This is a genomic window from Streptomyces sp. PsTaAH-137 (genome assembly GCF_003259365.1).
Classification (GTDB): Bacteria; Actinomycetota; Actinomycetes; order Streptomycetales; family Streptomycetaceae; genus Streptomyces.
This window is the reverse complement of the sequence record NZ_QLLY01000002.1, coordinates 454,089-511,759: the sequence shown is the minus strand read 5'-3', so window position 1 is coordinate 511,759 and position 57,671 is coordinate 454,089. Positions and strand designations below refer to the sequence as shown.

At 72.5% G+C, this 57,671-nt stretch carries 49 protein-coding genes and 1 riboswitch (2 of these 50 cut by a window edge); of the genes, 23 read left to right on the top strand and 26 right to left on the bottom strand.

The genetic code is table 11. The features are described from left to right. Window positions 1-1,882, bottom strand: the 5' portion of a protein-coding gene (locus K377_RS05880) for a CBM35 domain-containing protein (protein WP_202455014.1). The gene continues 1,079 nt to the left of window position 1, outside the view; only the first 1,882 of its 2,961 coding nucleotides appear in the window; it begins with the start codon at window positions 1,880-1,882; its stop codon lies beyond the left edge, outside the window. Between the two features lie 542 nt (window positions 1,883-2,424). On the opposite strand from K377_RS05880, the gene K377_RS05875 reads away from it, so the two are divergent. From K377_RS05875 to K377_RS05855, 5 genes are all read left to right on the top strand, one after another. Beyond that, window positions 2,425-3,795 (top strand): ABC transporter substrate-binding protein, encoded by a 1,371-nt coding sequence (locus tag K377_RS05875; RefSeq protein WP_111662049.1) that lies wholly within the window; start codon window positions 2,425-2,427, stop codon window positions 3,793-3,795. A gap of 127 nt (window positions 3,796-3,922) precedes the next feature. Next, complete coding sequence (locus K377_RS05870; protein WP_111662048.1) at window positions 3,923-4,885, top strand: carbohydrate ABC transporter permease; 963 nt, start codon at window positions 3,923-3,925, stop codon at window positions 4,883-4,885. Window positions 4,886-4,896: 11 nt separating this feature from the next. Continuing rightward, a complete protein-coding gene (locus K377_RS05865; RefSeq protein ID WP_111662047.1) occupies window positions 4,897-5,808 on the top strand; it encodes a carbohydrate ABC transporter permease in 912 nt (303 codons plus the stop codon). A 29-nt stretch (window positions 5,809-5,837) separates the two neighbouring features. Then, window positions 5,838-7,511, top strand: coding sequence for a glycoside hydrolase family 13 protein (locus tag K377_RS05860; protein WP_161195045.1), 1,674 nt, complete (start codon window positions 5,838-5,840; stop codon window positions 7,509-7,511). A 28-nt stretch (window positions 7,512-7,539) separates the two neighbouring features. Continuing rightward, a complete protein-coding gene (locus K377_RS05855) occupies window positions 7,540-8,592 on the top strand; it encodes a LacI family DNA-binding transcriptional regulator (protein ID WP_111662045.1) in 1,053 nt (350 codons plus the stop codon). Window positions 8,593-8,608: 16 nt separating this feature from the next. Here K377_RS05855 and K377_RS05850 read toward each other — a convergent pair whose 3' ends face one another. The 9 genes from K377_RS05850 to K377_RS05810 all read right to left on the bottom strand — a co-directional run bounded on the left by K377_RS05850 (window position 8,609) and on the right by K377_RS05810 (window position 17,730). Next, on the bottom strand, window positions 8,609-9,433 hold the full coding sequence (locus K377_RS05850) for an ECF transporter S component (RefSeq protein ID WP_111662044.1): 825 nt from the start codon (window positions 9,431-9,433) through the stop codon (window positions 8,609-8,611). Beyond that, complete coding sequence (locus K377_RS05845; protein WP_111662043.1) at window positions 9,430-11,064, bottom strand: ABC transporter ATP-binding protein; 1,635 nt, start codon at window positions 11,062-11,064, stop codon at window positions 9,430-9,432. Before K377_RS05845 ends, K377_RS05850 begins: the two co-directional genes overlap by 4 nt. Continuing rightward, window positions 11,061-12,185 (bottom strand): CbiQ family ECF transporter T component, encoded by a 1,125-nt coding sequence (locus tag K377_RS05840; protein ID WP_111662042.1) that lies wholly within the window; start codon window positions 12,183-12,185, stop codon window positions 11,061-11,063. The genes K377_RS05845 and K377_RS05840 overlap by 4 nt, the downstream gene beginning before the upstream one ends. A gap of 2 nt (window positions 12,186-12,187) precedes the next feature. Further along, complete coding sequence (locus K377_RS05835) at window positions 12,188-12,826, bottom strand: SCO2322 family protein (protein ID WP_111662041.1); 639 nt, start codon at window positions 12,824-12,826, stop codon at window positions 12,188-12,190. Continuing rightward, window positions 12,823-14,061, bottom strand: coding sequence for a prenyltransferase/squalene oxidase repeat-containing protein (locus K377_RS05830; RefSeq protein WP_111662040.1), 1,239 nt, complete (start codon window positions 14,059-14,061; stop codon window positions 12,823-12,825). Before K377_RS05830 ends, K377_RS05835 begins: the two co-directional genes overlap by 4 nt. Before the next feature lie 89 nt (window positions 14,062-14,150). After that, a riboswitch (cobalamin riboswitch) is annotated at window positions 14,151-14,273 on the bottom strand. Between the two features lie 201 nt (window positions 14,274-14,474). Next, the gene (locus tag K377_RS05825; RefSeq protein ID WP_111662039.1) at window positions 14,475-15,629 is read right to left on the bottom strand and encodes a flotillin family protein; all 1,155 of its coding nucleotides are present in this window, start codon (window positions 15,627-15,629) and stop codon (window positions 14,475-14,477) included. 13 nt (window positions 15,630-15,642) lie between these two features. Beyond that, window positions 15,643-15,888, bottom strand: coding sequence for a hypothetical protein (locus K377_RS05820; RefSeq protein ID WP_111662038.1), 246 nt, complete (start codon window positions 15,886-15,888; stop codon window positions 15,643-15,645). Window positions 15,889-16,020: 132 nt separating this feature from the next. Continuing rightward, window positions 16,021-17,061 (bottom strand): MBL fold metallo-hydrolase, encoded by a 1,041-nt coding sequence (locus K377_RS05815; RefSeq protein WP_111662209.1) that lies wholly within the window; start codon window positions 17,059-17,061, stop codon window positions 16,021-16,023. Window positions 17,062-17,181: 120 nt separating this feature from the next. After that, the gene (locus K377_RS05810) at window positions 17,182-17,730 is read right to left on the bottom strand and encodes a GNAT family N-acetyltransferase (protein ID WP_111662037.1); all 549 of its coding nucleotides are present in this window, start codon (window positions 17,728-17,730) and stop codon (window positions 17,182-17,184) included. 122 nt (window positions 17,731-17,852) lie between these two features. Here K377_RS05810 and K377_RS05805 point away from each other — a divergent pair, with 122 nt between their 5' ends. From K377_RS05805 to K377_RS05780, 6 genes are all read left to right on the top strand, one after another. Continuing rightward, complete coding sequence (locus tag K377_RS05805; protein ID WP_111662036.1) at window positions 17,853-19,319, top strand: aldehyde dehydrogenase; 1,467 nt, start codon at window positions 17,853-17,855, stop codon at window positions 19,317-19,319. A gap of 2 nt (window positions 19,320-19,321) precedes the next feature. Beyond that, window positions 19,322-19,555 (top strand): ferredoxin, encoded by a 234-nt coding sequence (locus K377_RS05800; RefSeq protein ID WP_111662035.1) that lies wholly within the window; start codon window positions 19,322-19,324, stop codon window positions 19,553-19,555. Between the two features lie 217 nt (window positions 19,556-19,772). After that, a complete protein-coding gene (lanKC, locus tag K377_RS05795) occupies window positions 19,773-22,391 on the top strand; it encodes a class III lanthionine synthetase LanKC (RefSeq protein WP_111662034.1) in 2,619 nt (872 codons plus the stop codon). Between the two features lie 92 nt (window positions 22,392-22,483). Next, window positions 22,484-22,621 carry a SapB/AmfS family lanthipeptide gene (locus K377_RS05790; protein ID WP_111662033.1) on the top strand — a complete coding sequence of 46 codons (138 nt, stop codon included), beginning with the start codon at window positions 22,484-22,486 and terminating at the stop codon, window positions 22,619-22,621. Further along, window positions 22,618-24,384, top strand: coding sequence for an ABC transporter ATP-binding protein (locus K377_RS05785; protein WP_111662032.1), 1,767 nt, complete (start codon window positions 22,618-22,620; stop codon window positions 24,382-24,384). The genes K377_RS05790 and K377_RS05785 overlap by 4 nt, the downstream gene beginning before the upstream one ends. After that, a complete protein-coding gene (locus tag K377_RS05780; protein ID WP_181512485.1) occupies window positions 24,381-26,102 on the top strand; it encodes an ABC transporter ATP-binding protein in 1,722 nt (573 codons plus the stop codon). Before K377_RS05785 ends, K377_RS05780 begins: the two co-directional genes overlap by 4 nt. On the opposite strand, the gene K377_RS41560 is transcribed toward K377_RS05780, so the two are convergent. Next, entirely contained in the window at window positions 26,079-26,642 is a 564-nt protein-coding gene (locus tag K377_RS41560; protein ID WP_181512484.1) for a response regulator transcription factor, read from the bottom strand. The two genes, K377_RS05780 and K377_RS41560, sit on opposite strands and share 24 nt — an antisense overlap. Before the next feature lie 221 nt (window positions 26,643-26,863). Continuing rightward, complete coding sequence (locus K377_RS05775) at window positions 26,864-27,490, bottom strand: TetR family transcriptional regulator (RefSeq protein ID WP_146614688.1); 627 nt, start codon at window positions 27,488-27,490, stop codon at window positions 26,864-26,866. 229 nt (window positions 27,491-27,719) lie between these two features. On the opposite strand from K377_RS05775, the gene K377_RS05770 reads away from it, so the two are divergent. Genes K377_RS05770 through K377_RS05760 form a run of 3 tightly spaced genes read left to right on the top strand, consistent with a single transcriptional unit; the run spans window position 27,720 to window position 30,840 of the window. Then, window positions 27,720-29,036, top strand: a complete 1,317-nt coding sequence (locus K377_RS05770; RefSeq protein WP_111662030.1) for a glycosyltransferase family 4 protein — start codon at window positions 27,720-27,722, stop codon at window positions 29,034-29,036. Then, a complete protein-coding gene (locus tag K377_RS05765) occupies window positions 29,030-29,770 on the top strand; it encodes a class I SAM-dependent methyltransferase (protein ID WP_111662029.1) in 741 nt (246 codons plus the stop codon). Before K377_RS05770 ends, K377_RS05765 begins: the two co-directional genes overlap by 7 nt. Next, window positions 29,767-30,840 carry a prenyltransferase/squalene oxidase repeat-containing protein gene (locus tag K377_RS05760; RefSeq protein ID WP_111662028.1) on the top strand — a complete coding sequence of 358 codons (1,074 nt, stop codon included), beginning with the start codon at window positions 29,767-29,769 and terminating at the stop codon, window positions 30,838-30,840. Before K377_RS05765 ends, K377_RS05760 begins: the two co-directional genes overlap by 4 nt. An 11-nt stretch (window positions 30,841-30,851) precedes the next feature. Here the strand turns inward: K377_RS05760 and K377_RS05755 are convergent, their stop codons facing one another. Further along, window positions 30,852-31,133 carry a hypothetical protein gene (locus tag K377_RS05755; RefSeq protein WP_111662027.1) on the bottom strand — a complete coding sequence of 94 codons (282 nt, stop codon included), beginning with the start codon at window positions 31,131-31,133 and terminating at the stop codon, window positions 30,852-30,854. Window positions 31,134-31,252: 119 nt separating this feature from the next. Between K377_RS05755 and K377_RS05750 the strand changes: the two genes are divergently transcribed. Further along, window positions 31,253-31,810 (top strand): hypothetical protein, encoded by a 558-nt coding sequence (locus tag K377_RS05750; protein ID WP_111662026.1) that lies wholly within the window; start codon window positions 31,253-31,255, stop codon window positions 31,808-31,810. A 22-nt stretch (window positions 31,811-31,832) separates the two neighbouring features. Here the strand turns inward: K377_RS05750 and K377_RS05745 are convergent, their stop codons facing one another. The 7 genes from K377_RS05745 to K377_RS05715 form a co-directional block, all read right to left on the bottom strand. Then, window positions 31,833-32,843, bottom strand: a complete 1,011-nt coding sequence (locus tag K377_RS05745; protein ID WP_111662025.1) for an LLM class F420-dependent oxidoreductase — start codon at window positions 32,841-32,843, stop codon at window positions 31,833-31,835. Between the two features lie 116 nt (window positions 32,844-32,959). Beyond that, on the bottom strand, window positions 32,960-33,844 hold the full coding sequence (locus K377_RS05740; protein ID WP_111662024.1) for a hypothetical protein: 885 nt from the start codon (window positions 33,842-33,844) through the stop codon (window positions 32,960-32,962). Window positions 33,845-33,976: 132 nt separating this feature from the next. After that, entirely contained in the window at window positions 33,977-35,014 is a 1,038-nt protein-coding gene (locus K377_RS05735; RefSeq protein WP_375605906.1) for an N-acetylmuramoyl-L-alanine amidase, read from the bottom strand. Window positions 35,015-35,035: 21 nt separating this feature from the next. Continuing rightward, window positions 35,036-35,695 carry a class I SAM-dependent methyltransferase gene (locus tag K377_RS05730; RefSeq protein WP_111662022.1) on the bottom strand — a complete coding sequence of 220 codons (660 nt, stop codon included), beginning with the start codon at window positions 35,693-35,695 and terminating at the stop codon, window positions 35,036-35,038. A 34-nt stretch (window positions 35,696-35,729) separates the two neighbouring features. Next, a complete protein-coding gene (locus K377_RS05725; RefSeq protein WP_111662021.1) occupies window positions 35,730-37,040 on the bottom strand; it encodes a M20/M25/M40 family metallo-hydrolase in 1,311 nt (436 codons plus the stop codon). Further along, complete coding sequence (locus K377_RS05720) at window positions 37,037-38,401, bottom strand: cytosine permease (protein WP_111662020.1); 1,365 nt, start codon at window positions 38,399-38,401, stop codon at window positions 37,037-37,039. Before K377_RS05720 ends, K377_RS05725 begins: the two co-directional genes overlap by 4 nt. 4 nt (window positions 38,402-38,405) lie before the next feature. Then, window positions 38,406-39,359, bottom strand: coding sequence for a DUF1177 domain-containing protein (locus K377_RS05715; protein ID WP_111662019.1), 954 nt, complete (start codon window positions 39,357-39,359; stop codon window positions 38,406-38,408). A gap of 130 nt (window positions 39,360-39,489) precedes the next feature. Between K377_RS05715 and K377_RS05710 the strand changes: the two genes are divergently transcribed. Both K377_RS05710 and pepE read left to right on the top strand, forming a co-directional pair. After that, a complete protein-coding gene (locus K377_RS05710) occupies window positions 39,490-40,305 on the top strand; it encodes an IclR family transcriptional regulator (RefSeq protein WP_111662018.1) in 816 nt (271 codons plus the stop codon). A gap of 37 nt (window positions 40,306-40,342) precedes the next feature. Then, window positions 40,343-41,062 (top strand): dipeptidase PepE, encoded by a 720-nt coding sequence (gene pepE / locus K377_RS05705; RefSeq protein ID WP_111662017.1) that lies wholly within the window; start codon window positions 40,343-40,345, stop codon window positions 41,060-41,062. 4 nt (window positions 41,063-41,066) lie between these two features. Here the strand turns inward: pepE and K377_RS05700 are convergent, their stop codons facing one another. The 5 genes from K377_RS05700 to K377_RS05680 form a co-directional block, all read right to left on the bottom strand. Next, window positions 41,067-41,564 (bottom strand): GtrA family protein, encoded by a 498-nt coding sequence (locus K377_RS05700; protein WP_111662208.1) that lies wholly within the window; start codon window positions 41,562-41,564, stop codon window positions 41,067-41,069. Between the two features lie 124 nt (window positions 41,565-41,688). Beyond that, window positions 41,689-42,774: a B12-binding domain-containing protein gene (locus K377_RS05695; RefSeq protein ID WP_111662016.1), complete on the bottom strand. Its 1,086-nt coding sequence runs from the start codon at window positions 42,772-42,774 to the stop codon at window positions 41,689-41,691. A gap of 28 nt (window positions 42,775-42,802) precedes the next feature. Further along, entirely contained in the window at window positions 42,803-44,449 is a 1,647-nt protein-coding gene (locus tag K377_RS05690) for a PP2C family protein-serine/threonine phosphatase (protein WP_111662015.1), read from the bottom strand. Between the two features lie 155 nt (window positions 44,450-44,604). After that, on the bottom strand, window positions 44,605-45,525 hold the full coding sequence (locus tag K377_RS05685; protein WP_202455013.1) for an oxygenase MpaB family protein: 921 nt from the start codon (window positions 45,523-45,525) through the stop codon (window positions 44,605-44,607). 99 nt (window positions 45,526-45,624) lie between these two features. After that, entirely contained in the window at window positions 45,625-47,355 is a 1,731-nt protein-coding gene (locus K377_RS05680; protein WP_111662014.1) for an MFS transporter, read from the bottom strand. Window positions 47,356-47,588: 233 nt separating this feature from the next. On the opposite strand from K377_RS05680, the gene K377_RS05675 reads away from it, so the two are divergent. The 5 genes from K377_RS05675 to K377_RS05655 all read left to right on the top strand — a co-directional run bounded on the left by K377_RS05675 (window position 47,589) and on the right by K377_RS05655 (window position 54,786). Continuing rightward, a complete protein-coding gene (locus K377_RS05675; RefSeq protein ID WP_111662013.1) occupies window positions 47,589-49,784 on the top strand; it encodes an acyl-CoA dehydrogenase in 2,196 nt (731 codons plus the stop codon). A 416-nt stretch (window positions 49,785-50,200) separates the two neighbouring features. Beyond that, entirely contained in the window at window positions 50,201-51,106 is a 906-nt protein-coding gene (locus tag K377_RS05670) for a LysR substrate-binding domain-containing protein (protein ID WP_111662012.1), read from the top strand. Between the two features lie 63 nt (window positions 51,107-51,169). Further along, the gene (locus tag K377_RS05665) at window positions 51,170-52,345 is read left to right on the top strand and encodes a CaiB/BaiF CoA-transferase family protein (protein ID WP_111662206.1); all 1,176 of its coding nucleotides are present in this window, start codon (window positions 51,170-51,172) and stop codon (window positions 52,343-52,345) included. After that, complete coding sequence (locus tag K377_RS05660) at window positions 52,345-53,526, top strand: acyl-CoA dehydrogenase family protein (RefSeq protein ID WP_111662011.1); 1,182 nt, start codon at window positions 52,345-52,347, stop codon at window positions 53,524-53,526. Before K377_RS05665 ends, K377_RS05660 begins: the two co-directional genes overlap by 1 nt. Before the next feature lie 69 nt (window positions 53,527-53,595). Further along, on the top strand, window positions 53,596-54,786 hold the full coding sequence (locus K377_RS05655) for a lipid-transfer protein (protein ID WP_111662010.1): 1,191 nt from the start codon (window positions 53,596-53,598) through the stop codon (window positions 54,784-54,786). Window positions 54,787-54,797: 11 nt separating this feature from the next. Here K377_RS05655 and K377_RS05650 read toward each other — a convergent pair whose 3' ends face one another. Then, complete coding sequence (locus K377_RS05650) at window positions 54,798-56,138, bottom strand: lipase family protein (protein WP_111662205.1); 1,341 nt, start codon at window positions 56,136-56,138, stop codon at window positions 54,798-54,800. A gap of 237 nt (window positions 56,139-56,375) precedes the next feature. On the opposite strand from K377_RS05650, the gene K377_RS05645 reads away from it, so the two are divergent. Then, on the top strand, window positions 56,376-57,671 hold the 5' portion of the coding sequence (locus tag K377_RS05645) for an MFS transporter (protein ID WP_181512483.1). It continues 156 nt past the right edge of the window; 1,296 of the gene's 1,452 nt are visible here — the first part of the coding sequence; its start codon is at window positions 56,376-56,378; the stop codon falls past the right edge of the window.

The window sequence follows — 57,671 nt, the reverse complement described above, 5'->3', positions numbered from 1 at the left end:
CATAGCCCGAGGGCATCGTGGCGGCGGGGTCGACCAGCTCGGTGTCGACGACGTCCACGGTGTACGAGGCGGCCGTCGACCCGGCGTCCTTCTGGAGCTTCAGGACGGTTCCGGCGGGCCAGGTGCTGGTGTGGAGGTAGCGGACCTCGTCGAAGTAGTGGTGGCCGGTCGAGTCCCCCGCGTTGCCCGGGGTGTTGGTGTCGTAGTACCCGGCGCCGTACAGCCACGAGAACTTGTTGGTGGTCTGGAGGTCCGTGACCTTGGTGGAGCCCGCGTACAGGGACAGCGGCGCCGTGGTCACCGAACCGCTCGCGGTGTCCGGGATCGAGTAGCGCACGACGAGCGCGTTGGCCGGCTTGGTCAGCGTGATCTGCACGTACTGGCCGGTGTCGGTGAGCTTCACCGCGCTGCGGCCCGTGGACTCGGCGGACAGGCTCGGATAGCTGGTGCTGACCGCCAGCTTGGTGCCGTTGGTGGTGGCGTCGGCCGCACGGTACTCGGTGTACGGCAGGGTGGCGCCCTGCGAGGTCAGCGCGGTGCCGCCGTCGACGGAGACACTGTCCACCGCGACATTGCCGCTGTCGCCCGACTCGGTGCGCAGGCCCACCAGGTTCAGGCCGCCCCGGAGCTTGGCGTCGACGGACACGAACGCCCAGCCGTCGGCGGCGGGCAGGGACAGCTGACGCGAGCGGACCCCGTTCAGGTACAGGGAGAGGGTCTGCGCGGAGCCGGTGGTGTTGCGGTAGGTCACGGCCAGCGGATAGGTGCCCGCGGACGGTACGGCGGTGTCGATGACGGTCTCGGCGCCCTGCGCGGTGAAGCCGGTGAGATAGCCGCTGCCGCTGTACCCCGAGACGGAGGTGGCCTTGGCGGGCCCGCCGGTGACGAACGCGGTCTCCGCCTCGTACGCCTTGCCCGGCGCGGCGCCGCCCCCGCCGCCGGGCGGCTCGGTGGAGCCCGCGGAGACGGTGACGTTGTCGACGTTCACGTTGCCGGAGTCGGCCGGGTCGAAGCGGTAGGCGACCGTGTTGGAACCCGCCTTCAGGGTGAGGGACTCGGTGCGCGAGGCCCAGGTGTTCCAGTCCGAGGTCGCCGCGAGCGTCGTGGTCAGGGCCTTGCCGCCGTTGACGTACACCGACAGCGTCTTCGCCGAACCGGTGCCGTTGGCGTAGCGCAGCGCCACATCGGCGGACCCGGCGGCGGCCGCCGTGACGGTGAACGTCGTGGCGGCGGTGCCCTTGTGGGAGTCGGTGTAGCCGCCCACGTACCCGGTGCCCTGGAAACCGGAGTGCTCGGTCTCGGTCGCCGTGCCGCCGCTCAGCGCCGCGGACTCGGCCTCGTACCGGCCGTCGACCGCCGCCGGAGCGGCCGCGAGCGTGAGCGCGTCGAGGTTCACGTTCCCGGAGTCGGCGGAGCCGAACACGTACCCGATCGTGTTGCTGCCGCTGGTCAGCGTGACCGGGCTGGTGACCGTGGCCCAGGTGTTCCAGTCCGCGGTGGCCGGCAGCGAGACGGTGCCGGTCTTCGCGCCGCGCACGTACAGGGACAGGGTCTGCGCGCCGCCGGTGCCGTTGGCGTAGCGCAGGGTGGCGGTGTGGGCGCCCGCGCTCGCCGCGGTGACGGTGAAGGCCGTGGTGGCGGCGCCCTTGGCGGCGTCGGTGTAGCCGCCGACGAAGCCGGTGCCGGTGAAGCCCGTGTGGTCGCTCTGGACGGCGGCGCCGCCGCTGAGCGCGGCCGACTCGGCCTGGTAGATGGTGGAGGCGGCCACGGCCGGGCTGCCGAGCACGCCGAGCGCGGCGCACAGGACGGCCAGGACCGTGCCCACCAGAAGGAGCCGGGATCTGGTGCGCTCCGGCGGTCGTGCGGAGCCGATTCGAGGCATGGGGAACTCCCACGGAAAAGGGGCGGGTGAGTGACGCGCACCGTAACGGGGCGGTGATGCGCGGGCAATGCGTGCGGACATCCGCGAATTCCGGCGATGCTTTCCGTGGAATTGTTTGCGCTGCTTGCGCTGCGCCAACTACCAGCGTGTGAAGGCGAGTTGACGGCTCACAGCGGGGTGAGCCGCTGGAACGCAATTACGTGACGAGTGTCGGATTCTTGCTCACCGTCTTGCGTCGCCGTCGGCGTGCGGCCCCGAGGGCGTGATGGTCTCCGTACCAGCTCATCGGCCGTGTGTGGCGGGGTCTTCGCTGGCGGACACGGCGTGCGGCGCCGCGTGCCGGGCGGTCCGGACGGACCGGATGTCGGGTTCTTGCGCGCGGTTTCGTCGGAAGATTTCTTCGAAGTCCGCAGGTGTTAGTGATGCTTTGCGTATTCAGGTTTGTGTATTGCTCGCGGTTCGTGGGGCCCGTAACTTGTGCGTCACCTCGACGGGCCGCGTATCGACGCCGTGCCTATCCACTTCACCCTCAGGGACGATCCATGACCGCAATACCGGCGGGCAGAAACGCCCGCGTCGGCATCGCCGTGGCCGCGGTGGCCGCACTCGGCCTCTCCGTGAGCGGCTGCGGAGCCTCCGGCGACGACGCCGCCGACCCGAACGGCAAGATCACCATCACGGTGAACGACATGCCCGCGAAGACCGACCCGGTCAACCGCAAGATCTTCCTCCAGGACGTGGCCGCGTTCGAGAAGGCCAACCCGAAGATCCATGTCGTCCCGCACGAGGGGCAGATGGACCCCCAGACGTTCTCCACCAAGCTCGCCGGAGGCCAGCTGGAGAACGCCTACTACGTCTACCTCACCGACCCGGCCGGCATCATCGCCAAGCACCAGGCGGCCGACATCACGGACTACCTGAAGGACTATCCCGAGGCCCAGCAGGTCAAGCCCGAGCTGCGCAAGGTCTTCCAGGACGAGGTCGGCCGCACCTACGGCGTCACCGAGGGCAACTACTCGATGGGCCTGGTCTACAACCGCACCCTGTTCAAGAAGGCGGGCCTGGACCCGGACCAGCCGCCCACCACCTGGGACGAGGTCCGCGCCGACGCCAAGAAGATCGCCGCGCTCGGCAAGGGGATCACCGGCTACGGCGACTACAGCAAGTCCAACACGGGCGGCTGGCACTTCACCGCCGAGATGTACTCGCGCGGCGGCGACGTCGCCAAGCAGCAGACCGACGGCACCTGGAAGGCCGACTTCGACAACGCCACCGGCCGGGCCGTCCTCCAGCAGCTGCACGACATGCGCTGGACCGACGACTCCATGGGCAAGCGCCAGCTCCTCGAATGGGCCGACCTGCTCCAGATGATGGGCGCCGGCAAGCTGGGCATGTACCTGGCCACCTCGGACAACATCCCCACCATCGCCGCGCAGTACAAGGGCGACCCCAAGGAGTTCGGCCTCGGCCCCATGCCGGAGGGCAAGGGCACGCTGGCCGGCGGCGGTGGATTCATGTTCAACCCGAAGAACAGCGCCGCGCAGACCAAGGCCGCCCTCGCCTGGATCATGTTCAAGTACGAGAACCCCGACCGGATCACGCCCGGCCAGAAGCGCGCCGCCGCCCAGAAGCAGCCCGTCGGCCTGCCCGAGCCCAACATCTGGACCGGCGCCGCGCAGAAGACCAAGGCCGCGGCCGACGAGAAGTACGCGAACCAGCCCGTCGCGAACTACAAGCCGTTCAGCGACGCCATCGGCAAGATCCCGCTCCGCCTCGAACCGCCGCAGGCCCAGAAGATCTACGCCGTCCTGGACACCGCCATGGCCAAGGTCCTCACCGAGAAGGACGCCGACATCGACAAGCTGCTCGGCGACGCCTCGAAGCAGGTCGACGCCCTGCTCGCCGCCCAGTAGCGACCGCCGTCCAGCGGCCCCCGTCCCGCCGTGCCGCGGCACCTGACCCCGCGGCACGGCCCGGCCCCCTCTCGTACCGACCCCCGTACCCCCGAACCCCCGCACCCCCGAACCGCAAGGAGAACCCATGGCGACGTCCCTCGCGCCGCGTCGCAGCGAAGTCCGCCCACCGCTGCCCGCCACGGCCCACGGCCCCGGGCCCGGCCGGTGGCCGCACCTGCGGCGGCGGCTCACGGACAACGCCCTGGCCTACGGCTTCCTCGCCGCGGGGATCCTCAGCTTCGCCTACTTCTCCTGGTATCCGCTGATCCGCGGCATCACCCTGAGCTTCCAGCAGGACAACCTCATCACCGACCCGCAGTGGGTCGGCCTCGGCAACTACCGCACCCTGTTCGCCGATCCGCTGTTCTGGACGGCGTGGAAGAACACCGCCGAGTTCACCGGCCTCGCGCTGGTCCTCGGCTACGCCGTGCCCTTCGTCATCGCCGTCCTCCTCAACGAGCTCCGGCACTTCAAGGCGTACTTCCGCATCGCCGTGTACCTGCCGGTCATGCTCCCGCCGATCGTCAGCGTCATGCTCTGGCAGTACTTCTACGATCCGGGCCAGGGCCTGTTCAACACCCTCCTGCACGGCGCGCACCTGCCCACCTCGCAGTGGGTGCAGTCCCCGCACACCGCCATGATCTCCCTCGTCCTCGTCTCCACCTGGGCCAACATGGGCGGCGCCACCCTGATGTACCTCGCCGCGCTCCAGTCCATCCCCGGCGAGCTGTACGAGGCCGCCGAACTCGACGGCGCCGGCATGTGGGCCCGCCTGCGCCACGTCACCGTGCCGCAGATGCGGTTCGTGATGCTGGTCCTGCTGCTGCTCCAGATCATCTCGACGATGCAGGTGTTCATCGAGCCGTTCCAGATGACCGGCTTCACCAACCCGTCGACCATCACCGTGATGACGCTGATCTACCGCTACGCGTTCGCCGTCAACAACGACTTCGGTCTCGCCGCCGCGATGAGCGTGCTCCTGTTCGTCGTACTCGCCGTGTTCGCGGCCGTCTATCTGCGCCTGACCCGCGACGGCGACCAGGGCTGAGGGAGAAGCACATGTCCAAGGCCACATCCGCCGCCGAGTCCGCGCAGCGCAGCCTGATCTCCGCCAAGGAACTCGCCCGCCCGCGCAACCGGCGCCTCTACTACGCGGTCCTCACCCTGACGGTGGTCGCCTTCGCCGCCGCCTTCCTGTACCCGCTGTGGTGGATGGCGAGCTCCGCCCTGGAGACGCCCCGCCAGTTCGCCGAACAGACACCGACGCTGCTGCCCAAGTCCGTCCACCTGAGCGCCTACAAGGACGCCTGGACGCAGATGGACATCGCCCACTTCTTCCTCAACACCGTGTACTACGCGGCCGGGGGCTGGGCGATCCAGATGGCGGTCGACGTCTGCGCCGCGTACGCCCTGTCGAAGCTGCGCCCGGTCTTCGGCAACATCGTCTTCGCCGGGATGCTCGCCAGCCTCATGCTGCCCGCCGCGGCCCTCCTCGTCCCCGCCTACCTGACGGTCAACGACCTGCCGCTGTTCCACATCAACCTCGTCAACACCCCCTGGGCACTGTGGCTGCCCGGAGCGGCCAACGCCTTCAACATCTACGTGCTGCGCCGCTTCTTCGACCAGATCCCCACCGACATCCTCGACGCCGCGTCCATCGACGGGGCCTCCCGCCTCCAGGTGCTGCTCCGCGTCGTGCTGCCGCTGTCCCGGCCCGTGCTCGCCGTCGTCTCCATCTTCTCGGTCGTCGGCATGTGGAAGGACTTCCTGTGGCCGCTGCTGGTCCTCCAGGACCCGGACCGGCAGACCCTGTCCGTGGCCCTGCACCGGCTGTCCACGTCGACCACGCAGGTGCCGCCCACCGAGATGATCGCCGGCCTCACCATCGCCGCCGTCCCGATGGTCGTCCTCTTCCTCTTCTTCCAGCGCCACATCATCAGCGGCCTGTCGGCGGGCGCCCTCAAGGGATGACCCCCTTCTCCGTACTTCTCCCCTCCCTCATGCAAGGAGTCCCTTCCGTGGCCCGATCCACCGACGCCCACGACGAATGGTGGCGCCACGCCGTCATCTACCAGGTCTACCCGCGCTCCTTCGCCGACGCCGACGGCGACGGCATCGGTGACCTCGCCGGCGTCCGCGAACGCCTGCCCCACCTGGCCGAACTCGGCGTCGACGCGCTCTGGTTCAGCCCCTGGTACGCATCCCCGCAGGCCGACGCCGGATACGACGTCGCGGACTACCGGCGCATCGACCCCGCCTTCGGCGACCTGGCCGAGGCCGAGGCGCTCATCGCCGACGCGCACGCCCTGGGCCTGCGCATCATCGTCGACATCGTCCCCAACCACGTCTCCGACCAGCACGCCTGGTTCCAGGAGGCGCGCGCGGCGGCCCCCGGCGCCGAGGCCCGCGACCTGTTCTGGTTCCGCCCCGGACGCGGCGCCGACGGTGAACTCCCGCCCAACGACTGGCAGTCCGTCTTCGGCGGCCCCGCCTGGACCCGAGTCGACGACCCCGACGGCACCCCGGGGGAGTGGTACCTGCACCTCTTCGCGCCCGAGCAGCCCGACCTCAACTGGAACAACCCCAAGGTCCGCGAGGAGCACGAGGACATCCTCAGGTTCTGGTTCGACCGCGGCGCCGACGGCGTCCGCATCGACTCCGCGACCATGCCCGCCAAGGACCCCGCCCTCCCCGAGTTCGCCGCCGACAGCACACCCCCCGACCACCCCTACATCGACCGCGACGACGTCCACACCATCTACCGCTCCTGGCGGGCCGTCGCCGACGGCTACCGGCCCGCCCGCGCCCTCATCGGCGAGGTCTGGCTCGCGAACCCCGAGCGCTTCGCCCGCTACCTGCGCAGCGACGAGATGCACACCGCCTTCAACTTCGACTACCTCAACAGCCCCTGGGAGCCCGGCGCCCTGCGCGCCGTCATCCAGGACACCCTCGACGCCCACGCGGGCGTCGGCGCCGCCCCGACCTGGGTGCTCTCCAACCACGACGTGACCCGCCACGTCACCCGCTACGGCCGCGCCGACAGCTCCTACGGCCACGCCCTGCGCCAGCACGGCACCCCCACCGACCTCGCCCTCGGCACCCGCCGCGCCCGCGCCGCCCTGCTGCTCGCCCTCGCCCTGCCCGGCGCGCACTACCTCTACCAGGGCGAGGAACTGGGCCTGTGGGAGGTCGAGGACATCCCCGCCGACCTGCGCCAGGACCCGATCTTCCACCGCACCGGCGGCCTGGACATCGGCCGCGACGGCTGCCGCGTCCCGCTGCCCTGGTCCGGCGCCGAGCCCCCGTTCGGCTTCAGCCCCACGGCTTCCGCACAGCCCTGGCTGCCGCAGCCCGCCGCCTGGGCCGCCCACACGGTCGAGGCCCAGCAGGCCGACCCGGAATCCATGCTCGCCTTCTACCGCGCCGCGCTCGCCGCCCGCCGCCGGTACGCGGACGACCTGAGCGGCGACTCCTTCGACTGGCACGGCCGGCACGACGCCGACCCGCAGGTCCTCGCCTTCCGGCGCGGCCCCGGCCTCCTCTGCGTCGCCAACCTCTCCGCCACGGACCAGCCCCTGCCCCCGTACGGCGAGATCCTGCTCGGCAGCGCACCGGGCACCCCCGCGCCGGACCTCCTCGCACCCGACACCACGGTGTGGCTCCGCACCGAGTGACCGGCCCGCCCGACAGAAAGCAACTCCCATGGCTCGCAGGCTCTCCGAAGTGGCCCGCCGCGTAGGCGTCAGCGAAGCGACCGTCAGCCGCGTCCTCAACAGCAAACCCGGTGTCTCCGACGCCACCCGCAAGGCGGTCCTCACCGCGGTCGACGTCCTCGGCTACGAACGGCCGACCCAGCTGCGCGGCAGCAGCTCCCGCCTCGTCGGGCTCGTACTGCCCGAACTGCAGAACCCCATCTTCCCCGCCCTCGCCGAGGTCGCCGGCGGCGCCCTGGTCCAGCTCGGCTTCACACCCGTGCTGTGCACCAGGACCGCCGGTGGCCTCACCGAGGCCGAGTACGTCTCCATGCTGCTCGACCAGCACGTGTGCGGCGTGATCTTCTGCGGCGGCCTCAACACCCAGGAGTACGACTCCCTCGTCCAGCGAGGCGTGCCCGTGGTCCTGCTGAACGCGGCCGTCGCGCAACCCTCCACGGCGCACGGGCCGCTCGGCTTCCCCCAGGTCTCCACCGACGACGCCACCGCCGTCGAACAGGCCCACGCCCATCTCACCGCGCTCGGCCACACCCGGATCGGCCTCCTCGTCGGCCCCTCCGACCACGGCCCGTCCCGCCGCAAGGCCGAAGCCTTCACCCGCCTGACCGCCCGGCACGGACCGCAGGCCCGTGAACACCTCGTGGGGCACGCCCTGTTCTCCTTCGAGGGCGGCCAGGCGGCGGCGGGCGAACTCCTCCGGCAGCAGATCACCGGACTCATCTGCGGCAGCGACATCCTGGCCCTCGGCGCCATCCGCGCGGCCCGCCGCGCGGGCCTGGCCGTCCCGGAGGACCTCTCCGTCGTCGGCTACGACGACTCCGCCTTCATGAACTACACCAACCCGCCGCTGACCACCCTGCGCCAGCCCATCGAGGCCATGTCACGGGCGGCCGTCACCCTCCTCGCCAACCAGATCGGAGGCGTCCCCACCAGCGCCACGGAGCTGCTCCACGAACCCGAACTCGTGGTCCGCAACTCCACCGCGCCACCGGCCGTCCGGCGCAGGATGCGCCCGGTCGGCGGGACCGCGCTGGGCGCCTGACCTCCGCGGACGGGCCCTACGGGCGCGGGTCGTCGAAGCTGACGTCGGCCGTGAAGGCGGCCCGCCGCGTGGCCCGGCGCAGCGCCTTCAGGACCGCCCCGCCCACGACCAGGGTCAGCACGACGGTCAGCGCGGCCCGGCCGAGGTCCCAGCCGAGCGACGTGGCCAGGCAGTAGGCGAGGAAGCGGGCCAGATTGTCGTGGAGCGAGGCGTCCGGCTGGTACGCGACGGACGACGCGAGCGAGTCGATGAACGGCCAGCCCGACAGATTCATGATCGTGCCGTACGCGAACGCGGCGCAGAACCCGTACCCGGCCAGCATCAGCCGCTCGCCCCGCCCGCGCAGCGAGTCCGCCCCCGGCAGCAGCCCGGCGCCCATCGTGAACCAGCCCATGGAGATCATCTGGAACGGCATCCACGGCCCGACCCCGCCGGTGAGCAGCGCGGACGCGAACATGCTGAGCGAGCCCAGCACGAACCCGAACCCCGGCCCGAGCACCCGCCCGCTCAGCACCATCAGGAAGAACATCGGCTCGATCCCGGCCGTGCCCGCGCCGATGGGCCGCAGCGCCGCGCCCGCCGCCGCCAGCACGCCGAGCATCGCCACCGCCTTCGGACCCATGCCGGACTCCGAGATCGTCGCGGCGACGACGGCGACGAGGAGGACGAGCAGCGCGGCGAAGAGCCAGGGCGCGTCCTGCGCGTGCGCGGTCACCTGCGAGCCCGGTCCGGCGATCAGCGGCCAGCCGATCGACACCACGCCGACGGCGCTGACCAGCAGCAGCGCGGCGACGGAACGCGGGCCGAGCCGGACGGGGTTCGCCTGCCGGTCGAGGGTCACGTCAGTGCCTCCCGTACTTGCGTGACGGTCAGCCACGGCTGCGGCGCGAGCACCTTCGCCACCTGCGGCGCGAACGACGGCGACGACGTGACGATCTCCGGGGTCGGACCGTCCGCGACGATCTCGCCGTCCGCGAGGATCGCCACCCGGTGGGTCAGCTCCGCCGCGAGTTCGACGTCGTGCGTGGCCATGACGATGGCGTGCCCGCGCGCCGACAGCCCGCGCAGGATGGTGACGAGGCGGCCCTTCGCCGCGTAGTCGAGCCCGCGCGTCGGCTCGTCGAGGAGTAGCAGCGGCGGCGCGGCCGTCAGCACGATCGCCAGCGCCAGGGTGAGCCGCTGGCCCTCGGACAGATCACGCGGGTGCGTGCCGTCGGCGATGCCCGGCAGCAGCTCGCCGAGCAGCTCCCGGCAGGAGCCGGGTTCCGCGTCGGCGTCCTTGTCGGCGGCCGCGCACTCGGCACCGACCGTGTCGGCGCAGAGCAGATCGCGGGGTTCCTGCGGGACGAGGCCGACCTTGCGGATGAGGTCGCGGGGCGCGGTCTTGTGCGGCACGGCGTCTCCGACGCGCACCGATCCGGCGGTCGGCTTGATCATCCCTACGAGGGTGGAGAGCAGGGTGGACTTCCCGGCGCCGTTCCGCCCCATGAGGGCAACGATCTCGCCGGGGGAGACGTCCAGTTCGACGTGGCGCAGGGCGTCGACCCGCCCCCGCCGCACCCCGAGCTTCCCGACCCGGGCGAGAAGCTCGCTGTCAGGGGCGCGGGGAACTGCGCGCTCAGCCACCGACGCGGCGCGCTCGGCAGCCGAAGGCGATGAGGCAAGCTCGTCCCGCAGGCCGGCGGCCGCGCGCCGCGCATCCCGAACGGTGAGCGGCAACGGCGACCATCCGGCCAGCCGCCCGAGCCCCACCACCGGCGGATACACCGGCGACTCGGCCATCACGGCGGCAGGGTCCCCGACCAGCAGCGGCTCCCCGGGCCCCGCGAGCAGCGCGACCTGATCCGCGTACTGCACCACCCGCTCAAGGCGGTGCTCGGCCATCAGCACGGTCGTCCCGAGATCGTGCACGAGCCGCTGGAGCACGGAGAGGACTTCCTCGGCGGCGGCCGGGTCGAGCGCCGACGTCGGCTCGTCGAGCACCAGGACGCGCGGGTGCGGGGTGAGGACGGAGCCGATCGCGACGCGCTGCTGCTGCCCGCCGGAGAGCGTGGCGATGGGCCGGTCCCGCAGACCGGCGAGGCCGAGCAGATCGAGCGTCTCCTCGACGCGGCGCCGCATGACCGGCGCGGGCAGCCCCAACGACTCCATCCCGTAGGCGAGTTCGTCCTCGACGGTGTCCGTCACGAAGTGCGAGAGCGGGTCCTGGCCGACGGTGCCGACGACGTCGGCGAGTTCGCGCGGCTTGTGCGTACGGGTGTCGCGGCCGTCCACGGTGACGCGCCCGGCCAGGGTGCCGCCGGTGAAGTGCGGCACGAGCCCGCTCACCGCGCCGAGCAGCGTCGACTTGCCGACGCCGGACGGACCGGCCAGCAGCATCAGCTCGCCCTCGGGCACGTGCAGCTCGATCCCGCGCACGGTGGGCCCCGACGCGCCGTCGTACGTCACGGAGACGTCCTCGAAGCGGATCATGACGACGACTCCTGCTTTCGCTCTACGGGTTCGGGTACGGGCGCGATGAACGCCGGGAGCAGCCCGACGAGAACCCCCGCCGCCGGCAGGAGTGGCAGCGCGGGCGCCGTCAGCGGCACCACGGACGGCTGGAGCGCGGCCGGGTCGCGGGTGGCGCTGAAGATCATCACGGCGGCGGCGACCGCACCCGATCCGGCGACGAGCCAGGCCCGTACCCCCCACACGTCGGGGCGGTAGCGGGTGCGCACCGAGCGCCGCCCGCCCAGCCAGAGCCCGCCGAGCGCGGCGGCCACCCCGGCGAGCAGCACGGGGAGCCCGTACCCGGCGCCCGACGAGGCGAGCAGCCCGTACGTGCCCGCGCACACCCCGATCAGACCGCCCAGGGTGAGCACGGCGGTGGCCCGGCGCACGGCGGGCGGCACCTCGGCGGTGCGGCCGTAGCCCCGCGCGTCCATGGCGGCGGCGAGGGACACCGACCGTTCGAGCGCGCCCTCCAGGACCGGCAGCCCGACCTGGAGCAGCCCGCGCAGCCCGCTGTCGGGACGGCCCCGCAGCCGGCGCGCCGCCCGCAGCCGCCGGACGTCGGCGACGAGGTTCGGCGCGAAGGTCAGAGCGACGACGACCGCGACGCCCGCCTCGTACAGCGCGCCCGGCAGCGACTTCAGCAGCCGCGACGGGGAGGCCAGCGCGTTCGCGGCGCCGACGCAGATCAGCAGCGCCGCCAGCTTCAGCCCGTCGTACAGGGCGAACACCAGCCCCTCCAGCGAGACCCGCCCGCCGATCCGCACGCCCTGCGCCCAGTCCGGCAGCGGCACCTCGGGCAGCGTCATCACGATGTGCGAGCCCGGGATCGCCGAGCCCAGGAAACAGGCGAAGACCAGCCGGATCCCGATGACGACGAGCCCCAGCTTCACGAACGCGCCGTAACTGCGGGCCCACGGCGCCTCCGTCCGGCGCGCCGCCACCACGTAACCGGCGACGCCGACGAGCAGCGCGAGCAGCAGCGGGTTCGTGGTGCGGGAGGCGGCCGTGCCGAGGCCGAGCGCCCAGATCCACCAGGCGCCCGGATGCAGCGAACGGGAACGGCCCGCCCGCGGGGCCCGCAGCGCGTCGAGACCCATGATCAGCCGCGGCGGCGCTTGGCCTGCCAGATCGCCGCACCGCCGAGCACGACGACGGCGACGACACCCGCGAGGACGCCGACGGACGGCAGCGAGCCGCCCTGTCCGTGGTCCTGCTTCGGTTCCTGGTCCTTCTTCTGACCGACCTGCTCGCCGCAGCCGGTCTCCGGATACCCGGAGATGGCGCACAGCAGCGCGCTGCTGTCGTAGCGCAGCGGCTTGGCGACGGCGGCCAGCGCGTCCGCGGCGGTCGCGTCCTCGCCGACCCGGGCGCACGCGGTGCGCGCCTTCGGCGGGGTCTCGCCGTCGGGCGCGTCCGCCGCCGTACCGAAGTCGATGACGACCGCGACCCGCTTCTTCCCGTCCTGCGCGGCCGTGTCGCCGCACACCGCCGTGAAGTCGGCGGCGGCGCGCGGCTTGGTGGCGTCCTTCGAGTCCGCGCTCACCGCGAACCGGAACCCCTCGACATCACCGTCCGACGGCTTGCTCTGCGAGGGCCCCATGGTCGCGTACGTCCACGAGCCGCCGTCGTTCTCCCAGAACGACCAGTACCGGTATCCGGCGGCCTGCGCGGGCGCGGCGACGGCGAGGCCGAGGACGGCCGTGAGCAGGACGAGCAGCAGCCGGGCGGCGCGGCTCACTTCTGCTGCTTCTTACGCCCGCTGATCAGGATCCCGACGCCGACGGCGGCGATGAACATGACGCCGACGATCCACCAGGACACCGAGCTGCCGCCGTCGTCGTCCTTCTTCTCGTCGCCGGAATCGGCGGCGGACTTGGCGGAGGCCGGGGCGGGACCGGTCTTGTTCAGCGCGCTGACCAGGTCGGTGCCGCCGAAGTCGCGCGGGTCGTTGCCGGTGGCGTGCGCGGCGAAGATCAACTGCGCGTAGGCGGCGGGACCGGCGCCCTTCGCCCAGTCCTGCGCGTTCTTCTCCAGCCAGGCGTACGGGTCCTTCGTGTACTTGATGCCCTCGGTGGCGGCGACTGCGGTGACCGCGTCGGCGGTGTTGCCGTAGTCGGGCTGGTCGGTGGCGCCGGCCAGCTGCGACTTCAGGTACAGGTGAGTGGAGAGCTGGTTCTGGAGGTACACGGCGCCGTTGTGCGCGATGCCGTTGGCGGTCTTCGCGTCGTCGCCGCTCTCGCAGGTGTACGCGTCCGGGGCCTCGCCCTTCTCGGCGGCGAAACCGGAGCCGAGGGCGCCGAGCACACCGGCCGCGGTCGCGTCGGCGTTCGCGGTGAGCTCGCCCTTCTTGTCGGGCTGGTAGGCGAGCGCGCCGCCGTTCTTCCCCTCCGAGCAGGGCAGGGCCAGGGTGCCGAGCGCGTCCGTACCGGACTTGCCGGTCCCGGACCGGACCTCGGCGGGCTCGTCGCCGGAGGTGGACAGGGCGCCGAGCACGACCCCGGTGGAGTTGCCGTCGCTGGCACCGCCCGGGTTGTAGCCCCAGCCGCCGTCGGCGTTCTGGTTCTGCTTCAGCCAGGTCGCGCCCTTGACGACCTCGCCCTCGTGGCCGCCCACGGCGGCCAGGGCCTGCACGGCGGCGGCCGTGCTGTTGCTGTCGACGGGCGTCTTGGCGTCGCAGGCCTTGCCCGGCTCGGCACGGAACGCGGCGAAGCCGCCGTTCTCGCACTGCTGGCCGGCCAGCCAGTCGACGGCCTTCGCGGCGGGCTCGACGTCCACCGTCGTCTGCGCCACGAGGGCGAGGGACTGGCGCCAGACGCCGTCGTACGTGGGGTCGCTCGACCCGTACAGGCCGCTGGGTACGACGACCTTCGGGGAGGCCGAGGGGGAGGCACCGTCCGCGAAGGCGGCCGGCGCCGCCGAGGCGCCGATCACGACGGTCGCGGCGACGAGTGCGGCGCTGCGGCGAATGTTCATGCTGGGGCGGGTGCCTCTCCCTGCGGGGAGCCGGGCGGCACGGCACGCACTGCTGGTACCGGGCGGCTCCAGCTCCGTATGCCTCGACGGTTCTGAGCCGATCATGAGGCGGGTGAGGCAATCCGGCTGTGACGGTTGCGGGTCAGCGCCGGACTCCCACCGGCTTCCCCTCACACACGCTTGATGACGACGCCTTCACTGTACCGGGCCCCTCGATTCGGGGTCGTCCGCGGCTCCGGTGGGGGCTGGTCGCGCAGTTCCCCGCGCCCCTGAGATGCGCACTTCGTGCGGCATCTCATCAGGGGAAGGCGCGCGGAGCGCAGCCTTCAGGGGCGCGGGGAACTGCGCGAGAAGCCCCCACCGGGGCGCGGGGAACTGCGCGACCAGCCACGACTGCGCTGTACCAGAACGCGTCAGCGGACCTCGACGGGGCCGTCGTCGCCGTGGCGCGGAGCCCCGACGTACCGCTCAACGGCGGAGCCGACGTCGTCGCCGCTCAGGTTCTTGCGGACCGAGTCGAGGATCGTCAGCCCCTGCCCCACGAGCCCGGCCGCGATCTCGCCGAGCCCGTCGGCCCCGTTCAGGACATTGACATTGGCCCCGGCAAGCCCGGCCGACGCCTCCTTCACGATCTGCGGCAACTGATCGATGAGCATCCGGTCCAGCGCGACCCGGTCGTAGGACGCCGCGGCCTCGGCCTGGATCTTCATGCGCTCGGCCTCGGCCGTGGCAAGGACCCGGATCCGCTCGGCATCGGCCTGCGCCGGCTTCACGATCTCCGCGATCAGCTCCTTCTCCCGCAGCTCGGCCTGCTTGAGCGCCAGCTCGGTCTGCGCTTCGAGCACCTCCTGCTGCGCGTGCGCCCGCGCCAGCGGCCCGGCCTGGTCGGCCTGCGCCTTGGCCCGGTCCACCTCGGCGCTGAACTCGGCCTGCACGATCGCCGTCTGCCGCGCGAACTCGGCCTGCTTACGGGCCGCCGCCTGCTCCGCCTCGACGGCGGCCTGGTTGGCCTGCGCCTGCGCGATCTTCGCGGCGCGCTGGATGGCCGCCTTGTGCGGCTGCGACATGGCCTCGATGTACCCGGTGGCCCCGTCGTCGATGGACTGGATCTGCAACGAGTCGACGTGCAGCCCGATCTTCGCCATCTCGGACTTGGAGGTGTCCAGCACCTCCGTCGCCAGCTTCTGCCGCTCGGTGACGATCTCCTCGACGGTCATCGAGCCGATGATGGAACGCAGGTGACCGGCGAAGATCCGCCCGGTGAGCACCGACATCTGCTCCTGGTCGGACAGGAACCGCTGCCCGGCGTTGACGATCGACTCGTGGTCGTTGCCCACCTTGAAGGCGATGACGGCGCGCACGGTCAGCGCGATGCCCTGCTTGGTCACGCACTTCTCGACGACTTCCGCCTCCGCCATGGCCAGCGACAGGAAGCGGGTCTTGCGGAACACGGGCAGCACGAACTTCCCGTGCCCGGTGACGACGCGGAACGGCGCTCCCCCAAGTCCCCGCCTGCCACCCGAGATCAACATCGCCTCGTCGGGAGCGGGAACGCGATATCCGAACATCCTTGACGTCTCCTTAGCGGGCGCCGCCGTCGCCGTCGACGAGGAGAGGATCGGTCCAGGCCATGACTGCGACCTGCCGGGTGCCGCGCGACTCGATCACGAGCACGGTCGTCCCGCGCTCCAGGGGCTCGTCCGACCACGCGAGAAACGTCTCGGTCCCGCCCCTGACCCGCACCAGCACCTCGCCCGGCCCCCCGGCACCCCGTGTGCCGAGCACCAGCTTCCCCGTACAGCCGACCACAGCCTCGTCCGGCGCCATCGGCGGCCGCCCCCTTGTTGTTCCAGCTCAAGTGAGCTCTTGGCCAGGACCATACGCCTGCGCGCAGACCCCGACCATCCACGCGCGGCAAAGATCCCCGGACCGTGGAACGGCCTCCCGGTGACGCCCCGGTCAGGGTGCCGCGACGTACGCCACCGGGTCGCTCCCCGCGACCGCTTCCACCCGCCCCAGCTTCACCAGGCGGCGCAGATGGGCCTCCGCCTCCGACACCGCGATGGTCCGCGAGCCGTACGGGATGTCGGCCCACGGGCGGTTCCACTCCATGCGCTCCGCGAGCTGCCACGGAGTGAGCGGCGCCGCGAGGAGGGTGAGCAGATCGGTCAGCCGGGACTCGTGGTGCTCCAGCAGTTCCCGTACGCGGGCGGGCGCGTCGGTGAAGGTGTGCTGGTGCGCCGGGAGGATCTCGGCGGGGGCGAGCCGCCCGACGCGTTCGAGGGAGTCGAGGTAGTCGCCGAGCGGGTCCGTGACGGTGGCGTCGTCCGGGTCCTCGTACAGGCCGATGTGCGGTGTGATGCCGGGGAGGATGTGGTCGCCGCTGAAGAGGCGCCCGTTTCCCTGGAGCCGGGCCGGGTGGTCCTCCTCCAGGTGCAGGCAGACATGGCCCGGGGTGTGGCCCGGCGTCCAGATCGCGCGCAGCCTTCGGCCCGGCAGGGGGAGCAGATCGCCGGGGACGATGGTGCGGTCGGGCAGCGCCGGGTCGAGGCCGGGCAGGCGGCGCGGGACGCCCTCGTCGCGGGCGCGCCGGAGCGGGGCCACGTGCGCCTCGGGCGCCCCGGCGGCGATCAGCTTCCTGGTCATGTACGCGTACCAGCGCGACGGGTCGTTCTCCCGGGTGCGCCGCACCACGGCCGCGTCCGCCTCGTGCATCGCGATCCAGGCGCCGGACGCCTCGCGCACCTTCGCCGACAGGCCGTGGTGGTCGGGGTGGTGGTGCGTGATCAGGACGCCCGCGAGGTCGCCGACCGAGGTGCCGCAGTTCGCGAGCCCGGCCGCCAGCGTGTCCCAGGACTCCGGGTCGTCCCAGCCGGTGTCGACCAGGACCGGCCCCGCGTCGGTGTCGAGCACGTAGATGAGGGTGTAGCCGAGGGGGTTGTCGGGGATCGGGACCCGGATGCTCTGGACGCCTCCGCCGTGGTCGGTCACCTGCGTCACCTTCGTCACCTCTGCCACCTCTGTCGCCTCCGTCACTGGGCCCTCGCTCTGTCACCCGCCCGAGGGCACCGGCCGCCGTGCCGAACTCCCGTCACTGTAATGGAACTTGTAGAACTTGTTTCAATGGTTGCCCGGGTCGACCGGGCCGGTGGCGGATCCGGCGACCGGGCCGGCGGCCGGTCCGCGCCAGACGGTCTCGCCCTCGTCGTCCTCGCCGCACTCCGTGAGCCCGAGGGCGCGCGCCACCGCCGCCGACGCGCGGTGCCGGGGATGGATGTGGGCGACCAGCTCCGCCACGCCCCGCGCCGCCAGCCATCCCGCCATCCCGAGCGCGGCCTCCCGGGCGAAGCCGCGCCCCTGCCACTCGGTGCCCACCACCCAGGCCACGTCGGCCGTGCTCTCGCGGTCGGTGACGGTCGCCTGCACGTATCCCGTCAGTCGCTCCGAACCGCGCTCCCGCACCACCCAGTTGATCCACACGGTGCCCGGCTCCGGCGACCCCGTCACCTGACGGGCGTACCGCGCGCGCAGCGCCTCGGGCGACGGCGGCTCACCGCCCGTGAAGACGTAGAGAGCGGGGTCGGCGAGGACCCCGGCCATCTCGTCGGCGTACGCCACGGCCAGCGGCAGCAGGGTCAGGCGCGGGGTGTCGATCGGCTCGGGAAGCATCCGGGCACCCTATGCCCGCACGCTCGTCGTGCCCGGCCCCTTCCCACCCTTCCGTATCCCAACTAGAACTGGTATCAGTTCTGAAACACCGTCAGAAATGGTCGGGGAAGAGGAAGTCAGCCATGACCGAGCTCGTGGAACACGGACAGCTGTTCATCGGCGGGGAGTTGACCGATCCCCTCGGCAAGGACGTCATCGAGGTCGTCTCCCCGCACACCGGAGAGGTCTTCGGCCGGGTGCCGCACGCCGCGCCCGGTGACGTGGACCGGGCCGTCGCCGCCGCCCGCCGGGCCTTCGACGAGGGGCCCTGGCCGCGTATGACGCTCGACGAGCGCATCGAGGTCGTCGCCAGGATCAAGGACGCGTTCGCGGTGCGGCACGAGGAGATCGCCCGCGTCATCAGCAGCCAGAACGGCACCCCGTTCACCGCCAGCATCATGGTGCAGGCCCTCGCCGCGATGATGGTCTGGGACTCGGCGATCACCGTCGCCCGCGACTTCACGTACGAGCAGGCCCGCGACGGCGTGCTCGGCAAGCTGCTCGTGCGCCGCGAGCCCGTCGGTGTCGTCGCGGCCGTGGTCCCCTGGAACGTCCCGCAGTTCACCGCCGCCGCCAAGCTCGCCCCCGCGCTGCTCGCCGGCTGCCCGGTGATCCTGAAGACCTCGCCCGAGACCCCGCTCGACGGCTACCTCCTCGCCGAGATCGCCGCCGAGGCCGGGCTGCCCGAGGGCGTCCTGTCGATCCTGCCCGCCGACCGCGAGGTCAGCGAGTACCTGGTCGCCCACCCCGGCATCGACAAGATCTCCTTCACCGGCTCGGTCGGCGCGGGCAAGCGCGTCATGGAGGTCGCCGCCCGCAACCTCACCCGCGTCACCCTGGAACTGGGCGGCAAGTCGGCGGCCGTCATCCTGGAGGACGCGGACGCCGCGAGCGCCGTCGCCGGCATCGTCCCCTTCGCCTGGATGATCAACGGCCAGGCGTGCGTCGCCCAGACCCGCATCCTGGTCCCGCGCTCCCGCTACGACGAGTTCGCCGACGCCTTCGCGAGCGCGGCCGGCGCCCTCAAGGTCGGCGACCCGCTCGACCCGGCCACCGAACTCGGCCCCCTCGTCGCCCGGCGCCAGCAGCAGCGCTCCCTCGACTACATCCGCATCGGCCAGGAGGAGGGCGCCAAGATCCTCACCGGCGGCGGTGTGCCGAAGGGCTTCGAGCAGGGCTGGTACGTCGAGCCCACCCTCTTCGGCGACGTCGACAACTCGATGCGCGTCGCCCGCGAGGAGATCTTCGGCCCGGTCATCTGCCTGCTTCCCTACGGCGACGAGGCCGAGGCCGTGAAGATCGCCAACGACTCCGACTACGGCCTGAGCGGCAGCGTCTGGACCGGTGACGTCGAGCGCGGCATCGACGTCGCGCGCCGGGTGCGCACGGGCACGTACAGCGTCAACACCTTCAGCCTCGACATGCTCGGGCCGTTCGGCGGCTACAAGAACAGCGGCGTGGGGCGGGAGTTCGGGCCCGAGGGGTACGGCGAGTACTTCGAGCACAAGATGATCCACCTGCCCGCCGGGTACGAGCCCGAGGGGGCCTGAGCATGGGCGACCGGTGGCACGTGGAGGTCGACCGGAGCGTGTGCATCGGGTCGGGCATGTGCGTGAACCACGCGCCGGACGGCTTCCGCCTCGACACGGCCCGGCAGTCCCACCCGGAGCACCCGGAGACGGACGCCAACGAGCGGGTCCTCGCCGCCGCCGAGGGCTGCCCCGTCGAAGCGATCATGATCACCCTCCTGGACAGCGGTGAGGCGGTCTTCCCGCCCGACGAATGACACGGACCCGGGCGGGCGCACCTGCGAAAAGGCGCCCGCCCGGCCCCGTGCAGAAAGCGGATTCTGTCTCCGCGCACCCCCGACTCGAACGTCAATTCCCTGTGCATTCCGCACAGTCATCTCATGACAGCTGTGACTGTCCGGCCTCCGCCGCCGCATGCCAATCTCTGTTCCGGTCGCCACCGAGAAACGGGACGCCGAGGAGGGCAACGGACGCATGGACAAGCGGTACGAGATTTACGCGCTTGCCGACCCGCATTTCTACGAGACGCCGGAACGGCTCTCGGGGAACGGGCAGGCCCGGACGCTGCCCGAGTTCGACACCGCCCGCCGCCCCGTCCCCGCCGGATGGCGCTCCGACAGCAACGGCGAATGGCTGAACCTCACGCCCGCCGCCGACGACGGCACCCCGCTCCAGGGCCCGCTCCAGGGCTGGAAGATCCACGCGTCGGCCACCCGCGAGAACGCCGAGAAGACCGCCGCGGTCATCTGGGACTACTGCACGGCGCGCGGAATACCGTTCAAATTCGTACCGGCCCCGCACCTGCTCCATCTGCGGAACGCGAAATACGCCGGGCGGGACACCAGCGGCAAATTCGCCACCATCTATCCGGCCGACGAGACGCGATGTCATCGCATACTCGAAGAACTCGGTGAATTGCTCGCCGGTTTCGAAGGCCCGTACATCCTCACCGACCTCCGCTGGGGCGAAGGACCGCTGTACGTGCGCTACGGGGCGTTCGCCCGCCGCATGGTCGTCGACCCGCGCGGCACCCTCGTCAGCGCCGTCGAGGACGCCGGCGGACGGCTCGTGCCGGACAACAGGGATCCCGCGTTCCAGATACCGGAGTGGGTGAGCCTGCCCGCCTTCCTGAAGCCGCACCTGGACGCCCGCAACGCCACCACCGTCGCCGAACTGCCCTACCGCTTCGAGAAGGCGCTGCACTTCTCCAACGGCGGCGGCGTCTACCGCGGGGTCGACACCCGCGACGAGAGAACCGTGGTCCTCAAAGAGGGCCGCCCGCACGCCGGTCTGGCCGCCGACGGCGCCGACGCCATCGCCCGCCTGGAGCGCGAGAAGGCCGCCCTGGAGCGGCTGTCCGGGCTCGGCGTCGCCCCCGGGGTCCGCGACTGGTTCCTCGTCGACGACCACCGCTTCCTCGTCATGGACCACGTGCCGGGCCGGCCGCTCAACGCCTACTTCGCCGAACGGCACCCGCTGCTCGCCGCCGACCCCGACCCGGAGAAGGTGGCCGCCTACGCCGCCTGGGCGCTCGGCATCGTCGCCGCGGTCGAGGCCGCCGTCGCCCGGGTCCACGAACGCGGCGTCGTCTTCAACGACCTGCACATGTTCAACATCATGGTCGACCCCGACGAACACACGGTCACCCTCATCGACTTCGAGGCCGCCACCCGCGTCGAGGAGAGCGGCGGCCAGATGCTCGCCCATCCCGGCTTCTGGGCACCGTTCGACCGCAGCGGCACCGAGATCGACCACTACGCGCTCGCCTGCCTGCGCCTCGCGATGTTCCTGCCCGTCACCACCCTGTTCGTGGTCGACCGCGCCAAGGCGGCCCATCTCGCCGACGTGATCGCCGCCGAATTCCCCACCGTGCCACGGACGTTCCTCGACGAGGCCGTCGCCGAGATCACCCGGGACGCGGGCGCGGGGGAGGAGAGCGCGCCGACGGCCGCGAGACGCACCGCGCCGGGCGCCGCCGCCCTGCCGGAGCCAGCCGACTGGCCGGCCGCCCGGGACTCCATGGTGGCGGGCATCCTCGCCTCGGCCACCCCGGACCGCGACGACCGGCTCTTCCCCGGCGACGTCGTTCAGTTCGCCACCGGCGGCGGCCTCGGCCTCGCCCACGGCGCCGCCGGCGTCCTCCTCGCCCTCGACCTGACCGGCGCCGGCCGCTTCGAGCAGGGCGAGCGCTGGCTCCTGGACCACACCGCACCGACGCCGCGCGGCACCGCGCTCGGGCTCTACGACGGCCTCGCCGGCATCGCGTACGCCCTGCACCACCTCGGCCACCCGCAGCGCGCCCTCGACCAGCTCGACACCCTGCTCGGGGAGAAGTGGCAACGGCTGGCCGTGCAACTGCACAGCGGCCTCGCCGGAGTCGGCCTCGTCCTCGACCACCTCGCGCACGCCACCGGCGAGAGCGCCCTCGCCGACCGCGCCGCCGAGGCCACCGCGCTCGTCGCCGAGCGGATCACCGAGGCTTTGGCCGCCGACGGCGACGGCGGGCCGCAGCGCAAGGCGGGCCTGATGCGCGGCCTCAGCGGCCCCGCCCTGTTCCTGCTGCGCCGCCACGAACGCACCGGCGACCCCGCCCTCCTGGGCCTGGCCCGGCAGGCGCTCGAACTGGACCTCCGGCGCTGCCGGACCTCCTCCGACGGCGGCCTCCACGTCGACGAGGGCTGGCGCACGATGCCGTACCTCGCCGACGGCAGCGCAGGCATCGGCATGGTCGTCGACGACTACCTCGCCCTCGCGCCCGACGACGACCTCGAACGCGCCCGCGCCGGTGCCGTCATCGCCGCGAGCTCCCGCTTCTACATCCAGCCCGGCCTCTTCGAGGGCCGCGCGGGCATGATCCTGCACCTCGCCCGCACCACCGCACCCCAGGCCCAGGACCGCCATCTCGCCGCGCAGATCGACGGCCTCGGCTGGCTGTCGATGCGCTACCGCGACCATCTCGCCTTCCCGGGCCACCAGATGATGCGCCTGTCCATGGACCTCGCCACCGGAACGGCCGGCTGCCTGCTCGCCCTGGGCGCCGCCCACGGCACCCCGGCCCACCTGCCGTTCCTCCCGCCGCTCCGGCGGCCCTAGAGCCGGCTCCGGCCCTGTCCGGAGCCGTGTCCCAACCGCACCACCCGTCCCCGGCGGCACGTTCCCGCGTGCCGCAAACGAAAGGATTCACCATGGCCCTTCTCGACCTGCAGAACCTGGAAGCCGACGCGACCCACGGTGGCGGCGGCGGTGGCGGCGGCGCGGGCAGCAACGTCAGCCTGCTGCTCTGCGACAAGTTCAGCTCCAACAGCACCCTGCTGTGCCTGTGACCGACAGCAGCACCGCGGGCCCGTCCTCTTCGGAGGGCGGGCCCGCCCCTGCCGTCGGGCAGCCGGGCGGCGACGCCCTGCTGCGCGCCGCGATCCGGCACAGCGCCGCCCGCTGCGTCGCCCTGTGCCTGCTCAGCACCGCCGGAGCGGGCATCGGCCTGCTGCTCCCGTACGTCCTCGGGCGCGCTCTGGACGCCCTGCTCACCGGCCACGCGACAGGCGCCACCGGCGGCGACGCGGGCCACTGGCTGACGCTCGGCGCCGCGCTCGTCGCCGCCGGCACCCTGCTCGACGCCTGCGAGGGCGTCCTCACCGGCACCACCGCCGCCCGCACGACCGCCTGGCTGCGCCACCGCCTCGTCCGGCACGTCCTGGACACCGGCCCGCGCGCCACCGCCCGCTTCCCGGCCGGAGACCTGGTCGCCCGCCTCGTCGGCGGCACCGCCCAGGCCGCACCCGCCCCCGCGACCGTCGCCGCCCTCGCCGCGACCCTGCTCACGCCCCTCGGCGCGATCGTCGCCCTCGGCCTCGTCGACCTCCGCCTCGCGCTCGTGTTCCTCGTCGGCGCCCCGGCCCTCGCCCTGCTCCTGCGGGCCTTCGCGCGCGCCACCTCCGACTGCGTCAGCGGCTACCTGCGCGCCCAGGGCGACATCGCGACCCGGCTCACCGAGGCGATCGGCGGCGCCCGCACCATCGCCGCCGCCCGCACCGCCGGCAAGGAGACCGACCGGATCCTCGCACCGCTGCCCGAACTGGCCCGGCAGGGCCTGCGGATGTGGCGGGTGCAGGGCCGGGCGAGCGCGGGAGCCGTCACCCTCGCCCCACTGCTCCAGATCGCGGTGATCGCGGCGGCGGGCCTGCTCCTGCTCCACCACCACCTGTCCGTCGGCGAACTGCTGGCCGCCTCCCGGTACGCCGTCCTCGCCACCGGCGTCGGCGCGCTCGTCGGCGACCTCGGCGCCCTGGTCCGCACCCGGGCCGCCGGACGCCGCACCGCCGAACTCCTCGACGTGCCCGCACCCCGCTACGGCACCGACGAACTCCCCGTGCGCGGCGGCCACTTGGAGCTGTGCGGCGTCACGGTGCGGCGCGCCGGGCGCACCGTGCTCGACCGTGTCGACCTGACCGTGCCCGCGGGCCGCACCCTCGCCGTCGTCGGCGCGTCCGGCGCGGGCAAGTCCACGCTCGCCGCGCTCGCCGGCCGCCTCACCGACCCCGACGAGGGCACCGTCCTCCTCGACGGCGTCCCCCTGCCCGGCCTGAGCCGCCACGCCCTGCGCACGGCCGTCGGCCACGCCTTCGAGCGCCCCGTCCTGCTCGGCGACACCCTCGCCGACACCATCGCCCTGAGCGCCCCGAAGGACCGCGTGATCCCCGCCGCCCGCGCCGCCCGCGCCGACCCCTTCGTGCGCCGCCTGCCCGACGGCTACGCCACTGTCTGCGCGGACGTGCCGCTGTCCGGCGGCGAACTCCAACGCCTCGGCCTGGCACGGGCGTTCGCGCACGGCGGGCGGCTGCTCGTCCTCGACGACGCGCTCTCCAGCCTCGACACCGTCACCGAGCACGAGATCGCCGCCGCGCTGCTCGACCACACCCCCGGCGCCACCCGCCTGATCGTCGCGCACCGCGCCACGACCGCGGCCCGCGCCGACACGGTGGCCTGGCTCGACGGCGGCCGCGTCCGCGCCCTCGGCCCGCACGAGCGGCTGTGGCACGACCCGGCCTACCGCGCCGTGTTCGCGGGGGAGGACGGTCCCGCGTGAGCGACCTCTCCCGCCTCGGCGCCCGCTTCCTGCTGCGCCGCCGCGGCACCCTCGCCCGGCTCGCCGCCTGGTCGGTCCTGGAGACCGGCCAGACCTTTCTGCTCGGCCTCGCGCTCGCCCGCGCCCTCGACGACGGCTTCCTCGCCGGACGGCAGGGCACCGGCCTGCTCTGGCTCGCCGTCGCCGCCCTCGGCGTCGCCGTCGGTGCCCTGGGTACCGCCCGGGTCTACGGCGCGGTCGCCGACCTCGTCGAACCGGCCCGGGACGCGCTCGTGCGCCGGGTCGTCGCGCGCGGGGTGCGGGACGCCGACGGGGGAGCGGTGTCCCGGCTCACCCAGCAGGTCGAGATCGCCCGCGACACCTTCGCGGGCCTGGTCATGGTCTCCCGCTCGTTCGTGTTCACCGCGGCGGGCGCCCTGATCGGCCTGGGCTCGCTCGCCCCCGTCCTGCTCCTCGTCGTCGCCCCGCCGCTGGTCGCAGGACTCGCCCTGTTCCTGGCCACCCTGCGCCCGCTCGCCCGCCGCCAGGAGGCGTTCCTCACCGCCGACGAGGCCGTCTCCGCCCGGCTCGGCACGGTGTGCGCGGGCCTCCGGGACGTCACCGCGGCGGGCGCCGAGGAGGCCACGGCCGACGCCGCGGGAACCCTCGTCGACCGCGAGGCGCGGGCCTCGCGCACCCTGGCCCGCTGGTCGGTGCCCCGGGTCCTCGCGCTCGCCATCGGCGGCCAACTGCCGCTGCTGCTCCTGCTGTTCACCGCGCCCTGGACCCTGGAGCGCGGAGTGACCCCGGGCGCCCTGGTCGGCGCCGTCGCCTACGTCACCCAGTCCCTGCTGCCCGCGCTCCAGAGCCTGATCCACGGCCTCGGCACCGGCGGCTCCCGCCTCGTCGTCGTCCTGCGCAGGCTGACCGCGTACGAGACCGGGCAGCCGGACCCTGTGGCACAGGCGGCCGCCCCGCCGCCGGGCGCGCCCGCCCTGGAGGTCTCCGGGGTGACCTTCGCCTACGGCCCCGGTGCCGAGCCGGTCCTCGACGGCCTGGACCTCGTCGTCCCGCGCGGCGGCCACCTCGCCGTCGTCGGGCCCAGCGGCATCGGCAAGTCCACCCTGGCCGGACTCGTCGCCGGACTCCTCGCGCCCGGCGCCGGGGAGGTCCGGGTGGGCGGATTCCCGGCCCGCTCGCCCGAGGCGGCCGCACAGCGGGTGCTGATCCCGCAGGAGGCGTACGTCTTCAGCGGCACCCTGCGCGCCAACCTCGGCCATCTGCGCCCCGACGACGTGCCCGACGCCGAACTCGTCGCCGCCGCCCAGGCGGTGGGCCTCGGCCCGCTCCTGGACCGGCTCGGCGGACTCGACGCCCCGCTCTCCCCGGCCGCGCTCGCGGCGCTCTCCGCGGGGGAGCGGCAGCTGATCGCCCTGGCCCGCGCCTACCTCTCGCCCGCACCGCTGGCCGTGCTCGACGAGGCCACCTGCCATCTGGACCCGGTGGCCGAGGCCCGCGCGGAACGGGCGTTCGCGGCCCGGCCCGGCGGCGCCCTCGTCGTCGTCGCGCACCGGATCAGCTCGGCCCGCCGGGCCGAGCTGATCCTCGTCATGGACGGGCGGCGGGTCCTGTGCGGCGGCCACGGGGAGCTGCTGACGCGCTCCGCGCTCTACCGGGACCTGACCGGCGTCTGGGACGGCGCCGCCCGCCCGTCGTCACAGCCAGCCCGCCCCCTGTGAGATACGGATCGCGTCGACCCGGTTGCGGGCGCCGACCTTGCGGGTGATGGCGGCCATGTAGTTGCGCACCGTGCCGTTGGACAGATGCAGGCTGCGCGCTATCTCCGCGACCGACGCGCCCTCGGCGGCCAGCGACAGCACACTGAACTCCCTTCTGGTCAGGGGCGACTGAGCGGCCTGGAGGAATCCGAACCCCAGGGACTCGTCGACGTACCGCCGCCCCTCGGCCACCTGTCTTATCCCGGTCAGCAACTGCTCCACCGGCCCTGCCTTGTCCACGAACCCCAGCGCGTTCGCCTCCGCCGCCCGGCGCAGCAGGCCGGGGCGGCCGGCGGTGGCGAGCACGAGCAGCGCGCGGCCCGGGCCGCCGGTGTGCAGGTCCCCCAGGGGCGGCATCCCGTAGTTCTCCTCGCAGTCCAGATCGGCCACGCAGATGTGCGGCCGGAGCGCGCTCGCGCGGCGGGACGCGCCGCGCCAGGGCGTGTGGTGCACCTCCAGATCGTGCTCCCTCGCCAGCCGGTCGGCGAGAGCCGCACGCATGAGGCATAAGTCGTGCACGAGAAGTACCCGGATCACATGTCCCCCTCAGAGTGGTCAGCTCTGTGTCGGTCGAGCCTTTTTTGTCCCTTCAAAGACTCATTGGATGGGCCAAGTTCCCGGATGTCGACGCGCAGAACGCATCAACGGAAGGTTCGAGGGCGCATGCCGCGCAACCGTGCGCCCCAGCAGGTCCGAGGGGCGCACGGCAACAAAATCGCAATTCAGTGGCGCGATTCGGCCGAGGTCAGATCGATCAAGCGGCACACGGTCTCGATGTCGATCTTCACCTGGGCGATCGACGCACGGCCCGACAGCCACGTGATCAGGGCGGAGTGCCAGGTGTGCTCGATGACCCGGACCGCCGAGAGCTGCGCGGGCGTCGGATCGTCGAGCTCCATCGCGTCCAGGATGATCGCCGTGGTCTGCCGGGAGACCTGGTCGACCTCGGGGCTGACGCTGCGGTCCGCGAAGGTCAGCGCGCGGACCATCGCGTCGGCGAGGTGCGGCTCGCGCTGGAGGGCGCGGAAGGCGCGCATCAGGGTCTCGGCGACCCGCTCGGAGGGGGAGTCGGAGGACGGCGGACGCTTACGGACCGTGGTGTGCATGTGCTGGAGCTGGTCCTGCATGGTGGCGACCAGCAGATGCACCTTGCTGGGGAAGTAGCGGTACAGCGTGCCGAGCGCGACCTGGGACGACTCGGCGACCTCCCGCATCTGCACCGCGTCGAACCCACCGCGCGCGGCGAGCTGCGCGCTCGCGTGCAGGATCCGGCGGCGCCGCGCCTCCTGCCGCTCGGTGAGCGCGGGGGCGCCCTGGGCGCCGCTGCTTCTGGCTTCCGGAGCTGTCATCTGCCTGCTTCCGTCCGCATCCGTCGGCATCCGTCCGCTTCCGTCTCCCGCGGTGACGGTCCGTGGCGTGAATCACCCGATCCGCCTGCCACACGCCCGCTACCAGCCGGTAGATTCGATCCTCATTGAACGATCAAGTCTGAAACTTGTTCTAGATTAGCGTCCCCACGTAGTGTCCACTGGCAGGCCGGGATGTCCACGGGCAAGCAGGAGAGAAGGGTGGCCTGGAGTGACCGCGGAGTCGTTGCGCATCGCTCTCCTCACGTACAAGGGCAACCCGTTCTGCGGTGGCCAGGGCGTGTACGTACGCCACCTCTCCCGTGAGCTGGCCCGCCTCGGCCACCGGGTCGAGGTCATCGGCGCCCAGCCCTACCCGGTGCTGGACGCGGTCGGCAACCCCGACGGGCTCTCCCTCACCGAGCTGCCGAGCCTGGACCTCTACCGCAGCCCCGACCCGTTCCGCACGCCGAAGCGCGACGAGTTCCGCGACTGGGTCGACGCCCTGGAGTTCGCGACCATGCGCACCGGCGGCTTCCCCGAACCGCTGACGTTCTCGCTGCGCGCCCGCCACCATCTGCGCGCCAGACGCGGCGAGTTCGACGTCGTGCACGACAACCAGACGCTCGGCTACGGCCTGTTGGGCGACATCGGCGCCCCGCTGGTCACCACCATCCACCACCCCATCACCGTGGACCGGCAGCTGGAGCTGGACGCCGCCGAGACCTGGCAGCAGCGCCTGTCCAAGCGCCGCTGGTACGCCTTCACCCGCATGCAGAAGCGCGTCGCCCGCCGGGTGCCCTCCGTGCTCACCGTCTCCGGCACCTCCCGCGACGAGATCGTCCAGCACCTCGGCGTCCGGCAGGACCGCATCCGCGTCGTCCACATCGGCGCCGACACCGACCTGTTCTCCCCGGACCCGGCCGTGCCCGAGATCCCGGGCCGCATCGTCACCACCTCCAGCGCCGACGTCCCGCTCAAGGGCCTCGTCTTCCTCGTCGAGGCGCTCGCCAAGGTGCGCGCCGACCACCCCGGGGCCCATCTCGTCGTCGTCGGCAAGCAGCCCGAGGAGGGCCCGGTCGCCCAGGCCGTGGAGCGGTACGGGCTCGAAGGCGCCGTCCGGTTCGTGAAGGGCATCAGCGACGCCGAACTCGTTGACCTTGTGCGCTCCGCGCAGGTCGCGTGCGTGCCCTCGCTCTACGAAGGCTTCTCCCTGCCCGCCGCCGAGGCCATGGCCACCGGCACCCCGCTCGTCGCCACGAAGGGCGGTGCGATCCCCGAGGTCGCCGGGCCCGACGGCGAGACCTGCCTCGCCGTCCCGACCGGCGACGCGGGCGCGCTCGCCACGGGCCTGAGCCGGCTGCTCGGCGACCCGGAGCTGCGCCGCCGCCTCGGCGCCGCCGGCCGCGCCCGCGTCCTCGACCGCTTCACCTGGGCGCGCGCCGCGCAGGGCACCGCCGAGCTGTACCGCGAGTCGATGGACCGCGCCCCCGCCGTCCCGTCACGACCTCACCAGAACACCCCAGAGGAAAGCAGGGCCACGTGCTGACCGTCGACTTCACCCGTTTCCCGCTCGCCGCGGGCGACCGCGTCCTCGATCTCGGGTGCGGGGCCGGACGGCACGCCTTCGAGTGCTACCGGCGCGGGGCGCAGGTCGTCGCCCTCGACCAGAACGCCGAGGAGATCGCCGAGGTCGCCAAGTGGTTCGCCGCGATGAAGGAGGCCGGCGAGGCCCCCGCGGGCGCCACCGCCACCGCGATGGAGGGCGACGCGCTCCATCTCCCGTTCCCCGACGAGTCGTTCGACGTCGTCATCATCAGCGAGGTCATGGAGCACATCCCCGACGACAAGGGAGTGCTCGCCGAGATGGTGCGCGTGCTGAAGCCGGGCGGCCGCATCGCGGTCACCGTCCCGCGCTACGGCCCCGAGAAGGTCTGCTGGGCGCTCTCCGACGCGTACCACGAGGTCGAGGGCGGCCACATCCGCATCTACAAGGCCGACGAACTCCTCGCCAGGATGCGCGAGGCCGGGCTCAAGCCGTACGGCACCCACCACGCCCACGCGCTGCACTCCCCGTACTGGTGGCTCAAGTGCGCGTTCGGCGTCGACAACGACAAGGCGCTGCCGGTCAAGGCGTACCACAAGCTCCTGGTCTGGGACATCATGAAGAAGCCCGCCCTGACCCGGGTCGCCGAGCAGCTGCTCAACCCCGTCGTCGGCAAGAGCTTCGTCGCCTACGCCACCAAGCCGCACCTGCCCAAGGCCGCCGGGGCCACTGAGTGAGCAGCCCCGAACGGACCGAACTCCTCGTCCTGCCAGGAGTTCTGACGGCGGATCAGGCAAGCCTGACGGTGCGCGGCATCCTCGCGGTGCAGCGCCCGGACGGCGCCCTGCCCTGGTTCCGCCGCCACCACCTCGACCCCTGGGACCACACCGAGGCCGCCATGGCCCTCGACGTGGCCGGTGAGCACGAGGCCGCCGAGCGGGCCTACGACTGGCTCGCCCGGCACCAGAACGAGGACGGCTCCTGGTACGCCGCCTACCACGACGGCGACCCGCACGACATCACCGACCGCGGCCGCGAGTCCAACTTCGTCGCGTACGTGGCCGTCGGCGTCTGGCACCACTACCTCTCCACCGGCGACGACGCGTTCCTGGACCGCATGTGGCCCACCGTGTACGCGGCCGTCGAATGGGTGCTGCGGCTCCAGCGGCCCGGCGGGCAGATCGGCTGGAAGCGCGAGGAGGACGGCACGCCCGTCGACGACGCGCTGCTGACCGGGAGTTCGTCCATCCACCAGGCCCTGCGGTGCGCGCTCGCCATCGCCGAGCAGCGCGAAGAGCCGCAGCCCGACTGGGAGTTGGCGCTCGGCGCGCTGCGGCACGCGCTGCGCCGCCACCCGGAGCGCTTCCTGGACAAGAGCCGGTACTCGATGGACTGGTACTACCCGGTGCTCGGCGGGGCGCTGCGCGGCGCCGAGGCCGAGGCCCGGATCGAGGCCGACTGGGACACCTTCGTCGTCCCCGGCCTCGGTGTGCGCTGCGTCGTGCCGAACCCGTGGGTGACCGGCGGTGAGAGCGCCGAACTCGCCCTCGCCCTGTGGGCGATGGGCGAGTCCGACCGGGCGCTCGCGATCCTCCAGGACATCCAGCACCTGCGCGATCCGAAGACGGGCCTGTACTGGACCGGCTATGTCTTCGAGGACCGGGCGATCTGGCCGGAGGAGCTGACGACGTGGACCGCGGGCTCCGTGCTCCTGGCCGTCGCCGCGCTGGGGGGAGACGAGGCGACGTGCGAGGTGTTCGGCGGGGAGCAGCTGCCGTCCGGCGTGGAGCCGGACTGCTGCGGCTAGATACGGGAGGCTCAGCGCAGTCGGCCCGCGATGGCGTGGCCGATGGCGAGGTAGACGACGGCGGCCAGACCGTATCCGGCGACCACGCGGGCCCAGGCCTCGTCGAAGGTGAACAGATCGCGGGACCAGCCGGCGAGCCAGTTGGCCGCATGGTGGATCCACTGGACCAGGTCGTTGCCGCGGTTGGCATCGAGCAGGTACATCAGGATCCACAGACCGAGTATCAGCGCCATGATGTCGGCAACGACCACGATCGCTCGGGCCGCGCTGTTGCCGCTGCGAGTAGAGGACATGGACTCCGTCTGACCCCAACCCGTTCGAACAAACCCGGACGGTGGCGCCCGAGTGGCGGAAGTGTGGGGGACGGGTGACGCTGCGGGGAAGTGCGCATCCCACCCCGGAGGTACCCGCGGTGCTCAGCTCAGCCCTTCCCCTGCGACGTACGGTCGTGTCCGTCCTCCTGTGCGGCGCCCTCGTCGCCGGCACCACCGCGTGCAGCAGTGACGACAAGGACACCGCCTCGTCCTCGTCCGCGTCGCCGTCCAGCTCGGCCGAGCGCCAGAAGCTCGCCAAGACCCGGTTCGTGGCCAACGCGGGCATCGCGGCCGGTGCCACCTACCAGTGGATCGTGAAGCCGTGGCGCGCGGGCAAGTTCAAGAACGGCGCGGACGGCCGTAAGTTCGCGCTGGTCAAGGCAGGCCTCGCGGGCGCGCTCACCTACAACCGGCTGAAGGCCGCGTCGAAGAGCGCCCAGGGCGACCCCACCCTGTCCAAGGCCGTCGCCCCGCTCACCGCGGGCATCGACGCGCTCAAGGACCTGCCGAGCAAGCTCCGCAAGGGCGACGGCGTCGACTCGGTGGCCGGGTCGTTCGACGACATCATCAACAGCGTCAAGGACGCGGGCAAGAGCGCGGGCGCCGAGGTCAAGGACAAGGTGCCGTCGGCGTCCCAGCTGACCTCGGGCTCCTGACGGCCGTACGGGAGCCGGTAGGTCAGGAGTTGAGCTCCGCGAGGACACGCAGGGTGTGCGGGTCGGGGGAGAGGACCAGCAGGTCCGTCACCGGCCCCTTGCGCCACAGCTCAAGGCGCTCGGCGATCCGGGCGCGCGGTCCGACGAGGGAAATCTCGTCGGCGAACGCGTCCGGCACCGCGAGCACCGCCTCCTCGCGCCGCTCCTCGGCGAACAGCTCCTGGATCCGCCGGGCCTCGGCCTCGTACCCCATCCGCGCCATGAGGTCGGCGTGGAAGTTACGGGTCGCGTGGCCCATGCCGCCGATGTAGAACCCCAGCATCGCCTTGACGGGCAGCAGCCCCTCGGCGACGTCGTCGCACACCTTCGCCCGGGCCATCGGCGCGATCATGAAGCCCTCGCGCAGTCCGGTCAGCGACGCCTCGTACACATCGGTGCGGGTCGGCGACCAGTACAGCGGCAGCCAGCCGTCCGCGATCCGGGTGGTCTGCGCGATGTTCTTCGGCCCCTCGGCGCCGAGCAGGAGCGGCAGACCGGCGCGGAGCGGGTGCGTGATCGGCTTGAGCGCCTTCCCGAGCCCGGTCCCGTCCTCGCCCCGGTACGGGTGCGAGTGGAACCGTCCGTCGACCTCCACGGGCCCCTCGCGCCGCAGCACCTGCCGTACGACGTCCACGTACTCGCGCGTCGCGGTCAGCGGCGAGCGGGGGAACGGCCGCCCGTACCAGCCCTCCACCACCTGCGGCCCGGACAGCCCCAGGCCCAGCATCATGCGGCCGCCCGAGAGATGGTCGAGGGTGAGCGCGTGCATCGCGGTCGTGGTGGGGGACCGGGCCGCCATCTGTGCGATCGCCGTGCCGAGCCGGATCCGCGAGGTGTGCGCGGCGAACCAGGTCAGCGGGGTGAAGGCGTCACTGCCCCAGGACTCGGCGGTCCACACCGAGTCGTACCCCAGCTCCTCCGCCTCGCGCACGAGCGGCAGATGGCCGGGGTCCGGTCCGCGTCCCCAGTAACCGAGTGCGATGCCCAGGCGCATAGGGTCAGCCCCAATCTGACGGTGCGTCAATTGTGCGGCGACTGTACGCGAAAGGCCCCTCGCCCGGAAGGTGGGCGAGGGGCCTGACGTGAGGCGCTGTACGGGCCTGAGCGGTGTCAGCCGCGCTGGATGCCGCTGGTGTCCTGGAGGACGCCGCGACGGCCGTCCTGCGTCTGGGCGACGAGGCCCGGGCCGCGCTGCTCGACGGCCAAGTACCAGGTACCCGGGGCCAGTTCGGCGATCGGCGTCGGGTTGCCGTCCTCCGCGTACAGCGGACGCGGCACCGGCACGGCGAACCAGAACGGCGAGAAGTCGGAGGCGCCACCCTGCGGGGCGGCGGGCTGGGGCTGCGGCGCCGGGGCGGCGGCCTGCTGCTGCGGCTGCTGGCCGTAGGGCTGACCGGGGCCGGGCTGACCGGGCTGGCCGTGCTGGCCCGGTCCGGGCTGACCCGGCTGCTGACCGTACGGCTGGCCGGGCTGCTGGGCGCCCGGGTAGCCGTAGCCACCCTGCGGCTGGCCGTAGGGCTGCGGCTGCTGCGGGCGCGGGGCGCCGAGGAGCGGGGCCTGGAGCGCGGGGACGATCGCGGTGGCGACGGCCGCGGCGGCCATGACCAGGGTCGCGATGAGGGCGAGGATCAGGCCGATGCCGGCGCTGATCGCAAAGCTGTTGCTCCCGTTGTCGAAGCCGCCCGCCGGGTCGAAGATGTTGCCGAGCGCTCCCCAGGCGGCGAACACGGTCGCGGCGATGCCGAACTGGCCGAGGTCGAGGCCGACGACCTTGCGCGGCTGCGGCAGACCACGGTTCACGACGATGAGTGCGGCACCGATGATCCCGGAGAGGACGACGCTCATCAGGACCGGACCGCTTCCCCAGGAGTTGGGGAGGTCGGCGTTCGAGCCGGCGCCGTCGATCGAGTAGATGTCGAGGAACGACGCAATGATGAGCAGTACCGCTGCTCCGATCACCACGCCGTCGCCTCGAGTGAGGGAGCGGATATTCACTTCAGGAGGTCCTTCGTCAGTCGTCTGGGTCTTCGGTGGAGGCGGCGCAGAGCGCGGGGGTGACCCCACACGGTACGGACGACACTATCGTCCGGGTCGTGCGGGTGTCTGCCGAGATCCACAGGGTGACAGCTACCCGCGCAGGAAACTCACGATTCCCTCAGAGATGCCCTGCGCCGCCTTCTGCCGCCACGCTCCCGACGTGAGCCGCCCGGCGTCCTGCGCGTCCCGCATGTTGCCGCACTCGATGAAGACCTTCGGAACCGTCGACAGGTTGAGTCCGCCCAGGTCGGAGCGGGTGTCGAGGGCGGTTCCCTTGCCGATGTAGTTCGACGGAGGCTCGCCGGTGACCTTGAGGAAGTTGCCCGCGATGCGCTCGCCGAGATCGCGCGAGGGACCCACGATGGGGCGGGTGTCCGCGGCTCCGGCCTGCACGGATGCGGGAAGGATCACATGGAAGCCGCGGTTCCCCGCGGCGGAGCCGTCGGCGTGGACGGAGACGACGGCGTCGGCGTGCGCCTTGTTCCCGATCGCGGCCCGCTCGGTGACGCACGGACCCCAGGCCCGGTCGCCGTTCTGCGTCAACTGCACGGTGGCGCCCTGCTGTTCGAGGATCGAGCGCAGGCGGCGGGCGACGTCCAGGGTGAACTGGGCCTCCGTGTAACCCCCATTGGTGGAGGTGCCGGTGGTGTCGCACTCCTTGCTGCCGTTGCCGACGTTCACACTCCGGTTGATATCGGCCGTGTGCCGAAAGTTCCCCGGATTGTGACCCGGGTCGATGACGACGACCTTCCCGCGCAGCGGACCCGAACCGCCGGCCGCCGGTGCGGTCGTCTTCTTCGGCGGAGTCTTGGAAGGGGCGGGCGCCGACTTCGAAGGGGACGCGGAGGCGGACGAGGGCGACTCGGCCTTCGGGGAAGGAGAGGACGGTTCCGAGATCGCGGTCGACGCCGACCCGCCCGCCGCGGGCAGCACCTTCGGCGGCTCGGTCTCGCCCGGCCCGCCCACGACCTGCCACAGCACCCAGGCCGCGAGCGCGGTCGGCACCAGCGCGGCGAACGTCACCAGGAGGGGGCGCCCGCCGAACCGGCGGCCGCCACTGCCCCGCCGCGGATCGTCGTCGCGGTAGAAGTCTTCGAAGTCGTCCCCGTCCGGGCCCACGTATGACACGCCTCGACGATAACCGTGCTGTCAGATCCCCGCGCCCGTTCGTCGCAGGACGCGCAGGGAGTCGTGTACCGAGACCTCGGTGAACGCCCCGGACGCGAGTGCCCGCAGGTACACGCGGTACGGGGCCTGGCCCGTCCACTCGTCGTGCTTGACGGGGAAGACGTCGTGGATGAGGAGCAGCCCGCCGTCCGCGACGTGCGGCGCCCAGCCCTCGTAGTCGGCCGTCGCGTGCTCGTCGGTGTGCCCGCCGTCGATGAAGACGAGGCCCAGCTTGCCGCCCCACACCTTCGCGACCTGCGGGGACTTTCCGACCAGCGCCACCACGTGGTCCTCCAGACCCGCCGCGTGCAGCGTCCGCCGGAAGGTGGGCAGCGTGTCCATCCGGCCGACGACCGGGTCCACGGTCTCCGGGTCGTGGAAGTCCCAGCCCGGCTGCTGTTCCTCGCTGCCGCGGTGGTGGTCGACCGTGAGGGCCGTCGCCCCGGCCGCGCGGGCCGCGTCGGCGAGCAGGATCGTGGAGCGCCCGCAGTACGTGCCGACCTCCAGGAGCGGCAGCCCGAGCGCCGCCGCGTCGACGGCGGCGGCGTACAGCGCGAGCCCCTCGCCGAGCGGCATGAAGCCCTTGGCCTTCTCGAAGGCGGCGAGGACGTCCGGGCCCGGGGTGCTCCCTGAAGTGGTCATGCCCACATGCTGCCGTACGCCGCCGGGCGGCAGGTCAGCAGCCCTGCCACAGCCGGGTCATCACCCGGACCCCGAACCGCAGGCCCTCCAGCGGCACCCGCTCGTCGACGCCGTGGAAGAGGCGCCCGTAGTCCAGGTCGGCGGGCAGCTTCAGGCCCTTGAAGCCGAAGCAGCGGATGCCCAGCTTGGTGAAGGCCTTCGCGTCGGTGCCGCCGGGGTTGCAGTACGGCACCGGGTGGCCGTCCGGGTCCTCGGCGCGCACGGCCGCGCACATGGCGTCGACGAGCGGACCGTCGAACGTCGTCTCCATGGCGATGTCGTGGTTGACCCACTCGCGGGTGACCGACGGCAGCAGCAACTCGTCGATGGCGTCGATGAGTTCCTGCTCGTGTCCGGGCAGGAACCGGCCGTCGACGCGGGCCGTCGCCCGGCCCGGAATGACGTTGGTCTGGTATCCGGCGGTGAACATGGTGGGGTTCGCGGAGTTGCGGAGCACCACCTGCATGAAGTCCGCGACATGGCCCAGCCTGGCCAGCTCGGCGTCCAGGTCCTCGGCCTCGAAGTCGATCGCGATGTCCTGGAGGTCTGCGGCCTCCTGGAGCAGGGCGCGCACCGGCTCGATCAGGCGGACCGGGAACGTGTGGCGGCCGATGCGGGTGAGGGACTCGGCGAGGTCGGTCACCGCGTTCTCGTCGTTGGGGGAGGAGCCGTGCCCGGCCCGCCCGGTCGCGGTCAGCTCCATCCACGCCATGCCGCGCTGGGCGTTCTCGATCGGGTAGAGGCGCCGGGTGTCGTCGAGCGCGTAACTGAATCCGCCGCCCTCGCCGATCGCCTCCGTCACGCCCTCGAACAGGTCGGGGCGGTGCTCGACGAGCCAGTGCGCGCCGAACTTGCCGCCCGCTTCCTCGTCGGCGAGGAACGCGAGCACCAGATCGCGGGCCGGCCTGACGCCCGTACGCGCGAAGTGGCGGGCGGTGGCCAGCATGACGGCCACCGTGTCCTTCATGTCGATGGCGCCGCGGCCCCACAGATAGCCGTCGCGGATCTCGCCGGAGAACGGCGGCACCTGCCACTCGGCCGCGTCGGCCGGTACGACGTCCAGGTGGCCGTGGACCAGCAGGGCGCCCCGCGAACGGTCGGCGCCCTCGATGCGGGCGATGACGCTGGCCCGGCCCGGCGCGCTCTCCACGAACTCGGAGGCGATGCCGACCTCGGCGAGGGTGGCCGCGACCCAGCGGGCGCAGGCCCGCTCGTCACTCGTCGGGTTGGAGGTGTCGAAGCGGATCAGCTCGGCGCAGAGCTCGACGACTTCGCGTTCGGCGTCCGGGGAGGCGAGGGTGGTCATGCCGCTCCTACGGGGGTGTGCTCGGCGGCGACGGGACGGGCCTCGTCCTCGTCGTCGGCCAGGGTGGTGGTGCCGTACGTCCTGACCCAGCCGAGCAGCCCGAGCACGGTGTAGAGGACGAACGCGGTGGCCAGGGAGTTCAGGGCCGGGATGCCGCCGTCGTAGAACTTGCCGACGCAGAAGGCGGCGGCCCAGATCACGAGGGACATCGGGACCCAGGTCGGGGAGGTCGTGGGCAGGGTGCCCGCGTCGCGGGTCGCGTCGAGCGGGCCGCGCATCCGGCGCACCACCCAGTACTCGGCGACGACGATGCCGCCGATGGGCGGGACGGCCACGCCGAGCACGGTCAGGAAGTCGGTGAAGTGGGTCATGATGCCGACCGCCGAGAGCAGCGTGCCCGCGATGCCGAGCCCGATGGTGACGGCGCCGCGGTGCAGGCGCTTCTTGAAGACGACCTGGAAGAAGTTGACGACGCCGAGCGAGGAGCCGTACAGGTTCCAGTCGTTGATCTTCGCGGTCGACATCAGGACGACGAGGACACCGAAGACGCCGGACGTGGAGAGCACGATCTGCGAGACCTCGTTGCTCTTGACCAGGTGGCCGAGCAGCACGCCGGTCAGGCCGACGATGTACTCGGAGAGGATCATCGAGGACGCCGTCTGGAGGAAGACGTGGCTGCCCTTCTTGTTGTAGCGGGTCATCTCCGGGGCGACGATCGCGCCGGTCATGTAGCCGCCCGCGATGGCGGTGGCGGCGACCGAGAGCGGGATCGCCTGGCCCGGCGGCGGCGAGCTGATGAGATCGCCGAGCGAGTGCTCGCTGAGCGCGTCGATCACGGACCAGGCGACCATCGCGAAGAAGAGAGGCGTCACGATCTTCGCGAAGACCGCCATGTAGCGGAAGCCGAAGATGACGAGGACCGTGATGGCGAGGCCCGCGACGACGCACCACAGCCACGACGGGCCGCCGACCAGTGACGAGACGCTGTTGCCGAAGATCGTGTTCTGCACCCCGAACCAGCCCACCAGGCTGACCGCGATGACGAAGCTGACCAGCGCCGAGCCGTTGCGCCCGAAGCCGACCCAGCGGGTCAGCAGCGGTGTCGACAGCCCCTCGCGCATCCCCGCGAAGCCGATCAGGAAGATGACGACTTCGAGGATGACCGCGCCGAGCGTGAACGCGAGGAAGGCGTCGCCGAAGGTCATGCCGACGCCGATGGTGGCGCCCAGCGTGAACTGCGAGATCGAGCCGGACTGGGCGAGCCACTGGAGCAGCATCGTCCAGAAGCCGAGCCGCTTGTCCCGGGGGACTCTGGACAGCGCGTAGTCGTCGCTGCCCACGTTCTTCTTCGTGGTGGCCATGGCGTCACGACTCCGAGGGTGCGTTGCCGAGGGTCTGGAGGTGGGTGAGCGGGCCGTAGCGGCTCACGAGGGCGCCGAACTCCTCGGCGTCGTGGAAGTTCAGGCGCCCGCCGCCGAAGGCCTTCGCGGTCTCGACGGCGAACCGGGCCGCGGCCGCGATGTCCGTCTCGTGGCTGGCGCCGGTCTGGCAGCCGGGGACCGCCGCGGCCGAGGTGACCGCGAGGCCGACGACCGGGGCGGCGGTCGCCGTGGCCGGCTGGAGGATCGAATTGATGTGGTGTGCACCGTTACCGTACGGCGTGATGTCCTGCGTGGTCACGGGATAAGTGACCAACGGCTCACCGGTGACGACGGCAAGCAGCTCGCCCAGCTCCTCGCTCACCCGCAGCACCCACCCCTCCTTGACGGTGGGGGACAGGGCGAGGCCCTTGTGGTTGATGACGCGGTTGCCCTTGGTGGTATCGATGGAGAGCACGGCCTCCATGTCGGCGGTCACCTCGTGCCGGTTCATCGTCGCGATGTCGACCGGCGAGTCCATGAACGGCACCGGGTCGTGCGGCGCGGTCGGCGCGTCCGGGCAGACGTGCGTGGCGACGACGACGTCGCCGTCGAGCACGTCGCCGCGACGGCGCATGTCGAGCAGCTTGGCGGCGGTGGCGAGCGCGGCGGCGGCGCCGTCCGCGTCCGAGACCAGGCCGGTCATCTCGGGCCGGGCGCCGACCCCGCCGAGGCGGCCGACGACACCGAGCGTGCGGGCGCTGCCGCCGCGGCTGCGGCCCTTGGCGCCCGGGATGCGGACGAGCACGAAGTCGGTCGAGCCGCGCTCGCCCTCCACCGTGGTGACCTCGGCGCCGGAGCCCTCCGGGCCCGCGACCGAGTCGAGGTAGGCGACGGCGCGCTTGCCGTCGGCGTCGGGGTCGTCCAGCAGATCGACGACATCCAGGACGTACTTCAGCATGCGGGGTCCCTCTCACTGCGCTGCGCCCGGTCGCGGTTTCCACCGGTGCTGACAGCAGATTCGGGATCGGATAGCGTTGTCGGCAACTGTTTCCCGTTATTTGCAATAAGGGTCTGGATGGTGAGATGCGGTGACCGAGATCCCGCTGGACCGGAAGACCCCGGCCGGCGCTCTCCAGACCGTCGACCGGGCGCTCCTCGTGCTCCTCGCGTTCGAGCGGACCCGGCCGGACTGGGGCGTCACCGAGGTCGCCACGGAGTTCGGCTGGGACACCTCGGTCGCGCAGCGCCTGCTCTCCACGCTGGCCGGGCGCGGCTTCCTCGTCTCGGACCCGGCGACCCGGCGCTACCGCATCGGCCCGGCCGTGCTCCGGCTCGGCCGCCTGTGGGAGCGCTCGGGCTCACTGGAACTGCTCGCCGGACCGGTCCTGGAGGAGCTGCGCGCGGCGACCGGTGACACGGTCCTGTTCTGCCTGCCCGACAACTTCCACATGCGCTGCGTCGCGGCCGTGGAGGGCGAGTCGGGGCCGCTGCGCTACTACCCGCTGGTCGGCGAGCTGTACCCGGCGCACGCGGGCGCCACCAGCAAGTCGTACTACGCGTTCCTGCCCGACGAGCAGCGCCACCGGCTCTTCCGGGGCCGCCCCATGGCCCGCTTCACCGAGCGCACGGTGACCGAACCGGACGAGCTGGAGCGGGAGTTCCGCACCGTCCGCGCCCAGGGGTACGCCTGGACGGTCGGCGAGTACGACGCCGGGATCGGCACGATCGCCGTGCCCGTGTTCCTCGGGCGCGAGCCCTACGGGAGCCTCAGCCTCGGCGCCGCCAAGGAGCGCTTCCCCGACGGGCCCGACGACCGGCTCGACGCGCTGCGCAAGGCGGCCCGCCTCCTGGAGCAGCGCCTCACCCACCCGCCCCAGAACCGGCGCCGCACCCGCGCCGACTGATCACCCCCGCACCACCGCCGATAGGAGCGACCCGCTCGTGAACCTGCTGCTGCTCTCCAACTCCACCCAGTACGGCCAGGGTTACCTCGCCCACGCCCTGGACACCGTCACCGGCTTCCTGCCCGCGCGGGCCCGGCTCGCGTTCGTGCCGTACGCGCTCGCCGACCACGACGCCTACACGGCGAAGGTGCGCGGCGCGCTGGAGGGTGCGGGCATCGATGTGCACGGCGTGCACGAGGGCGGCGACCCGCTGGCTCAACTCCAGTCGGCCGACGCGGTGTTCGTCGGGGGCGGCAACTCCTTCCGGCTGCTGAGCGCGCTGTACCGGACGGGCCTGCGGGACGCCCTGATCAAGGCCGTCGGCGACGGGCTGCCGTACATGGGTGCCAGCGCCGGCACCAACATGGCCGCGCCCACCCTCCGGACGACCAACGACATGCCGATCGTGCAGCCGCCGTCCTTCGAGACGCTGGGCCTGGTCCCCTTCCAGATCAACCCGCACTACCTCGACCCCGACCCGTCCTCCACGCACAAGGGCGAGACCCGCGAGGAGCGGCTGACCGAGTTCCTGGAGGAGAACGACGTGCCCGTGCTCGGGCTGCGCGAGGGCTCCTGGCTGCGGGTCGACGGGGACCGGGCGACGGTGCTCGGCGAGCGCGCCGCCCGGCTGTTCCGCCGCGGCGCCGAGCCGCGTGAGCTGCCCACCGGCTCCGACGTCTCCGAACTCCTGCGCGGCGAGCCGCACTTCGACGCCTGAGGCGTCAGGCGGCGGGGCAGAGTCCGGCGGCGCGGACCGGCTGTGCGGGCAGCGGGCGGACGGCGGCCGGTGCCTTCGCCCGGTCGCGGGCGAAGGTCACGAGACGCAGCACCGCGAACCGGGCGACCCCGGTGAGCGCGGAGGCGGACAGATAGACGACCTGCTCCAGGACCGCGCTCGGCGAGTCCACCAGGTGCCGCAGGCCGATCACCGCCAGGCAGGTCACCGCGTACGCGCCCGCCGCCGACCCGGCCGACTGCACGTGCTGGCTCCAGCTCGCCCGGCCGCCCGCACCGAAGGTGAACCGGGCGTGCAGCTCGGTGGCGAGCAGCGTGGAGACCACCGTGACCAGCGCGTTGGCCAGCGCCCAGGGGAGCCGGTCGGCGACGACCGCGACCGCGAAGCTGGAGGCGACCCCCACGCCGCCCCCGCACACCGTGAAGCGGGCGAACGCCACGATGGCCCCGGGTGCCGTGCGCTCGCTTCCCCGTACCTTCTCCATGATCCCCACCCCCGTCGATGACCCGGCGCGCCACTGTGCGCCGCCAATGGTGCCACTATGGCACATCAGTGGCACCATGGCGAGTCATTTATGGCACGGCGTTGGCGTCGGGGATCGCTTCCGGCTACGGATCGAGTACGAGACGTGCGTCGTGAAGGATGCCGAACACCCGCGGGAAGTCCTTGAGTTGGCCCGAGAGCGAGTCCAGCGCCGGGAGCAGGCAGCGCGCCGGGACACCGCGTGCGTTCAGGATGTCCGCGGACCACGCGAGGAACCGGGCGAACAGGTCCGCGCAGTCGACGTAGAGGGCGGTGGCGAGGTACGTGACGATGTGGTCGATGTCCTCGGCGGTGCGCTCGTTCTGGTACCGGTTGTACCAGCGCATCTCGGGGAAGCTCTCCTGGACGTCGGCCAGGGCCTGCTTGACCAGCTGCCGCTTGGCCTGGCGGACCATGGTGTACTCCTCGTCGCCCAGGTGCGGCAGGTCCGCCTCGGGCGGCCGGATCGCGGGCGACACGGGCTGCCGCGGGCTCCCGGCGAGCAGGTCGGCCGCGCCGGGCGCGTCCCCGGCCCACTCCGCCCGCATCAGCCGGGCGTAGCGCCCCTGCGGACCGAACGCGGGGCCCCCGGCGATCACCGGGAAGCCCGCGCCCTGGCACGAGCTGATCGCGTTGTGGGCGGCGGGCAGCAGCACCTCGACGGACGACGAGAGCAGCACCGCCTGGGCACGGGTGTACCGGGCGTGGGCCACCAGGTGCTCGGTCGGGACGTGCGCCCCGAGATAGTCGACGCGCCAGCCCCGCAGCCGCAGCACCTCGCTGACCAGCCGCGCGGGCAGCGCGTGCCATTCGCCGTCGACACACGCCACGACGACCCGGCCCGCCGAACTGCCGGGCCGCGCCGGGGCGGTGGCGTCGACGACGGCCGCGACGCACCGCTCACTGATCGCCGTACCGGCGTGCTCCTGCGCCACCGTGATGTCGTTCGCCGCCCAGGCCGCGCCCAGCCGTTCCTGGACCGGCGCGATCAGGTCGAGCAGGACCCGTTCGCCCGCGGCCCGCATCCGCTCCGCCGTCGGTGTGTCCGCGCCGAGCGCGCCGCGCACCACGGCGACGGCACGCGTCTCGTCGCCCGCGTGGAGCGCCTGCCACAGGCGCTCGCGCGGCTCGGCGAGCGAGGAGGGGACATCGTTCTTCGCGCCACCGGTCACGTGGCTCACCCTTTCCGGGCCTGGTCGTTCACATTTCCTTGGTCTGGCGCGTCCCGGGCGCGGCCGGGCGTCCCGGTGCGCCGATCGCCATGACGGCCATGTCGTCGTGCGGGCCGTCGCCCAGCCACTGGGCGGCGATCATCTGCACGTGCTCGGTGACGGCCTCGGGCGGCATGCCCGCGCAGGGGGCCAGTACCGCGCGCAGCCGGTCCTCGCCGAACAGCACGTCGCCGAGCGGTCCGCCGCGCGCCTCGGTGATGCCGTCGGAGTACAACAGGCAGGTGTCGCCCGGCTCCAGGACGATGTCGGCGGTCACGAACTCCAGGTCGTCGATCGCGCCGAGCAGCGTCCCGCTGACCGGAGCCTGCTCGACCCGGCCGGTCGCACGCACCACGAGCGGGGCGGGATGGCCCGCGCTGGAGACGCGCAGCCGCACCCGCGCACCCTCGCGCACGGCGCTGACCAGGACGAGCGTCACGAAGGGCGTCTTCCGCGCGGCCAGCAGCGCCCTGTTGAGCAGGGCCAGCAGCCGGGTGTGGTCGGCGGCGAGCGGCACCAGTGCCCCCAGCGCGTGCCGCACCAGGCCGGCCACGACCGCGGCCTCGATCCCCTTGCCGCACACGTCGCCGAGGACCGCGACGGTCTCGGCCCCCGGCGCGGCCGCGGGATACAGGTCGTAGAAGTCGCCGCCGACGCGCTCGCCCGCGGTCGAGCTGCGGTAGCGGCCGGCGAAGCCGATGCCGTGCACCCGGCCGAGGGCGGGCGGCAGCAGATCGCGCAGCATCGCGTCCGTGAAGCGGGCCTGGCGCGCGTGACTGCGGGCGAGGGAGAGGGCGGCGCCCGCGCGGGCCGCGAAGAGCCGCGCGAAGCGCTCCTCGGCGGGGCTGAACGGCGACCCCTCGGGATGGCGCAGCAGGATCAGGCAGCCCGCCGGGGCGCCGTGCCCGGGCAGCGGCACCACGAGCACCGCGCCGATCGCGGCGGCCTCGCCCACGAACCCCTCGGGCACCGCCCACGACGGCACCGCACCCGGATCGATCCAGGCGGAGGACACCGTGGGCAGCCCGCGCAACGCCTCTGCCAGGCCCGGCAGTTGGCCGGTCTCCAGGGCGATCCGCTCCTCCGTCACCGGCCCGCCCGCGGTGCACCGCGTGACGGGGAAGTCGCGCCCGTCGCTCATGCCGACCAGGACCGCGGCGTCGGCCAGCTGCCGGGCCGCCCGCCGCACGGTCACCTCACGGCAGTGCGCCACGTCGAGCGAGGCGAGCAGGTCCGACGACAGCTCCTGGAGCACCGCCGCTCTCGCTCGCTCCCGCGCCAGCTCCTGGGCGGCGGCGGCCGGGGCGCTGTCGCTCACCAGCCACCAGGTCACCGTCCCGGCGGCGCCCGGCCCGGCGAGCGCCTTCACGCGCAGCTCGCCGATCCGGCCGCCCGCCCAGGCCGAGGGCTCGCCCCGGCCGCCGCCCGCGTGCCGCAGATGGGCCTCGGCCAGCCAGGCGGGAGCCACTTCGGGCAGAGCCGCCCCGACCCGTATCCGGGCGAGCAGGTCGGCGGCCTGCTGGTTGTAGGACACCACGGTGCCCGCCGCGTCCACTGTCACCGCCGGATACGGGTCACAGCGCTGCGCGGCGGTCCCCGCGTCGTACGAGCTCTTCTGCTTCGGCAAGGCGACCATCTGTCTGGAACCCCCTGGTCCGGGTTCCCACCACCCGTCCACTCGAAGGAAGGTGACGCCACATTACCGACGGCATATGACTACTGGCCGGACTTTTCAATACTTCTGACAGGCTTCGTCGACTGCTGAATAATCCGTCGGGGCATGCCCGCGGCTCAGTGGGTACCGGCGTCACCGGACCCGGGGAACGTGCCGAGGTCGGCCACCCGGAAGCCGTGCGGATAGCCACGGACGTTGGGGCTCTGGCGGGCGAAGCGCGGCTCACGGCGCGGCGGCAGGAGCCGGACGAGGCGGCCGCGCAGCCGCATCCCGCCGCGCACCGCGCGCTCCAGGACGGCGGGCGGCGCGGAATAGTCGAAGGCCGCCCGCATCGGCGGGTCCATCAGGCACACCGTCGCCCTGCGCATGACGGCGCCGAGCGGGCCCGGATACCAGGACGCCATCAGATCGAGCGTGGCCTCCGAGACCGCGTGACCCCCCTTGTCATAGGCGAAGTTGCGCCGTTCGTAGTCGTCCATGAACTCCTCGAACTCCGCGTACGTCTCCGGGATGTCCTTGATGTTCATGCGCCGGCCCAGCGCCCGGTAGTAGTTGGTGGAGGCCCGGATCTCGTGGTCCGACAGCGGGCGCCAGCCGAACTCGTCCAGCCAGCGCTTGGGCACCACGACGAACGTGGCGAGCACGTAGCGGAAGTCGTCGTCCGGGATGTCGTAGCTGCCGTGCATCCGGTTCATGCGGCGGATCGCGGTGCGGCCCTGCTCCGCGTCCATGCCGTGCTCGCCCACCGCGTCGAGGATGAGCACCGTGTCGTCGTAGCGCTTCTGCGTGCGCTCGGTGAACTCGCCGGTTCTGGCGAGGAGTCGGCCGATGCTCGGCACCGCGTACGTGCGGTAGAGGGCGAAGCCGAGCGCCTGCATGAAGTCCCACGGGAACTCGTGGGTGGTGCTGATCGCGTAGATCTTCTCGTAGTCGCGGTCGGGATCGAGGCCGCGGATCTGCCGGAGGAAGTCGTAACGCTGCACGGTGGAGTCCCCCTTCGTCGTGCGGCGGTGCGGTCGCCGCGTCTCCTCCGGCATGATCGCGCGTCACCGGCGGTTCGCACAGACGGAGAACGCGCCGGGCGACTGCCCGGCGCGTTCTCAGGAGTGATACAACTCGGCCGCCCGCAGGGCCCGTTACGGCTGCGCGACCGCCACCGCCTCCAGGGCGAGGTCCACGTGCACCGCACGGTCCTCGCCGTGGTGGGTCGCCGCCGACGCCCGGGGCGCGTGCCCGGCGGCGGTCGCCGCCAGGACGTAGGAGCCGCCCGCGGGGACGGCCAGGGAGTAGCGGCCGTCGTGGTCGGTGAGGGCCGCGCCCGCCTGCCGGCCGCGCCGGTCGATCAGGGTGACCTTGGCGTGGGTGACGGGCATCCCCGCCGGGTCCACGACCTGGCCGCGGAAGTGGGCGAGCGCCTCCTCGGCGCGCGCCAGGCCGGCCTCCTCCTCGCTGCTGGCCCGCAGCTGGACGACGGCCACCTTGCGCTTCGGCAGGAACAGGGCGAGGACCACGCCCACCGCGACCGCGGCCGTGGCGATCAGGAACGAGACGCGGAAGCCGTGCAGCGTCGGGATCGCGACCCCGCCGACGTGGTTCGCCGTGTTGGCCAGCACCATGCCGATCACCGCCGACGACACCGACGTGCCGATCGAGCGCATCAGGGTGTTCAGGCCGGTGGCCGCGCCCGTCTCGGAGGCGTCGACGGCTCCGATGATCAGGGCCGGGAGGGAGGAGTACGCGAGGCCGATGCCCGCGCCGACCACCACGGCGATCACGATCGTCTGCCAGGCGGCGCTCATCAGGCCGATGCCGGCGCCGTAGCCGATCGCGATGATCAGCATGCCGAGGATCAGCGTGACCTTCGGGCCGAACCGCGCCGACAGGCGGGCGTAGACCGGAGCCGTGAACATCATCGTCAGGCCGAGCGGCGCCACGCACAGGCCCGCGACGACCATCGACTGGCCGAGGCCGTAGCCGGTGGCGGACGGGAGCTGGAGCAGCTGGGGGAGGACGAGCGAGATCGCGTAGAACGCGACACCCACCATGATCGAGGCCAGGTTCGTGAGCAGTACCTCACGGCGGGCCGTGGTGCGCAGGTCGACCAGCGGGGCCTTCAGCCGCAGCTCCATCACGCCCCACAGGACGAGGACGACGAGCGCGGCGCCGAACAGGCCGAGCGTCGTGCCGCTGCTCCAGCCCCAGTCGCTGCCCTTGGTGATGGGCAGGAGGAAGAGGACCAGGCCGGCGGAGAGGCCGAGCGCGCCCGCGTAGTCGAAGGTGCCCCGGGCGCGCAGCGGGCTCTCCGGGACGAGGGCGAGGGTGAGGACCATCGAGACGACGCCGAGGCCCGCCGCGCCGAAGAACAGCGCGTGCCAGTCGGCGTGCTGGGCGACGAGCGCGGCGAGCGGCAGCGCGAGGCCGCCGCCGACGCCGATGGAGGACGACATCAGGGCCATCGCGGAGCCGAGCTTCTCGCGGGGCAGCATGTCGCGCATCAGGCCGATGCCGAGCGGGATGGCGCCCATGGCGAAGCCCTGGAGGGCACGGCCGGCGATCATCACGAGCAGCTGGTCGGTGAAGCCGCAGATCAGGGAGCCGATCACCATGATCGCGAGGCTGGCGAGCAGCATCCGCCGCTTGCCCGCGAGGTCGCCGAGGCGGCCCATGATGGGCGTCGAGACGGCGCCGGCGAGGAGGGTCGAGGTCATCACCCACGTGGCGTTCGAGGGCGCGGTGTCGAGCAGCTCGGGCAGGTCCTTGATCACCGGTACGAGCAGCGTCTGCATGACCGCCACGACGATGCCGGCGAAGGCGAGAACGGGGACGACGCCGCCGGTACGGCGGGGAGTGGTCGTCGGTCGGGACATTGCGGAGGGCCTCCGGAGGGCAGGTTCGGATCGCCTGTGCGGGCGGAGCGCGAGCGGGGGTGCGTGTAGGTCGAACCTGTTCGCTCGGGCGACTATTCCGATGTTTGTCGTACGAGCGTGAACCTTGACCTTTTCATTACATGGGACGGCGCCGGGGCCGGGCGGCGATCGATTCTGACTTACCGTCAGATCTGCTCTTCCCCTCTACTGGAACGTGTTCTACCGTGCGCCGCATGGGGACCGCCGACAGCGCCGTCATGGCCATCACTCAGGACCAGCGGGAGCTCGCCGCCGCCGTACGCGGCTGGATCGCCCGCGCCGCACCACCCGACGAAGTGCGCAAACTCCTCGACGCCCCGGCCGCGCCCGGCCACCGGCCGCCGTACTGGGACAGTCTCGCCGCACAGGGCCTGCTCGGCATCCGGCTGCCCGAGGCGTACGGAGGCGGGGGCGGGACCCTGCTCGATCTCGCGGTGGTCGTCGAGGAGGCGGGCCGGGCCGCGCTGCCCGGACCGTTCCTCGCCACCGTCCTCGCGGCCGAGGTCCTGGAGCGCTCCGGCGCCCCGGAGCTCGCCGCGCGCCTCGCCTCCGGGGAGCTGATCGGCGCTGTCGCCCTCGCGGCCGGCGGCCTCAGCGCCGTCGCCGGGCCCGACGGGCTCGTCCTCGACGGGACCGCGCCGCCCGTGCTCACCGGCGCCGACGCCGACCTCCTCGTGCTCGCCGCCGACAGCGCCGACGGCGTGGTCTGGCTGGCCGTCGACGCCACCACCCCCGGGCTCGCCGTGCGGGTCCACGACAGCGCCGACCCGACCCGGCCCACCGCCGAGGTCACCGCCTCCGGCGCCACCGTGCCCGCCGCCCGGATCCTCGCCCCGCCCGGCTCCCTGGTCCGCGACCTCGCCGCCGTACTGCTCGCCGCCGACGCCTGCGGCACCGCCGCCTGGGCGCTGCGCACGGCCGCCGAACACGCCCGGGTGCGCGAGCAGTTCGGGCGGCCCATCGGACAGTTCCAGGGCGTCAAGCACCTCTGCGCCGACATGCTCGTCCGGGTCGAGCAGGCGGGCGCCCTCGTCTGGGACGCCGCCCGCGCCCTCGACGAACCGGTCCCCGGCGAGGTGCGCTCCCTCACCGCCGCCCTCGCCGCCGGGACCGCGCTCGACGCCGCCCACGGCTGCGCCAAGGACTGCATCCAGATCCTCGGCGGCACCGGCTTCACCTGGGAGCACGACGCCCACCTCTACCTGCGGCGGGCCGTCGTCGCCCGGCAGCTCCTCGGCGCGGGCGACACCCACCGGCTGCGCGCCGTCCGGCTCGCCGAGACCGGGGTCCGCCGCGAGCTGCGCCTCGATCTGCCCGCCGAGGCCGACACGTACAAGGAGGACGCGCGCGCCGTGATCGAGGCCGCCCGGGGTCTCGACCCGCGCGCCGCCCGTGTCGCCCTCGCGCCCACCGGGTACGCGGCGCCGCACCTCCCCGCGCCGTACGGCCTCGGCGCCGGTCCGCTGCAACAGCTCGCGGTGCAGCAGGAGTTGGCGTCGGCGGGAGTGCGGGTGGCCGACCTCGGTATCGCCACGTGGGTCGTCCCCTCCCTGATCGCCTACGGCACCGCCGACCAGCGCGACCGCTACCTCCCCGCCACCTTGCGCGGCGAACTCCTCTGGTGCCAGTTGTTCTCCGAGCCCGGCGCCGGATCCGACCTCGCCTCGCTGCGCACGCGCGCCGAACGGCTGCCGGACGGGCGCTGGCGCGTCAACGGCCAGAAGGTGTGGACCAGCGCCGCGCAGTGGGCCGACCACGGCATCCTGCTGGCCCGCACCGACCCCGACGCCCCCAAGCACAAGGGCCTGACCTACTTCCTCGTCGACATGAAGCACACCGACGGCATCGACGTGCGGCCGCTGCGCGAGATCACCGGCGACGCGCTCTTCAACGAGGTCTACTTCGACGACGTGCTGCTGCCCGCCGACGCCGTCGTCGGAGAGGTCGACGACGGGTGGCGGGTCGCCCGGCACACCCTGGGCAACGAACGCGTCCACATGGCCGACCAGCTCACCTTCGACACCGGTCTGGAGGCGCTGCTCGCCCGTGCCGGGGATCTCGACGGGGCCTGCCGGGCCCGGATCGGGGCTCTTGCCGCCGAGGCGCACGCACTGGCCTGTATCGGGCTGCGGACGACCATGCGGCAGGTCGCCGGGGACGGGCCCGGGCCCGGCGCCTCCATCCGCAAACTCGTCCAGACCCCGCATCAGCAGCGGGTCGCCGAGCTGGCCCTGGAACTCCTCGGCCCCGCCGGTGCCCTCCGTGAGGGTCCGGGCGCCGCCGCCCTCCACGGCTTCCTCCTCTCCCGCTGCCTCACCATCGCCGGCGGCACCACCCAGGTCCAGCTCAACGTGGTGGCCGAACGAATGCTCGGGCTGCCCCGGGATTAGGGGGCGCCCGGGGCCGTTCGCGCAGTTCCCCGCGCTCTTGGGTCGTTCGTCGAGCGCGGCCCGGTGACCGCTTCTCGCGCAGTTCCCCGCGCCCCTGAAACCAGTTCCCACGCGCGCCTCTCGTCGTGGTTGCTCGCGCAGTTCCCCGCGCCCCTGAGATGCGCACTTCGTGCGCCATCTCATCAAGAGAGGCGCGGCGGAGCCGCAGCCTCAGGAGGGGCGCGCGAAGCGCTGCCTCTGAGGGGAGGCTGCGCGAAGCGCATGCCTCAGGGGCGCGGGGAACTGCGCGAGAAGCGGCCACCGGCCCGCGGACGGGGAACGGCCCAGGGGCGCGGGGAACTGCGCGATCAGCCGCGGCGTGAGGCGCGCTCGGTGACGGGCAGGGCCTCGCGGGCGCGCCCCGTATCGTCACCGGCGTGGAGCTGAAACATCTCACCGGGTTCGTCGCCGTCGCCGAGGAACTGCACTTCGGCCGCGCCGCGGAGCGCCTGCACATGGCCCAGTCCCCGCTCAGCCAGCAGATCAGGCTCCTCGAACGCGACCTCGGCGTCCAGCTCTTCGAGCGGACGACGCGGACCGTGCGGCTGACCCCGGCGGGCCACGCCCTGCTCGACCCCGCCCGAGCCCTCCTGGCCGACGCGGCAACCCTGCGCCGCACCGTCCGCTCCGCCCACCTCGGAGAGACCGGCAGGGTCACGGTCGGCTTCGGCGGCGCCAGCGCCTACTCCGCGCTGCCCGCCCTCACCCGAGCCGTCAACTCCGAACTCCCCGGCGTGGAGCTGGTCCTGGAGAGCCAGATCTTCACCGGAGAGGCCCTGGCCCGCCTGACCGACGGCACCATCGACCTCGGCGTCGCCGCCCTCCCGGTCCGCCGCGGCATCACCGCGAGAGTCGTCCGCGCCGAGCCCCTGGTCTGCGCCCTCCCGGAGGGCCACCGCCTCGCGGCCCAGGACGGCGTCACCTTCGCCGACCTGCGCGGCGAGCGCTTCGTCACCTTCCCCGTGGCCCGCGGCTCGGCCGTGCGCGAGGCGATGGTGCAGGGCTGCCACGACGCCGGGTTCGCCCCGCGCATCGCGCAGGAGGCCCCGGACTCGTACAACCTGCTCGCGCTGGTCGGCGCGGGCGTCGGCGTGGCCGTGGTCGTGGGCTCCGCGCGCTCCATCCATCTGGAGCACGTCGTGTTCCGGCCGCTGACCGGCCCGGACGTTCCGGTGCTGCCCATCGCGCTCGCCTGGCGCACCGGCAACGACAGCGCGGCCCTCGCCGCCGTCCTGGCCGTGGCCGAACGGGTCCTGCCCACACCCCCCGATTATGTGGATTAGCGGCACACTGGGATCCGTAATCGGTCTTGGACAGCACTTAATGCGCGGGGCAGAGTGATCGGCATGTCCGAGCCGCCCGCACCGCCGCAGGCCACGCCGCTCGCCGGGATCAAGGTCGTCGACCTGTCGAAGATCCTCGCGGGCCCGTACGCCACCATGTCCCTCGCCGACCTCGGCGCCGACGTGACCAAGGTCGAACACCCCGACGGCGGCGACCCGACCCGCCGCTGGGGCCCGCCGTTCCAGGGCGAGGACGCCACCTACTACCTGGCCGCCAACCGCAACAAGCGCTCCATCACCCTCGACCTGAAGTCCGACGAGGGACAGGCCGAGGTCCACCGGATGCTCGCCGGCGCCGATGTGATGGTCGAGAACTTCCGGCCCGGCTCCACCCTCGCCCGCGTCTTCGACTACCGCGCGCTCACCGAGCGGTACCCGCGCCTGGTCGTCCTGCACATCTCCGCCTTCGGCGAGACCGGCCCGCTGCGCGACGAACCCGGCTACGACATGGTCGCCCAGGCCGCCGCCGGACTGATGTCCCTGACCGGCGAGACCGACGGACCGCCGGTCAAGGCGGGCTTCGCGATGGGCGACCTCGGCGCCGCGCTCTTCGGGCTCATCGGCATCACCTCCGCCCTCGTCGAGCGCGCCCGCACCGGCCGCGGCCAGTACGTCACGACGTCCCTGTACGAGACCCAGCTCGCCCTGCACGCCAACTGGGCCACCGCCCACTTCGCCACCGGCGAGCGCCCCACCCGCCTCGGCTCCGGCCACCCGAGCCTCGTCCCGTACCAGGCGTACGAGGCGTCCGACGGCCACTTCGTGATCGCGGTCGGCAACGACGCCCTCTTCCGCACCCTGTGCGCCGCCCTCGGCCTCGACGGCCTGGCCGACGACGCACGGTTCACGACGAACGCCGCCCGCGTCGCCAACAGGGCCGATCTGAACGCCCGGTTGACGGACGTACTCGGCAGGCGCACGGTCGGTGAGTGGTGCGAGACGCTGAAGGCGGCCGGGGTGCCCGCCGCCCCGATCCGCCATCTCGACGAGGTGTACGCCTGCCCGCAGACCGCCGCCCTCGGCATGGTCCAGGAGGTCGAGCACCCCGCGGCGGGCCCGCTCCGCCAGGTCGCCTTCCCCGTCAGCTTCAACGGCGTACGGCCCGCCGTACGCACCGCACCGCCCACCCTCGGCCAGCACGACGACAACCCCCGCACCCAGCAAGGAGCCCGATCCTGATGCCGTTCCCCGCACTCGACCCCGTCGACCCGCTGAACCTCGAAGCCCTCCTCACCGACGAGGAGCGCGCGGTGCGCGACACGGTCCGCCAGTACCTCGACGACAAGGTCGAGCCGCACATCGCCGACTGGTTCGAGTCCGGCGAGCTGCCCGACCTGCCCGAACTCGCCCGGGAATTCGGCAAGATGGGCCTGCTCGGCATGCACCTGGAGGGCTACGGCTGCGCCGGGACGTCGGCCCGCGCGTACGGCATCGCCTGCCGCGAACTGGAGGCCACCGACTCCGGGCTGCGCTCCTTCGTCTCCGTGCAGGGCTCCCTCGCCATGTTCGCCATCCACCGCTTCGGCTCCGAGGAGCAGAAGCAGGAGTGGCTGCCGAAAATGGCGGCGGGCGAGGCCATCGGCTGCTTCGGCCTGACCGAGCCCGACCACGGCTCCGACCCCGCGTCCATGACGACCCGGGCCCGCAGGGACGGCGACGACTGGGTGCTCGACGGACGCAAGATGTGGATCACCAACGGCTCCGTCGCCGCCGTCGCCGTGGTGTGGGCGCAGACCGAGGACGGGGTGCGCGGCTTCGTCGTGCCCACCGACAGCCCCGGCTTCTCCGCGCCGCTCATCAAGCACAAGATGTCGCTGCGCGCCTCGGTGACGAGCGAGCTGGTCCTGGACGGCGTACGGCTGCCCGCCTCGGCGCAGCTCCCGGAGGCCCGCGGTGTCGGCGCCCCGCTCACCTGCCTGAACGAGGCCCGGTACGGGATCGTCTGGGGCGTCACCGGGGCCGCCCGCTCGGCCTGGCGGTCGGCGCGCGACTACGCCCTCCAGCGCGAGCAGTTCGGCAAGCCCATCGCGGGCTTCCAGCTCACCCAGCAGAAGCTCGTCGACATGGCGCTCGAACTCCACAAGGCGACGCTGACGGCCCTGCACCTGTCGGCGCTCAAGGACTCGGAAGCGGGCGTCCACCCCGCACAGATCAGCTTCGGCAAGCTGAACAACGTACGCGAGGCCATCGAGATCTGCCGCACCGCCCGCACCATCCTCGGTGCCAACGGCATCTCGCTCGAATACCCGGTGATCCGCCACGCCAACAACCTGGAGTCCGTCCTCACCTACGAGGGCACCACCGAGATGCACACCCTCGCGCTCGGCCAGGCACTGACCGGGCTCGCGGCCTTCCGTTAATCGCCCGGCCCTGCCACTATCTGACGATCCGTCAGGTCTGTGGGGTAGTGGCAGGAGGGCTGTGCAGCCATGAAGTCGTACATCGTCGGCGTCGGCATGACCAAGTTCGAGAAGCCCGAGAGCCGTGACTGGCAGTACTGGGACATGGTGAAGGAGGCGGGCGGCGCGGCCCTCGCGGACGCCGGGATCGGCTACGAGGACGTGCAGCAGGTCCCCGTCGGCTACTGCTTCCAGGCGTCGACGGCCGGTCAACGCGCCGCCTACGAGCTGGGGTTGACCGGTGTTCCCGTCTACAACGTCAACAACAACTGCGCGACGGGTTCGACCGCGCTGATGATGGCCCGCCAGTTCGTCGAGGGCGGCGTCAGCGACTGCGTGCTCGCGCTCGGCTTCGAGAAGATGCAGCGCGGCGCGCTCGGCGGCGGCGCCGACGGCGGCGACTTCAAGACCTCTCCGGTCGCCCGCCACTACGGCATCATGGCCGCCCGGCACGGCTTCGAGATGTCCCCGCCCACCGCCCAGATCTTCGGCGACGCGGCCCGTGAACACATGGAGAAGTACGGCACCACGGCGGCGCAGCTCGCGGCGGTCGGCGCCAAGAACCACCGCCACTCGGTCAACAATCCCTACGCGCAGTTCCAGGACGCGTACACCGTCGACGAGATCCTCGCCGCGAAGACCATCCACAGCCCGCTCACCAAACTCCAGTGCTCCCCGACGTCCGACGGCGCGGCCGCCGCCGTCGTCGTCTCCGAACGCTTCGTCGAGGAGCGGGGGTTGGGGGAAAAGGCGGTGGAGATCGTCGCGCAGGCGATGACGACGGACACCGAGGAGTCCTTCGCCTCCGGATCGTGCATCGACGTCGTCGGACAGCCCATGTCGCGCGAGGCGGCCCGGCAGGTCTACGAGGCGTCCGGGCTCGGCATCGAGGACGTCGACGTCGTCGAGCTGCACGACTGCTTCTCCGTCAACGAACTGCTGACGTACGAGGCGCTCGGCATGTGCGGGCCGGGGGAGTCCGGCAAGCTCGTCGAGTCCGGCGCCACGACGTACGGCGGCCGCTGGGTCGTGAACCCCTCGGGCGGCCTGATCTCCAAGGGGCACCCGCTCGGCGCGACGGGCATCGCCCAACTCGCCGAGCTGACCTGGCAGTTGCGGGGCGAGGCGGCCGGCCGCCAGGTCGCGGCGGCGCGGGTCGGCCTCGCCCACAACATCGGGCTCGGCGGCGCGGCGGTGGTGACGATGGTGCGCCGCGCCTGAGGCGAATCCGGTCAGTTGGCCGTCGTCGGCACCTCGGGCGCGAGGGAGTTGCCCGCGGGGACCCGGCCGCAGTCCGACGGGGGCGTCTTCCCCGCGAACCGGTCGTTCAGATAGTCCAGGGCGACCGGCGCCCACGGCACGGCGGTGCCCACGTGGCTGAGGGCGTCGTACTGCTGGTACTTGATCGCCGTGTTCCCCTTGTCGCAGTACTGTCGCACCAGCCCGCGCACGTCCCCGGCGACCATGACACCGTCGCCGCGGCCGATGCCCGGGATGTTGCTGAGGGTCCCCTCGAAGACGCCACCGCCGCCCTGCGCGATGTATCCGGGGGCCGTCGGGGTCGGCGCGGAGCCGAGGTTGAGCTTGTTCACCGCCTCGACGAACGGCGGTACCGAGTTCGGGTCGGCGTACTGCGGCTTCACCAGCTTCTTCCAGGTCAGCCCCGGGTACTGGCCCAGCGCGTTGACGATCGAGGCCTTCTCCAGCTTCTTGAAGACCGACTGGCCGTAGCTGTTGAGGTAGGGCGCGAAGTCGATGTCGTACGCGCGGGCGGCGCCGAGCACGGCCATGGGCGCCACCCCGGCCCAGACGGTGCTGCCGCCGATGTACTTGAGGTTGTGCGCGGGGGCGACGAGCAGCCCGCCCTCGGCGTAGCCCACCAGTCTCCGGTCGACGTCCGGCGCGTAGCTCGGGGCGAGCGCCGCCGCCCAGTGGGTGGCGATGGCTCCCCCTGAGTAGCCGGCGAGCCCGATCCGGGTCTCGGAGTTCAGACCGGTCTCCGGGGCCCGGCTCGCGGCCCGGATCGAGTCCAGGGTGTTCGTGCCGTACTCGGGACCGGCGGCGAAGTCGGCGTTCTGGCCCTCGCTGTCCGGGATGACGACGTTGTAGCCCGACAGCAGCAGCGGCACCAGGAGCAGCGACTCGCCGTTCGCGATCAGGCCGCCGAGGGAGACGTTCCCCGCGATGGCCCGGGAGGGCGCGTCCTCGGGATTGAGGGAGTCGTAGAAGGACTGGTACGAGACCGCCTTGCTGCCGTCCCCGTTCGGGCTGCGCACCACCGAGGTCACCCCGGCGGACGGCCGCCCCTGCGCGTCCTCGGTCCGGTACAGCAGCTGGATCGCCGTGACCGGCGTGGGGATGCCCAGGACGTGGTACTTCAGCGTCCGTGTCTTCAGCACGGTGCCCGGCGCGTACGAGGCGAGGGGCGCGCTGCCGTCGTACGTGTAGAACGAGTCGTCCGCGGCGGCCTGCCCGGCCGAGGGCGCGGCCGCCGCCGCGGCCGGCGGAAACGCGGTCACGGCCAGCGCGGCGACGACTGCGCCGGCCAGGGTCCCAAGTGCGGTGCGATGCATGGTGTCCTCGGCTTTCACCTCATGGAGCACGGGTGACAGAGCGGTGTACCTGTCGGTAACAGCGCCGAAAGTTACCAACAGGTAGACGAGTTGACCAGAGTTCTAACAAGGGCTTCCGCCGGACCACCCGTTCGGACGCCGGTCGATCTGCGCGCCCTAGGTCGCCGGTCCTATGACCTGCGGCCCATGACCGGTGCGTCGAAATCCTGATGTACGGGGCCCCGGAGCCCTGCGACCATGACGACCATGCCGCAGACTCCTCCGCTGGTGCCCGATGCCGCCGACGGCTCCGACCACGCCATAGGCCGCCGCAGGCCCGCGCCGCCCGCCTGGCTGGTGGTGGCCGTGGCCTGTGCCGGGCAGTTCCTCGTCGTTCTCGATGTCTCCGTCGTGAACGTCGCGCTGCCGTCCATGCGGACGGATCTCGGGCTGAGCGCGGCGGGTCTGCAATGGGTGGTCAACGCCTACTCGATCGCGTTCGCCGGGTTCATGCTGCTCGGCGGGCGGGCCGGTGATCTGTTCGGGCGCAAGCGGATGTTCCTCGTCGGGCTCGGACTGTTCACGCTCGCCTCGCTCGTCGGCGGACTCGCCGAGCAGGACTGGCAGTTGCTGGTGGCCCGCGCCGTGCAGGGGCTCGGCGCCGCCGTTCTCGCCCCGTCCACCCTGACCATCCTCACCTCGGCCGTGCCCGAGGGCGCCGCGCGCGCCCGCGCCATCGCCACCTGGACCGCCGTCGGCGCGGGCGGCGGTGCGGCGGGCGGGCTCGTCGGCGGTGTCCTCACCGAGGGGCTGAACTGGCGCTGGGTCCTCCTCATCAACGTCCCGCTCGGCGCCGTCGTCCTCGCGGCCGCCGCCCGCTGGATCCAGGAGTCCCGCGCGGGCGGCGAGCGCCGCCTCGACCTGCCCGGGGCGCTGCTCGTCACGGCGGGCACGGCGACCCTCGCCTACGCCGTCGTGCAGACCGAGGCGGCCGGCTGGGGGTCGGCCGACACCCTGGTTCCGCTCGGGGCCGCGCTCGTGCTCATCGCCGCGTTCCTCGTCGTCGAGGCGCGTACGCGGTTGCCGCTGATGCCGCTCGGGCTGTTCCGGGTGCGGTCCGTGGCGGCGGCCAACGCGGCGATGTTCGTGTGCGGCATGGGGTCGTTCGCCATGTGGTTCTTCATGACGCTGTACGCGCAGAACGCGCTCGGGTACACGCCCGTCGAGGCCGGGCTCGCGCTGGTGCCGAGTTCGCTCGCCGTGGTCGCGGGCTCGAAGACCGCGCCCCGCCTCATGCGGCGGTTCGGGGCGCGCAATGTCGCGGTGGGCGGGGTGCTCGTCACCGCCGGGGGGTTCGGGTGGCAGTCGACGATGAGTGCGCACGGGTCGTTCGTCGTGAGCATCATGCTGCCCGGGATCGTGATGATGGCCGGGGCCGGGTTCGCTATGACGCCGCTGGCGTCGCTGGCCACCTCGGGGGCGGCGCCGGGGGACGCGGGGCTCGTCTCGGGGCTGGTCAACACGTCCCGCACCCTCGGTGGCTCCCTGGGGCTC

Coding starts and splice junctions, on each gene's coding strand:
- K377_RS05875 (WP_111662049.1), top strand. CDS start 2,425: ATGACCGCAATACCGGCGGGCAGAAACGCCCGCGTCGGCATCGCCGTG.
- K377_RS05870 (WP_111662048.1), top strand. CDS start 3,923: ATGGCGACGTCCCTCGCGCCGCGTCGCAGCGAAGTCCGCCCACCGCTG.
- K377_RS05865 (WP_111662047.1), top strand. CDS start 4,897: ATGTCCAAGGCCACATCCGCCGCCGAGTCCGCGCAGCGCAGCCTGATC.
- K377_RS05860 (WP_161195045.1), top strand. CDS start 5,838: ATGCAAGGAGTCCCTTCCGTGGCCCGATCCACCGACGCCCACGACGAA.
- K377_RS05855 (WP_111662045.1), top strand. CDS start 7,540: ATGGCTCGCAGGCTCTCCGAAGTGGCCCGCCGCGTAGGCGTCAGCGAA.
- K377_RS05845 (WP_111662043.1), bottom strand. CDS start 11,064: ATGATCCGCTTCGAGGACGTCTCCGTGACGTACGACGGCGCGTCGGGG.
- K377_RS05840 (WP_111662042.1), bottom strand. CDS start 12,185: ATGGGTCTCGACGCGCTGCGGGCCCCGCGGGCGGGCCGTTCCCGTTCG.
- K377_RS05830 (WP_111662040.1), bottom strand. CDS start 14,061: ATGAACATTCGCCGCAGCGCCGCACTCGTCGCCGCGACCGTCGTGATC.
- K377_RS05825 (WP_111662039.1), bottom strand. CDS start 15,629: ATGTTCGGATATCGCGTTCCCGCTCCCGACGAGGCGATGTTGATCTCG.
- K377_RS05820 (WP_111662038.1), bottom strand. CDS start 15,888: ATGGCGCCGGACGAGGCTGTGGTCGGCTGTACGGGGAAGCTGGTGCTC.
- K377_RS05810 (WP_111662037.1), bottom strand. CDS start 17,730: ATGCTTCCCGAGCCGATCGACACCCCGCGCCTGACCCTGCTGCCGCTG.
- K377_RS05805 (WP_111662036.1), top strand. CDS start 17,853: ATGACCGAGCTCGTGGAACACGGACAGCTGTTCATCGGCGGGGAGTTG.
- K377_RS05800 (WP_111662035.1), top strand. CDS start 19,322: ATGGGCGACCGGTGGCACGTGGAGGTCGACCGGAGCGTGTGCATCGGG.
- lanKC (WP_111662034.1), top strand. CDS start 19,773: ATGGACAAGCGGTACGAGATTTACGCGCTTGCCGACCCGCATTTCTAC.
- K377_RS05790 (WP_111662033.1), top strand. CDS start 22,484: ATGGCCCTTCTCGACCTGCAGAACCTGGAAGCCGACGCGACCCACGGT.
- K377_RS41560 (WP_181512484.1), bottom strand. CDS start 26,642: ATGCGTGCGGCTCTCGCCGACCGGCTGGCGAGGGAGCACGATCTGGAG.
- K377_RS05775 (WP_146614688.1), bottom strand. CDS start 27,490: ATGACAGCTCCGGAAGCCAGAAGCAGCGGCGCCCAGGGCGCCCCCGCG.
- K377_RS05755 (WP_111662027.1), bottom strand. CDS start 31,133: ATGTCCTCTACTCGCAGCGGCAACAGCGCGGCCCGAGCGATCGTGGTC.
- K377_RS05745 (WP_111662025.1), bottom strand. CDS start 32,843: ATGCGCCTGGGCATCGCACTCGGTTACTGGGGACGCGGACCGGACCCC.
- K377_RS05730 (WP_111662022.1), bottom strand. CDS start 35,695: ATGACCACTTCAGGGAGCACCCCGGGCCCGGACGTCCTCGCCGCCTTC.
- K377_RS05725 (WP_111662021.1), bottom strand. CDS start 37,040: ATGACCACCCTCGCCTCCCCGGACGCCGAACGCGAAGTCGTCGAGCTC.
- K377_RS05720 (WP_111662020.1), bottom strand. CDS start 38,401: ATGGCCACCACGAAGAAGAACGTGGGCAGCGACGACTACGCGCTGTCC.
- K377_RS05715 (WP_111662019.1), bottom strand. CDS start 39,359: ATGCTGAAGTACGTCCTGGATGTCGTCGATCTGCTGGACGACCCCGAC.
- K377_RS05700 (WP_111662208.1), bottom strand. CDS start 41,564: ATGGAGAAGGTACGGGGAAGCGAGCGCACGGCACCCGGGGCCATCGTG.
- K377_RS05690 (WP_111662015.1), bottom strand. CDS start 44,449: ATGGTCGCCTTGCCGAAGCAGAAGAGCTCGTACGACGCGGGGACCGCC.
- K377_RS05685 (WP_202455013.1), bottom strand. CDS start 45,525: ATGCCGGAGGAGACGCGGCGACCGCACCGCCGCACGACGAAGGGGGAC.
- K377_RS05680 (WP_111662014.1), bottom strand. CDS start 47,355: ATGTCCCGACCGACGACCACTCCCCGCCGTACCGGCGGCGTCGTCCCC.
- K377_RS05675 (WP_111662013.1), top strand. CDS start 47,589: ATGGGGACCGCCGACAGCGCCGTCATGGCCATCACTCAGGACCAGCGG.
- K377_RS05665 (WP_111662206.1), top strand. CDS start 51,170: ATGTCCGAGCCGCCCGCACCGCCGCAGGCCACGCCGCTCGCCGGGATC.
- K377_RS05660 (WP_111662011.1), top strand. CDS start 52,345: ATGCCGTTCCCCGCACTCGACCCCGTCGACCCGCTGAACCTCGAAGCC.
- K377_RS05655 (WP_111662010.1), top strand. CDS start 53,596: ATGAAGTCGTACATCGTCGGCGTCGGCATGACCAAGTTCGAGAAGCCC.
- K377_RS05650 (WP_111662205.1), bottom strand. CDS start 56,138: ATGCATCGCACCGCACTTGGGACCCTGGCCGGCGCAGTCGTCGCCGCG.